Here is a 57,671-nt window from a genome sequence, read left to right as displayed (position 1 = left end):
GTACTCCCCACGCAGCGCGTGCACCTCGCCGTTCTCGGGGTCGCGGGCGATCTCGACCAGGCCCACGCCGGCTGCCTCGGCACGGTCCTGCTCGCTGTGGGCGGCGAACGTGTTGTAGAAGCCGACGCGTTCGCGCCTGCCGAACAGGTCGATGTCGCGCTGTACTCCCTGGTTGGGCACGGCCCTGCGGACCAGGTCGAGCCCGAGTTCCCGGCTGAGCACCTGGTGGCTGAGGCAGATCGCGAGGAACGGCAGCCGGTCGTCGAGCAGCCTGCGTACGGCGCTCCGCAGATGGGCGATCTTGGGGTGCCCGAGGTCCCGCGGATCGCCCGGTCCAGGGCCCATCACGACGAGGTCGTGACCGGTGAGGCGGTACGCCTCGTCGTGACGGCTGACCGTCACCTCCAGCCCCAGCGCCCGCAGTTGGTGACCGATCATGGAGGTGAAGGTGTCCTCCGCATCGACCACGAGGACCTTGCGGCCGGTGAGTGCCTGCTGCTCCGGGGTGCGGGGCGCGTCCTCGTCGAGCCAGAATCCGGAGATGGTCTCGTTGCGCCGGCCGAGCGCGCCGAGGACGTCGGGGTGGGCGGCGAAGCGGGTGGGCCCGTCTGCCTCCAGGGCGGCGATGAGGCCGGCCGCCTTGGCCCGCGTCTCTGCTACCTCGGACTGCGGGTCGGAGTGGCGGACCAGGGTGGCCCCGACACCGATCCGCACCCGGCCGCCGGCGTCGATGTCGGCGGTGCGGATCAGGATGGAGGAGTCGAGGGTACGGCCGCCGTCACCGTCCCGGCCGATCAGCGCGAGAACACCGCTGTAGTAGCCGCGTCCACGTTCCTCGTACCGCCGAATGACCTGGCAGGCACTCTCCAGCGGAGAGCCCGTGACGGTGGGTGCGAACATGGTCTCGCGCAGGATCTCCCGGGGGTCGGCGCCGGTGCGGCCCTCGATGAAGTACTCCGTGTGGGCGAGCCGGGCCATCTCCTTGAGGTACGGGCCCACCACCCGACCGCCGCGCTCACAGATCCGGCCCATCATCTTGAGCTCTTCGTCCACGACCATGTACAGCTCGTCCGCTTCCTTGCGGTCGGCGAGGAAGTCCATCACCTCGGGCAGCACGGGTCCGGAAGGCGGGTACCGGTAGGTACCGCTGATGGGGTTCATCACAGCGGTCCCGCCGTGCACGCTGATGTGGCGCTCGGGCGTCGCGCCCACGAGGGTGCGGTCGCCGGTGTGGACCAGGAAGGTCCAGTACGCGCCCTTCTCCCGCTCGAGGAGCCGCTTGAAGAAGGTCAGTGCGCTGTGCGGGGTGTAGTCGGTGATGTCGAGCGTGAAAGTGCGCTTGATGACGAAGTTGGCGCCCTCCCCGGTACCTATCTCGTCCGCGACGACCCGGCGCACGGTCTCGGCGTAGGCGTCGTCGGACACGTCGAAGTGACCACCGGTGGTGCGCAGCGGACCGTCCGGCATGCGCTCCCTGGCGGTGGCGAGGTCGACCGTGGACTGTCCGGTGATGCTCAGCGCCACCAGGTCGGCGTCGTCGTGGGTGCAGGCGTAACCACGCTCGGCGATCTGCCGGAAGGGCACGAGCGCGAGCACCTCGTGCCGGGATGTGCCGTCCGGCTCGCCCGGCTCCGGAAGCGGTATGCCCGCCAGGGCGTCGGGCGTGGAGACGTCGCCGACGAGCACCTCCAGGACGTCGCCGTTTCGCTCCGGCCGGTGCAGCAGGGCGAAGGGCGGCGGCTCGGGGCGCAGGATCTGCCCGAACAGGTCGGCCGTGTACCGCCCGTTCTCCGGGTTGCCGGTCACGCGAATACCTCCTTTGCGGTGGTGACCACCGCGCAGCGACGGGCCGCGTACTCGACAGCGGTCCGGTGGTGGCTCTCGTTGAAGTCGGCGACGGCGTCGGCGACGAGGAACGTCTCGATGTCGTGGCTGAAGGACTCGATGGCGGTGGCGAGTACGCCTACGTGGGCGTAGACACCGCACAGGATCAGCTGGTCCCTGCCGTGGAGGCGCAGCCGGGTGAGCAGGTCCGTCTGGAAGAACGCGCTGTAGCGCCACTTGGTGAGCAGCCAGTCGCCGGGGCCCGGCGTGAGTGGCTCGACCACCTCCCGGTCGGCGGGGGCCGGACGCATGCCGGGTCCCCAGAAGTCCTTGAGGAGGCCACGCTGGTGCTCGCTCATGCCGCCCGGCTGCGCCGTGTAGGCGACGGGTACCCCGAGTTCGGCCGCGCCGCGCCGCAGCACCGACGCGTTGTCGATGAGCTGCGTGCGCAGCGGTTCGGGGAAGGGCCCCAGGAAGTAGCGCTGCATGTCGTGCACGAGCAGCACCGCGCGGGCGGGATCGACGTTCCACTGCGCCGTGTTGGCGGGGAGGTCTCCCGGCGTCGGCAGCGGATACGCCTCGATGGTCGGTAGGCCGGCCATGGTGTCCTCGTTTCCTCTCTCGGTACGTGTGCGTGCTGCGTGTCTGCTCGGTGGACGCGTCTCAAGCGCCGAGTCCGGCGCCGCCGTCGACGGTCAGTGTGTGCAGGGTGATGTGGGCCGCCTCGTCCGACAGCAGGAACGCCACGGCGTGCGCGACGTCCTCGGGGCGGGCGAGTTTCTGCAGCGGTATCCCCACGCGGAACGCGTCGGGGCGGCCGTCGATGGTGCCCCGTGGCCCGGACGCGTCCCGCCACATCGAGGAGAGCATCGGGGTGTCGGTGGAACCGGGGGCGACGATGTTGCAGCGGATCCCGTACCGGGCGACCTCCAGGCCGAGGCTCTTGGTGAACATCTCGGCGGCCGCCTTGGACGCGGCGTAGGCGGCCATCTCGCTGCGCGGCGTGGCGGCCGCGTTGGATGCGACGGTGACGACGGCGCCGCGGGCACGCGGCACCATCCGGTTGACGACGGCCCGGGACAGATGGAAGACGCCGGTGGCGTTGACGGCGAAGGTGCTGTTCCAGTCGTCGTCCGACAAGGTGCTGACCTCGCCGAGACGCAGTACGCCTGCGGCGTTGACCAGGAAGTCGATGGCGCCGAAACGCTCCTCGACGGTTCCGACGACCGACTCGACGTCCGCGCTGTCGGTCACGTCGGTGGGGAACGCGGCTGCGGGAAGCCCGTCGGCGGTGAGTTTCTCCACGCTCTCGCGCAGCCGCTCGGCGTCCCGGTCGACGGCGGCGACGGTCACACCGCGCTCGCCCAGGACCCGGGCCACCGCGGCGCCTATGCCGCCGGCGGCTCCGGTGACGACGGCCAGTCTGTTCTCCATTACGCAGTTCTCCTTAGGTTCGCGACAGAGGGAAGCCCGGGCAGGAGGACCGGTCGAGGTCACTCGCGCCAGGCGGAGACCACGGAGACGGCCTGTCCCGCGTTGAGCCTCGGGTCGCAGAGGGTCGCGTACGCCTCGCCCACGCGGTCGGCGGATGCCTCGTTGGGCACGCACTCGGTGACGGCGTCGGGGGTGGTCTCCAGGTGCAGACCGCCGGCCGTACCGCCGTTGTCGGTGACCGCGTACTGGAAGGCCACGACCTCGCGCTCGATGGTCTCCACGAAGCGGGTCTTGAAGCCTGCGGGGGTCGAGACGGTGTTGCCGTGCATGGGGTCCGTGAGCCAGATGACCGGGTGCCCTGCGGCGCGCACCGCCCGCACCAGCGGGGGAAGCGCCTCGGCCACGGTGTCCGCGCCCATGCGGGCGATCAGGGTCAGCCGTCCCGGCTCCCGCCGCGGGTCGAGCCGCTCGCACAGGTCGAGCAGTTCGGCCGGTGCCATCTTCGGGCCGACCTTGCACGCCACCGGGTTGACGGTCTCGGCGAGCAGCGCGACATGGGCGCCGTCGGCCCGCCGGGTGCGCTCACCGATCCACGGCCAGTGGGTGGAGGAGAGCAGCAGACCGTCGCCCTCGCGCCGCAGCATCGGGATCTCGTAGTCGAGCAGCAGCGCCTCGTGGCTGGTCCAGACCACGGGGTCGATGGCGGCCTGCCGGTCCTGGCGGCGCCAGCCCAGATGGCGCATGATGTCGTCGGCCGCCATGTAGCCGGTGAGCAGCCGCAGCGGGTCGGGCCTGCGCCCCTCGGGAGTCGGTTCCGGGCTGTTCACCATGTGACCGCGGTAGACCGGCAGTTCCAAACCGTCCACCTGCTCGGTGTTGTTGGAACGCGGTTTGCCGAACTGTCCGGCGACCCGGCCCACGCGCACCACCGGCTTCCCCGTGGCGAGGCGCAGGGCACCGGCGAGCAGATCGAGTACGGCGGCCTTGCGGGCGACCGCGCCGGGGGTGCAGTCGTCCGGGTCCTCGGCGCAGTCGCCGGCCTGCACCACCAGGGCCTCCCCCGCTGCCACCCGGGCAAGCTGGGAGCGCAGAGTCCGGACGCTGTCCGCGCTCACGAGTGCGGGCCGGTTGGCCAACTCGGCCCGAACACGCTGCACTTGAGGCAGGTCGTCCCACTGCGGCTGCTGCGGGGTCGGTCTGGCCTGAAGGTCCAGCAGGACGTTGTCCACGGTTGTCTCCTCCATACAGGTGCGGTGTGCGGATGTGGTCGTGCGGGGTTGGGAACACATCGATGCGACCTCGAGCGCCGTATGGCGGTACGAAGAGGCGTCGGAGTGCCGTACGGGCGGTTCATCTGCGGCTCGGAGCGCCGTACGGCGGGCCCCGGACCGAGTGGGGCGGGCTCACGCGCGCGGCAGCCGGCTGACGAAGTCCCAGAACCTCAGATGCTGGAGCTGCGGCGTGACGGTCGCGGTCACCGAAGGGCCGCCCAGGATCAGCGTGCTGGGGCTCTCGGGTGTGAACGGGGGCCAGTCGGGGATGTTCGGCGTGCACGGGCGCGAGGTGCGGGCGAAGGCCGCGACAGCGTCGACGAGGATGTCGGAGAGCAGCCGTTCGACCGGTCCGTCACCGAACACGGTGGCGAACTCCGGCAGTCGATGGGTGCCGAACAGGAACGGCGAGGTGGCCTCGTGCGGCGTGCCGAAGTGCGGCGCCCGTGCCGGGTGGGCGAACTCCATGGCGTACCACGGTGTCGTCCCCTCGCGGGCGTGCCGCTCCGCGAAGCGGACGATCTGGTGCCGGAACATCAGGTCGCCCCAGACCTCGGTCCACAGCGCCCGCGGGTCGGTCGGAAGTCCGGCGACAGCCGCGGCCTCCCGGTAGGCGGCGACACAGGAGTCGGCGAGGCCTCCGTCCGCCTCGGGCACCGCCAGCCGCATGACGTCCAGGACGGCCTTGCGCAGGGCGGGCGGGCCGTCGGGCGCGGGAGCGGGCTGCGGGGAGGCGGGTCCGGTGTAGAAGGACCCCTCGGTACGGGTGTGCACGGACAGCACGGGCAGGTTCACGGTCGGCAGGTCATGGGCGTAGTCCGGCATGGTGCGCCCGTCGACGACCGGCCCCCGGTACCAGCGGCCGCTGCTGACGATACGGTCGTCCGGGTCGCCCGCGAAGATCTCGTGCCAGGCTCGGCCGAGCGCGTCCGCGGGGACCCCGCGCAGTCCGGCCACCGTGCTGCCGAGTCGCCTCGCCAGGGTCTCGTAGACCGTGCGGGCGTCGTCCGGTGTCAGTGAGGTGGCGGGAGCCAGCGCATGGCTGGGGCTGATCGGCACGATGCGCCGGACCAGTTCACGCACCTGCGGCAGCAGGGCCAGCTGCCAGGTGGAGGCGCCGCCCGCGGAGGTGCCGCACAGGGTGATGTTGCCGGGATCTCCGCCGAAGACCGCGGCGTTGCGGTGCACCCAGTGCAGGAGCGCCAGTTGGTCCTGGAGCCCCCAGTTGGCGAACTCGCCCGTCACGGGGTCGGTGAGGTCCTCGTGCAGCCCGAACCCGAATGCTCCCAGACGGTAGTTGAAGGTGACGACGACGAGGTCGCCGCGGTCGGCGAGGCGGGTCGCGTCGTACGCCGGCAGGCTGCCCGCTCCGGTGGCCCAGCCGCCGCCGTGGACGTAGACCAGAACCGGACGCGAGCCCTGCGTGCTGGGGGTCCAGACGTTGGCGCACAGCGAGTTCTCGCCACTGGCGGGCGACGGACGGTTCGGCAGGGGCTGCTGCCAGGAAGCGAGCGCCGGCCGTACGGCCTCCCGCACTCCTCGCCAGGGCACCGGCGGTCTGGGAGAGGCGAAGCGCAGCGGGCCGACCGGCGGCCTGGCGTACGGAACACCACGGAAGACCGTGACACCGTGACCGCGTTCGCCGGCGACGAGACCGGCCGAGGTGCGCACCACCGGACGGCCGCCGGCCGACGCCGGCGGCCGGGTCGCGGCCGCCTCACGGGCGGACCGCGGCCCAGCGGCGATCTGTAGCTTTCCAGCCATCGGAGCTCCTCGACACTCGGGCGGTTCGGTTTCCGCCGATCGTGTGTCGGGAGCTCTGAGGCAGCCAACGGAGCCCGGGCAATCCGTCAGATGGTGCCGTCAGTACGTCAGGTCCGGGATCCTCCGCTCCCCGGACCTGACGCAGCGACGCCGGCTCATCCGGCGGGCAGGGTCATCGGTCCTAGAATGCGCCCGCGCCGGGGCGCTTGCCGCACCGGTTCAGGCAGTGGCCCGCGCCTCCTGGTCGTGAGTCGCCGCCGGGGTGCTGCCGGCCGTTCCCGAGAGCACCTCGACCGCGTGCGCGGCCGAGGCGAGCGTGGCGTGGCGATGCCAGCCGCTGAAGGAGCGCCCGGAGAAGTCGCTGATGCCGACCTCCTCCGCGATCTGCGCGTAGTCCCGGTCGACCTGGCGGGTGAGCCGGGCCAGCCTCAGGAGCTGGGCCGGGTGGGCGCCCGCGATGTCGCTGAGCCAGAGCTCGGCCGGCCAGCGGCCCCCGCTCTCGCCGATGCCGAGCAGGACCATTTCCCGGGCGGGACGGCGCGCCGATCCGGGTCCCGCGGGCATCTCCACCCGGACGCAGGCGGCGAGTCCGGTGCGGGAGGCATCACTTCGGCCGCTCGCCTGCTGGATCACCGGATGGCGCAGCGGGCGTGCCACCGTCATGATCTGGTACGCCGTCAGGCCGGGCCTGATGCGCGGCAGGCCGGGGTCGGTCACGGTGAGGCGCTCCCCGGGGCCGATGCGCAGGAGCATCGGTGCCCCGGCTGCCGAGAGACGGCGTACGGTGCGCGCCAGATCCGCCTCCCGGGCGTCCATGACGACCGGCCGGGTCGGCAGTCCCCACCCCTTGGTGATGCCGACGTACGCCTCGACGGCGCACTGGTCGAGGGTCTCCGGGAGCGCCGTGTCGGGTATCGACGCCTGGCGCCGGCGAATCTCGTCCTCGAGCCAGGCATCGGGCAGGTGCAACCGCCAGTTGACCGGGGTGCTGCTCTCGTCGGACACGGCCCAGACGCCCACGGCCTGCTGCGCGTTCATGATCTGGCCGCGGAGGGCGCAGAAGCGGCGGTCCACGCCCACCGAACTGTCCCCGGCCTTCGGGATGACCAGCGGCCTCAGCACGTGGGCCCGGGTAGGGGAGATCTCCTCCATGTGCCGGGCGAGAGCGCGGCGCACCGGGGCCCAGTCCCAGGTCGAGCCGCTGATGAAGTGGTGCAGGCTCTGCTCGGCCGACTCGCCCCCGAAGAGGGACGAGATGTTGCGGATCGACTTGCGGCCCTTGACCCCGAGCAGACCCTGGACGTACTCGACGCCCTTGCGGCGCTGGTCCCTGCGCGGCAGGGAGGCGAAGAGCACCGAGCCGAGTTCAGCCAGGACGGTGGCCCGGTTCTCCGCGTGCACGGTGCCGGGCCAGTCGCCGTCCGTCGTCCAGTTCTGCGGTCTCATCGTTCGCATCGCAATCCACCTCGCCGCTCATTCCGGTTATCGGCCTGCGTAACGCTCTTGCAGGAGCTTCGACCGGCCCGTCCAAGGAGCCGCCAAGCGGCGGGAAAGAGCCAGGTCAGGTGGCACTTCAGGGATTCTGTGAGGCCACGGCGAGGGGTCCGGAGGGGGACCTCGGGCGGGAGGCCTCCGACGGGACTGCGCGCGAGGGGACGGACGAGGCCGCTCGCCGGCCGGCACCAGGCGTGAGGGGGCGGGGCGGACCGCGCCGGGTGCGGTGCCGGTCCGTGTCCTCCCGGCGGCGCGCCGGTCCGGGCACGCGCCGATGCCCGGGACCGTCTCCGCGTCCCGTGCCGCAGCGGGGCACCGCCGTCCCGTGGGAACCCGAGGAGCCCTCAGTCGAGCGGCCGGGCCGGTGTCCACCACCGGCCTCCCGGGCACCGGACCGTGCGGCTCGCCCGCGTCGGTCCCGTCACGCCGCCTCTGCGGTGTGACGGGACCGGACCTGTTGCCCCGCACGCTCCGGGACGGGCGGGAGGCACCAGCCGAAACCGAGCACAGCACGGCCGTCGGCGGCCGTCTCCCGGGGCGCCGGCGGTTCGATCTCGATCCCTGCCGGCACCACCAGCCACGCCGGCGTGAGCCCCTCTTCTGCAGCACCCATTCCGTTTCCCCTCATCGGGTCGGTCGTGACCGGATGGGCCCGGCCACGCTCCCAGCGTCGGGCCGGCCGATCAAGGCAGGGCGAAGAGACAGTCAAGCCCACGGCCACCGCACGCCCGTGCCTCACCCCGTGGCCGTGAACCGGCCGGAACCGGAGCGTCCGGCCAGGGGCAGGACACGGGCGTCCGATGTCTCCTCCCGCGCCGTCGCCATGCGGATGAGGTCGTGGACGCGGAAGGTCATGGCCGCGGCCGTCGCCGCCTCTGCCTGCTCCGTCGCCATCACCACGTGACGGTCCAGCAGCTGGCCCACAACGGACTGCGCGCTCCAGGTGTCGCAGTCGAGCAGTTCGCGGGCCTGTGCGATGTCGAACGGGTCGGGTGCCGCTGCCGCGAGGAGGTGCAGCGCGCGGCGCAGCGGCGGGGCGAGCCGGGCGATGGCACCGGTCGCCCTGGCGAGCGCGTTGCAGGCGTCGTCGCGTAGTTCGGCCGCCAGCTGGTTCTCGTCGCGCAGACCGAGGGCGAGATCGGGGAGCGTCCACATCGGACGGACCGCGAACTTCTCGCCCACCGCCCGCAGCGAGAGCGGGAAGTTGCCCATCAGCTGCACGACCTCCCGCAGCGCCTCCGTGTCCCCTCCGACCCGCGAGGCGCCGGCCACGCGGGTGAAGAGGGCGGCCGCGTCGTCGGTGGTCAGCGGCGCCAGTGACAGACCTCGGGCACCGGTCAGTCCGGGCAGTCTGATCCGGGACGTCACCAGGACCAGGCTCCGGGTGCCTCCCGGCAGCAGGGGCAGCACCTGGTCGGTGCCCGCGGCATCCTCCAGCAACAGCAGCAGCGAGCGTTCCGAGCTCCAGTCGCGGAAGACGGCGGCGAGTTCGTCGGCCGGGCCCTGGGGGTCCAGGTCTCCCGCCGCGCCGGCGGACTTGAGCAGCGCGCGCAGCACGGAGCCCGGTTCACGGGGTTCGTCCGCGCCGTCGTGCAGCCGGGCGTGCAGCTGGCCGTCGGGAAAGCGGTCGCGCAGCAGGTGCGCGGCGTGCACGGCCAGGGCGCTCTTGCCCACGCCGGCGGGGCCGAGCACGGTCAGCACCCGGGGGCCGGGCTCGTCAAGGCACCCGGTGATGAAACCGAGTTCGCTCTCGCGTCCTACGAAATCGACCGTCGGCGGGGGCAGTTGGGACGCAACGGCCGGTACGGTCCCGGCCCGGTGGGACGGCGCGGCGGACCTCGTGGTCACGGTCTCGGCTGCCGCCTCGACGGGCGCCTCCGCGCCGAGCACGGCCCGCTGCAACTCCTGGAGCTGTTCCGACGGCTCGATGCCCAGTTCGTCGACCAGCCCCCGGCGCAGCCGCGTGAAGGCGTCGAGGGCCGCCCCGCGCTGACCCGCCCGGTACGCGGCCGTCATCAGCTGGGCGGTGAACCGCTCGTTGAGCGGATGGTCGGCGGTCAGCTTGCGCAACTCCCCGACCAGGGCCCGATGACGTCCGAGTTGCAGCTCCGCGTCGATGCGCAGCTCCAGAGCTCCCAGCCGGCTGTCTTCCAGACGGGCGATCTGCGCGGTGAGGAGCGGACCGGCCTCCAGGCCCGCGAACGGCTCGCCGCGCCACAGCCCGAGCCCTTCGCGCAGGAGTCTGGCGCCCTCCGCGGCATCGCCTTCGCTCAGGGCGATGCGCGCTCGGGCCACCCGGTGCTCGAACTCCCACAGGTCCAGCTCACCCGGGCGCAGCACGAGCCGGTAGCCGCCGGGCCCGGTCTCCAGCCGGTTGGTGCGGATATCGGCGGAGTCGCCGGGCCTGAGGGCCCGGCGCATCTGGTAGACGTACGTCTGCACGGTCTTGCGGGCGAGCCTCGGCGGCTCGCCCTCCCACAGCTCCTCGATCAGGGCCGAGGTCGACACCAGCCGGTTGGCGTTCAGCAGCAGCGCCGCCAGCGCCCGCCGGGCCATGGGCGCCGTCGGTGTGCGGTCCTGTCCCTCTGTCCGGACCTCCAGGGGGCCCAGCACCCCGATCCGCAACGCCGCCGGTTCGGCGGCGGCCGAGGAGGCTCCGGGTGGAGTGGCCTCGTTCATGATGTCTTCTCCCCTAGTCCTGTCCTGTTCCGATCGTCAGCGGTGCCGGGTTCGGCGATGCCGGCACTTCGGGACTCGAACCGTCCCCGCAGCAGCGATCGGCGGAGCTTCCCCGCGCCCGTCTTCGGAACGTCGTCCTTGGACAGCGGCACGACGTGGTCGACGCGCAGCCCGAGCCGGTCCGCCACCCGGGCCCTGACCGCGGCGGCGGCGAGCGAGGCGTCGAACCCGGACCCGCCGCCGTTCCGGGGGTGGAAGAACACGGCAAGCCCGTCCCGGCCCCCTACGGTGACCATCGAGGCCACCGTGTACGAGGGCGTGACGAAGTCGAGTTCCTCGGCCACCGCCTCGACCTCGTGGCCGTGCCGACTCGGCTCGCCGCCCCTCCCCCCGACGACATCGTCGGCGCGACCGGTGACGGTGAGGACACCGGCCTCGACGTAGGCCAGATCCCCGGTCCTGAACCAGCCGTCCTCGGTGAACGACCGGCGGTTCTGCGCCGCGTCGTCGTAGTAGCCGGGGGTGACCGACGCGCCGGTCACCTGCAGATGCCCCGGGGTACCGAGGGGAACGGTGCGCCCTGCGGCGTCGACGCAGCGGACCGCCGTCCCGGCCTGCGGGCGCCCGGCGGGGACGTACCGCTCGTCATCGGCGCCGGGCCCGGGGAACCGGCACTCCACCACCCCGGCAGCGGTCTCCGACATGCCCCAGCCGGGGAACACCGCGTCCGCGGGCAGTCCGAACGGTGCGAGCAGTTCGAGGAAGCGGCGCACGACGGCTCCGCGCACCGCCTCACCGCCGTTGAGGATGTAGCGCAGCCGGCTCAGGTCCCAGCTTCGGCCGCCCAGGCGGTGTGACTGGTCGTTGACGAGCCCGAAGGCGGAATCGGGCGCCCAGGTGGTGCAGACCCGGTACCGGTCGGCCATGTCGAGCCAGCGCAGGGGGTCCTCCAGGACCCAGGCGCGCGCCGCGTGCACCTGGTGGGCCCCCACGAGGACGTCGCGGAGGTGGAACAGGAGGAGTCCGCCCGCGTGGTCGAGCGGCATCCAGTTGAGACTTCTGGTGGCGCTGGTGAGCGCGTGGGCACGGGCGGTGGCGGCGCTGCGGCTGAGGATGTTCCGGTGGGTGAGGGGGACGGCCTTGGGCGCGCCGGTGGAACCGGAGGTGAGCAGCACCAGGGCCAGGTCGTCGGGGCGCGCCGGATACCGCGCGTGGTCGGCCCTCGCGCGGCGCAACCGGTCCGGTGTGCCGAGCCAGGCACCGGCCCAGCGCGGGTCGGAGCGGGTGGCCTCGCCGATGCGCGCGCCCCGCCCGGTGATCGCCGGTGGTCTGCCGTACCGGGTCCAGACCGAGTCGAGGAGCCGGGGCGCGGCCTCGGGGTCCCCGGCCCCGACCAGGACGGGCACGAAGCCGCCCAGGACGCAGGCCCAGAAGGCGGCGACGAGGTCGGAGGGTTCCGCGATCTGCAGCAGGACCAGTTCCGCGGCGCGGACCCCGGCGGCACGGATACCGGCGAGCAGCCCGGCCGCCTCGTCGAGCAGTTCGGCATAGGTGCGGTGGGTCTCGCCGCCGTCGGCACCGACGAAGCGGAGACCCTCGGGGGCGCCTGCCACGGCCGCCCGGCAGAGCGCTTCGCCGAGGTTCGCGCAGTCGGGCTCCGGGGCGCGACCGCCGTCGAGGAGCGCGAGCCCATGAGGGGGCCTCACAGTCCGGCCCTCTCCTTGCGGAACTCCCTTGGTGTGGTGCCGTACCGCTCGCGGAAGAGCCGGCTGAAGCGGGACGCGCCGTAGAGGCCGGCCCGTTCACCGATCAGTGCCACGGGGAGGTGGTCCAGGGCCGGGTCGGCCAGTTCCGAGCGGCAGCGCGCCAGTCGTTCGTCCCTGACCCAGCGGGCCGGGCTGATGCCGAACTCCTGGAAGATCTTCTGCAGATACCGCAGCGAGATGTTGTGGCGGCGGGCGATGACGACCGGGCTGAGATCGGGTTCGGCGAGGCGTTCGCGCACATGCGCTTGGATCCGCAGCACGAGGGCCTGCCTGGCGACCTCGGAATCGGCCGCGACATCGCGCATGCGCTCGCTGAACAGGGCCGCTGCGAGTCCGACGACGCTGCCGCCGAGAAGGTCGACCGCGGTCTCGACCTCCTTGCCGTGCCGGCAGAGTCCGTCGAGGAGGGTGGACAGCAGCGCGGCGAGCCCCTGGTCGCCTGCCCAGGGCTGCGCGGTGAGGTTCCGGGCCTCCGTGCCGCTGATGCCCACCAGGCGGTGCGGCACCATCACGTCGACCATGCGGAAGTTCTCCGGCATGATCACTTTGTACGGTCGGGTGGAGTCGAAGCAGATGAGATGGGGGCTGCGGACCACGCCGTGCCGGCCGTCCTGGAACACCCATATCTCGCCGGTCAGCGGACGGCAGACGCGCAGGTACCCGTCCCGTGCGCCGTCGATCCGATGACTCGGGAGGACCAGCTCACGCGGCCCGCCCCGCACCAGCGACACCGTCACCCCGCCGAACCGGTGGCGGGCGGTGGTGCCGTCGAGTGTCTCGCCGCACGCCGTGACGATCTGTACGCCGCCACGGTCGACGGGAGCCTTGTCGGCACCCGCGGCCGCCGTCTGGTCATGTGGTGCCAGGGCATCCACGCGTGGCATCTCAACCCCTCCTCATACATGAGGACCCGGGGAGCCGACCCGGTGGGACGGCTCCGGCAGATCCCTCCCATGAAAACATACCAGCATGCTGGTATTCAAACCTGATCGCACCTTTCGATCGCACGGGACCGAACGGGGCGTTCCGGCGAGGAGCGATCGGCTCATGCCACGTCCCGGTACGCGCGACGCTCACACAACGCGGCCGCGACCGCCGCACGAGCCTCCTGACTGCACCGCCCGGACCGGGCCAGTGCCCCCCGCTCCAGCCCGGTGGCCAGTTCCCGGTAGCAGATGCCGAGTCCTGGCAGGGCGGCGAGCACCTCCCAGGCCGCACGCTCGTTCAGAGGCCCCTCTTCGGCACGGACCGCGGCCCGTGTCCCGACGGGCGCCGGCACCGCCCGGAGCGCGTCCCACGCGACCAGGCCCAGATCGCTCCCGGACGGCCGCGCACCGTAACCGGCCCTGCGCACCGTCCCGTTGCCGTACGGCGGGGCAAAGGGCGTGCCCCACAGCAGCCGCGGCGCCCGGGCGCCGTGCCGGGCCAGGCCGGCCCAGCGGGCGCTACCGAGGAGCCGGCCGTGGAGTTCGCGCACGATCCGTGCGCTCGCCACCGCCACCCGGCCCCGTACCGCGCCGGCCGCGCCACGGTCCGCCTCCCTCAGCCGCCGTTCGACCGCGGCGTCCAGGCCGTCGACGGCGAACGACAGCACCGGAGCCACGGGAGCGGGGTCGCGCCCCGCCCTGACGGCACGCTCCAGTCCGGCGAAGCAGGACTCGACGACGCGGACGTACCGCTCCACGGAGTAGACGTGCGTGGCATGCACGCCTATCCCCGCCGCCAGGCACTCCTCGACCACCCCGAGCCCTCGCAGGGTCGCGGGGATCGCGACCAGCACATTGCTCCGGCCGACGGCGCGCCCCAGCCGCCGCGCGGCGGCCACCGAGGCGTCCGGGTCGTGCGCGAGACGGGGGTCGAGCGCGACGCTGACCTGCCCGTCCGCCCCGCCGGAGGCCTCGTGCAGCGGCCGCAGCAGGTCGGCCGCCCAGCGTGCGTCGTAGGCCAGCAGCTCCGCAAGCGCCGCGCCGGGGGACAGGTCGCGCCACGCCAGGATGGCGAGATGGGGTGCGTATGCCGACGGGCCCGCACTCCCGACGGCGGCCGGGACGCAGCAGACGCCGCGGACCCCGTGCTCCCGCACCAGCCGGCCGAGAGTCCCGTCGTACAGCTCCTGGCGGCCGATCCCGTCCAACCAGAGCCCGCCGCCCGCCGGCCTCACCGCACGGCCCTCCGCGCGGCGCGGAGCAGGCTGCTGCGCGCGGCCGCGGCCACCCGCTCGGGGGTGAGCCCGAACTGCTCGTACAGCCGCTGGTAGGGCATGCTCGCCCCGAACTGGTCGATGCCGACGGCCTCCCCGGCCGACCCGAGGAGCTCGTACCAGCCGAGGGCCGAGCCGGCCTCGACCGAGACCCGGGCCTCGACGTCCGGCGGCAGCACCGCATCGCGGTACGCCGAGTCCTGCTCGGCGAACCACTCCAGGCACGGCATGGACACCACGCGGGTGGCGACGGACTCCGCCTGGAGGATGCGTCGGGCCTCAAGGGCGATCGGAACCTCGCTGCCGGTCGCGATGAGGACGACGTCGGGGGCTTCGCCGGTGGCCTCTGCGAGGATGTAGCCGCCGCGCACGGCGCCCTCGGCGGAAGCGAGCCCGGAGGCCGGGGAGCGGTCGAGCACGGGCAGGTTCTGCCTGCTGAGGGCGAGCCCGGCGGGCCGGTCGGTGCGCTCGAGGATGCCGCGCCACACCGCGACCGTCTCGTTGGCGTCCGCCGGACGCACCACATCCAGTCCGGGGATGGCGCGCAGCGACCACAGGTGCTCGACGGGCTGGTGTGTCGGACCGTCCTCGCCCAGGCCGATCGAGTCGTGCGTCCAGACATACGTCACGGGCAGTCTCATCATTGCGGCGAGCCGGACGGCGGGACGCATGTAGTCGGAGAACACCAGGAACGTCCCACCGTAGGGACGGGTACCGCCGTGCAGCGCGATGCCGTTGAGGATCGCGCCCATCGCGTGCTCCCGGATGCCGAAATGCAGGGTGCGGCCGTATCGGTGGCCCGGGAAGGCAGCGGTGGCGTGCTCCTCCGGAACGAAGGACGGTTCGCCCTTCATCGTGGTGAGGTTGGAGTCGGCGAGGTCGGCGGACCCACCCCACAGTTCCGGAAGGGCACCGGCCAGGGCGGTCAGCACCTCGCCCGACGCCTTGCGGGTGGCGATCTGCTCACCGGCGGGGAAACCGGGCAGTGCCCGCTGCCAGCCGTCCGGGAGCCGGCGCGCGCTGATCCGGTCGAACTCGACGGCCCGCTCCGGCTGGGCGGTCCGCCAGTCCCGGAAGCGCTTGTCCCACTCCTCGTGCGCGATCCGGCCGCGCTCGGCCGCGCCGCGGGTGTGCGCGAGGACGCCGTCGGGCACCTGGAAGGTGCGCTCGGGGTCGAGCCCGAGTTCGCCCTTGAGGGCGGCCAGTTCGGCGGCGCCGAGCGCGGCGCCATGGATCTTGCCGGAGTTCCGCTTGCCGGGAGAGGGCCACCCGATCACGGTGCGCAGGGCGACCAGCGACGGCCGGCCGCGCTCGCTGCGGGCGGCGGTCAGCGCATCCTGCAGTGCCGGGACGTCCTCGGCATAGCCCTCTCCCTCGGTCCAGTCCACCCGCTGCACATGCCAGCCGTACGCCCGGTAGCGGGCCAGCACGTCCTCGGAGACGGCGATGGACGTGTCGTCCTCGATCGAGATCCGGTTGTCGTCCCAGAGCACAACCAGGTTGCCGAGTTTCTGGTGCCCGGCCAGCGAACTCGCCTCATGGCTGATGCCTTCCTCCAGGTCCCCGTCCGAGGCGAAGGCCCAGATCGTGTGGTCGAAGGGAGAGTCGCCGGGCGCGGCATCGGGGTCGAACAGCCCGCGTTCGCGGCGGGCGGCCATCGCCATGCCGACCGCGTTGGCCAGACCCTGCCCGAGCGGCCCCGTGGTGGTCTCCACGCCCGGCGTGTGCCCGTACTCGGGGTGGGCCGGGGTTGGACTGCCCCCGGTCCGCAGCGCCTTGAGGTCGTCGAGGCTGAGCCCGTAGCCGCTCAGGTACAGCTGGGTGTAGAGGGTCAGGCTGGAATGTCCGCAGGAGAGGACGAAACGGTCCCGGCCCGCCCAACGCGGGTCGGCCGGGTCGTGCCGCAGCAGCCGCTGGAACAGCAGGTAGGCGGCCGGGGCCAGGCTGATCGCGGTGCCCGGATGGCCGTGCCCGGCGCGCTCCACCGCGTCGGCGGCGAGGGCGCGTGCGACATCGACGGCCTTGCGGTCGATCTCCGTCCAGGGCGGCGTGGTCGTTCTCGGGTGGTGGTGCCCGGTCGACGCGGTGGTCATGGTTTCCTCTTTCGGTCGGGCCGGCGCTCAGCAGGCGATGCCGGTTCGGGAGGCGTCCTCGGTGCGGGCGGGCAGCAGCAGTGCCGCGGTGTGGGCGACGGAGGCGAGCGTGGTGTGCCGGTGCCAGCCGGCGAAGGAGCGGCCCGCGAAGTCGTACAGACCGACCCGGCGCCCGGTACCGGCCGCTTCCCCGGCCACGAGGCCGGGGGCACGGGTGAGCCGGACCAGGGCGTCGATGGGGTGGTCGGTCAGATCGGTGAGCCAGAACGCGGCGCGCCGGGGATGGCGCGGATCCTTGTCGACGAGCAGCACCGACCGCCGCGACGCTCCGGCGCCCGGCACCCGGCAGACGAACCGGCTCACCTCATGGGGCGCGCCGGTCGGGCCTGTGGTGGCGAGACGGGTGGCTGCGGAGGCGTCCGCGGCCAGTTGCCCCGCCGTGACGGCCGCTCGGGTGCGCCGCGGGGGCTCCCCCGCCGGAACGAGCAGTTCCGACGCGCTGACGCGGAGCAGATGGGGCAGGCCGCGCACACCGAGAGCGGCGACCGTCGGGGCGGCACGGGTACGCCGGGCGTCGAGCAGTACCGGTGCATGCCCCCGGGCGCCGTACTGAAACCCGGGGAGCATGTCGAGCCCGGCACCGACCGCGTCCAGCGGACGGGCGTCCTGCGGGATGCCGGCCCGCGCGCGCAGCCGGGGGTCGTCCAGCCAGCGCTGCGGGAGCAGCAACCGCCAGTCTGCCGGGAAGCCGCCGAGCGGCGTGACCGCCCAGAGCCCCACGGAGTGCTGCCCGTTGACGCGGACTCCGGCGCGGGGTACCGCACCGGAGTCAGGCCCGGCGGGGGCGCGGCAGGTGCGCGGGGCGGCGACAGCCTGCACCACCCACGCCGACGGCTGCACCTCGCGCGCCAGCCGGTCGGCCAGGGCCCGCCGCACCGGAATCCAGTCCCAGGTCGACTCGCTGATGAAATGGTGCAGCCGCTGGGCATCGGCGGTCCTGCCGGTGGGTGAGGCGACATTGCGGATCGTCTTGCGCCCCTGGGCGGCGAGGAGCCCTCTGATGTAGAGCTCGCCGCTGCGCCGCTGGTCGCTTCGGGGCAGCGAGTGCAGCACCTGCCGCGCCAGTTCGGCCACGAGGTCGGGGCCGCCGGCGGCGGTACCGACCCGGCACGGGCCGGGTCCTCCGGCCGGCTCCCTCGCAGCCGTCGCCGGCCGGCCCGTCCGGTGCCCGAGAACGAGCCCACGGGAACTCACGTGCCGATCCGGGTGAATGCCTCGGTCAGCAGCGCCTCTTCGGGGTCCTCCAGCAGCACCGGCCGGCCCGGTGCCTCCAGGACGACGAGACGGAGCCGGTGGCCTCGGGGCCCGTTGTCGACGGCGAACGCCGGACGCAGCCGCTCCCATGCCTCACGCGGATAGCCGGTGGGCAGTCCGACGGAGACGAGCAGCTCACGCTGGCGCTCGACGTGCTCGGGGTCCAGCCGGCCGTCGAGCGCGGCGAGTTCGGCGGCGAAACTCATTCCGATGGCGAGGGCGTGGCCGTGCCGGATCCGGTAGCGCTCCGCATGCTCGACGGCATGGGCGAGAGTGTGGCCGTAGTCGAGCAACTCACGGCGGCCGTGGCCGTGCGGCGGCTCGGCGACGAAGCCGGCCTTGACCCGCACGGCACGCTCGACGAGCTCGGCGGTGACCGGACTGCGGGGGTCGGCGGCCGCGCGCGGGTCGGCCTCGACGAGATCGAGGATTCCCGGGTCACCGGTCAGCCCCGCCTTGATGACACCGGCGAGCCCGCCGGCGTAGTCCGCACGTTTCATCCCCCGGAGCAGGTCGAGGTCACAGAGCACGTGGTCCGGGGTGTGAAAGGCCCCCACAAGGTTCTTCCCCCGGGGGATGTTGATGGCCGTCCGGCCGCCGATCGCGGCGTCGACCATGCCGAGCAGGGTGCTGGGGACCAAGGTCAGCGGCACCCCTCGCAGCCAGCTCGCCGCGAGGAACCCGGCGAGATCGGTCGTTGCCCCGCCGCCCACCGCGACGATGGCATCGGACCGGGTGAACCCCTCTTCCGCAAGGCGCGACCACAGGTACACCAGCACGCCCGCGTCCTTGGCGGCCTCACCGGGCGGTACGACGAGCGGCAGCACCGTGCGTCCGCTCTGCTCAAGCTCCTCCGCGATCCGTCTGGCGTGGACGGCCGCGACCGGCGGGTGCACGAGGGCCACCCGCACCGCCGTGCCGTCGAGCAGGTGCCCGGCCTTCCGGGAGACACCGGCCCCGATGACGACGGAACAGGGGGCCGTACCGGGAACGGTCAGACGGGCGGGGGGTGCGGCGGCGGACAGGGGACGGGCCGCGGGGGCTGCGGGGGCCGCGGGGGACATGGATTCGCTGAGTGTGGGAGGCATGAGTTCCGTCATCCGGGAGCGAGGTGGGTGAGGTAGGAGCGGAAGTTGCGGGCGGTTTCCGGGACGCTGTCGCCACCGAACTTCTCCAGGGCCGCGTCCGCGAGCACCAGCGCCGTCATGGCCTGCGCGACCACGGCCGCGGCGGGCACCGCGCAGACGTCGGAACGCTGGTGGTGGGCGGTGGCGCTCTCGCCGGTGGCGACGTCCACCGTGGCGAGGGCGCGCGGGACGGTGGCGATCGGTTTCATCGCGGCCCGGACGCGCAGGAGTTCGCCGGTGGACATGCCGCCCTCGACCCCGCCCGAGTGCGCCGTCCTGCGGCCGATCCGCCCGCCGGTGGAAACGATCTCGTCGTGCGCGCGGGACCCGGGAACGCCCGCGAGGGCGAACCCGTCACCGAGTTCGACGCCCTTGATGGCCTGGATGCCCATCAGCGCTCCGGCGAGACGCGCGTCCAGCCGGCGATCCCCGTGGACGTGGGACCCGAGGCCCGGCGGCAGGCCGTGCCCGACCACCTCCACCACCCCGCCGAGGGTGTCCCCCGCGCGCCGTGCGCGATCCACCTCGGCCACCATCGCGGCAGAGGCCTCGGGGTCGAGACAGCGGACGGGGTCCGCGTCGAGCCGTTCGGTGTCACCGGGACCCGGCAGTACCCCGGTGTCGGAGCGTGCTCCGCCCAACGCCACGACATGGCAGACGAGTTCGATGCCGAAGGCCTGCCGGAGGAACGCCTCGGCGAGAGCGCCCAGCGCCACTCGGGCCGCGGTCTCTCGGGCACTGGCCCTCTCCAGGACCGGCCGGGCGTCGTCGAACCCGTACTTCTGCATTCCGGCGAGATCGGCGTGGCCCGGCCGCGGCCGGGTCAGCGGTGCGTTGCGCGCCTGCCGGCACAGGATCTCCGGGGCGACGGGGTCCGCGGCCATGACGGTCTGCCACTTGGGCCATTCGGCGTTGCCGACCTGGACGGCGATGGGGCCCCCGAGGGTCCGACCGTGGCGTACACCGCCGAGGAAGGCCACCTCGTCCCGCTCGAACGTCATCCGGGCGCCACGGCCGTGACCGAGGCGGCGGCGGGCCAACGCGTCCGCCAGGTGGCCGGTGGAGGTCTCCACCCCGGCCGGCAGCCCTTCGAGCACGGCGGTCAGTGCCGGTCCGTGCGACTCACCCGCGGTGAGCCATCGCAACGTAGCCAAAGCAGTTCCTTCGTTGTGTACCGGGTGCGGGGTCCTAGGGGTGGCCGGCTGCGGGAGGGCCCGGGCCGGAGCGGCCGGCGCGGGGCGCAAGGCCGTCAGGGGCTATTCGTGGAGCAGGTCGGGCTGTTCGGCGGTGATCTCGTCCCAGAGCAGCTGGAAACTGAACCGCCCCAGCTGCTCGTCGCCGAAACCCGCGCCCGCGGCGACGGCCTGCTCATGGGTGAGGGTCTGTGGGGTGCCTGCCGCCCGGGCGAGCAACTGCACCTGGGCGCAGCTTTCGTAGGTGAGGAACCAGTGCACCGCCTCCTCCAGGGAGCCCCCCACGGTGATCAGCCCGTGGTGGCGCAGCAGGATCGCGCGGTTGTCGCCGAGACTCTCGGCGATGTCCCGGCCCTGCTCGACGGAGACGGACGGGCCCTGGTAGTCGCCGTAGAGCGCCTGCCGGCCGTAGAAGGCGGCGGACTCCTGATCGATGGGGTCGAGGAGTCTGCCGAGGGCGCCCAGGGCACGGGCGTGCGGGGTGTGGCCGTGGGCGGCGGCCTCGGCGCCCGGCCGGAGTTCATGGATCTGGGAGTGGATCACGAAGGCACTCGGATTGACCTGGTGGCTGCCGGCGACCACGCGCCCCGTGGCATCGACGCAGATCAGGTCGGCGACCCGCACCCGGCGGAAGGAGACGCCGAACGGGTTGACCCAGAAGCGGTCCGGGTACTCGGGGTCGCGCACCGATATGTGGCCGGAGATGCCTTCGCCGAAGCCGTACCTGCCGAAAAGGCGCAGCGCGGCGGCGAGCCGCTGCTTGCGGTGCCTGCGGGCCTCGTCCGGTCCGGAGGGGTCCGGCTCGCCGGGGATCGGCAGTCCGGTGGCGGTGGCCGCGAGAAAGGGCGGGCGGGGCTGGGGGGCTGTGGGTCTCATGGCGCGTGGCACTCCTTTCGGTGCGGGCGGTGCGGGCGGTCGGGACCGGACTCAGGCGGCGGCTTCGGCGCCGCCTCGGGCATGGCCCACGGTCTCGGCGTGCTCGCGGATCGCGGCCACGATGTCCCGGCTGCGGTCGACCAGGGAGGGGATGCCGAAGGTGAAGAACAGCGCTCCGGCGGCGATGTTGCCGAGGCCGTAGAGGCGCGGGTCGGGGCGACCGTTGCGGGTCAGCCGACTGGTGGCGCGGGCGAGTTGGACACCTCCGTGCGGATGGCGGCTGGCCGCGCGCGTCCGGATCAGGGAGGTCACGAGAGGCTGGGCGTCGCGCGGGATGCGGCCCTCGGAGGCGTTGACGGCGTTGACGACCCGGTCGGTGTGGAACCGTGTGCCGTCGGCCGCGATGACGTCGAAGCCGGCGTCCGCGGCCGGGGTGATGTCCTGCAGTCCGGAGAACATCTCCAACTGGTCTGACCGGACGAGGTCGAGGAGGACCGACGCGCTGCTGGGCGGCATGGGGCAGCACAGGCTCATGATGGTGCGGTAGTGGGCTCGCAGGAGTTGGACCTTCTGCTCCTCGCGCAGCAGCGGCCAGATGTCGGGGCCGGTCTCCGGTACGGCCCGCTGGAGGATGCGCAGGCCCATGTTGGGCGAGTCGACCTCGTCGATCTGGCGGCGCAGCCGGCCCACCGGCTCCTCGAGGTCCACCCGGAGCATGTCGTGGACCACCGTGTCCAGGTCGGCCCCGGCGTCCCGGAACTCGGCACGCAGCACGGCGGCGAGGTTCTCGATGCTCACGCCGTCGCCGCTGAGGGCCAGTTCGGCCACCCGTTCCGGGACGAGGTGGCGCAACGAGAAGGAGGCGGGCCGCTGCCGGACGGCGGGCAGCACACCGCGCCGGGAGAGCAGGCTGATCCGGCCCCGGTGCCCCTGGGCGGCGAGCGCGAGGACAACGTCGACGGCGGTCAGGCCGGAGCCGATGACGGCCACCTCGTCGTGGACATCGATGTCCCGAAGCTTGCCGGCGACCGGGTAAGGGTCGGCGATGAAACCGGGGGTCCCGGTGAGCCCGTACATGTCCTTCGGGCCGTCGCCGCCGACGTTCAGGACGACGTAGTCGAAGGCACGGGCGCGACCCCGGCGGGTGTGCAGCAGCACGTGGCCGGGCATCCGGTCGGCGGCGGTGACGGCTCCGCCGATGATGTCCACCCGCCAGCCGTCGCGGCGCAGACCGCGCAGGGCTTCGTGGGCGGACTGCTCCAGGTACTCGCCGTAGACGGTCCGCGGCGGGAAGCGGGCGCCGGACAGCCGGTCGACGCCCTGGGCGATCCCGGTGATACGGTCCCGGGCCTCCAGCCAGCGCGCGAAGTGGCCGGAGTCTCCCGCGCGTACGGACATGTCGTCCGGGGTCGAGTTGACCCGCAGGATCTCGGTGTCCATCTGGTAGGCCCGGCCGCGCCACAGGTGCGGTGAGGGCTCGAAGACGGTGAGACGGCCGGGCTCGCCCGTACTCCCGGCCAACGCGTCGATCAGGCAGACGGCGGCGGCACCGCCCCCGACGACGCCGATCGAAATTCCACGGGACATGTGTCAGTCACCAATCAGTATGCGGGCGGCGGCTCTGGTACGACCGCGCAGAGCGGCGCCTCGGGGAACACGGGTGTCCAGGTCTCACGGACACGGTCCGACGACCGTGACTCTACGAACGGGCGCGACCGCGCAGTTGCCGTGCCGCGCACCGGCAATTGCCGAATCACGCGCGGCCTGATCCGCGCCGGCACGGGGGCGAGCGGGCACGACCGGCATGGCCGGCGCCCTGGCGGGCCGGCCGTGCCGGGGCCGGTACCGAAGGTGCCTCGGTGCCGTGTGCCCCGTGCGTTCAGGCCGGGATGCGTCGCGCAGCCGGCCGCGGGCAGCCCGCTCCCTTCGCACGTGCCACGTCGCGGTGGGCGGCCTCGGTGATCTCCATGATGCGCTCGGCGTGCGGCAGCAGCAGCAGACCGGCTTCGGTGAGGGCGAGCTGGCGTCGGCTGCGGTCGAACAGGACTGCGCCCATGGCCTCTTCAAGGCTCTTGATCTGGGCGGTGACGCTCGACTGCGCGTAATGGAGGTTCCTCGCAGCGCGGGTGAAGCTCAGTTCCCTCGCCACCTCGCGGAACGCACGCAACTGCTGGATCTGCACGTCACAGCCCCTTCCTGCGGCCACGCACCGCCCCCACTCCAAATAACATACCAGCATGGATGTATTTTTCCACTGGCGCGACACGACTCACGGATGCCGCCCGGTTCAGTCGGACATCGCGGCCGGCGACATCAGGTCGCGCGCGACCTGCGGCAGCACCCGGTCGAGCAGCAGGTCCTCACGCACCGCACCCTCGACGGAGCGCGGTATGTCGTCCTGGGCGACCGCGTGCGAGAACAGCCCGGGCAGGCGGCGCTCACAGGCGGCGAGCACGGCCCGGCGCCCGGCGATCTCCAGTTCGGGCGAGAGCGGGACGTACACCGCGAGTACCGCCTCGCCCACCTCGGGCAGTTCGGTGCAGACGATCGCGGACTCCTGGATGCAGGGCAGTTCGAGCAGATCCAGTTCCAGAGCGAAGAAGCCGTCATCGAGACCACGGGCGCCGACGGTGTCGAACAGGCCGGCGGCGTCGGCCTCGTAGGCGTGGCCGTCGTACGCGTCGGCCTCGTACGCATAGCCGTCGTATGCGAAGTCGTCCACGTCGAATGGTTCGTGACCGTAGGTGTCTCTCATGCGGAAATCTCCTGGTGCTCCGACTGCTCGAGCTGCAGCTTCAGGGTGATGATCGGGACGACCGCCTCGAGCAGCTCCGCCGTCCTGATCCGGCCGGTGGGGCTGTAGGGAATGGTGTCGACGGCGATGACGTGCGCCGGGATCGACGGCACCCTGCGGGCACAGGCCTCGCTCAGCGCGCGGTAGCCGGTGATCTCACGGCCGACGGCCACCGCGGTGAAGGGCACCACGAGCGAATCGCCGAGCGCGGGCAGGTCGACCCGAAGGACTGCGGTGTCCCGCAGGCAGGGCAGGTTGAGCAGATCGGACTCGAGCCGGAACAACGCGGCATCGACGGCGCTGTCACGCATCGGCCGGGGCGCCCCACCGCTGCGCCCCGTCAGCGTCAGCAACCCATGCTCGTCCAGCACTCCGTGGTCCTCCGTCACGAAGAACCGCTGCGCACCCCGGCCGGTGTCGACCATGGCGAAGGGCCGCTCGTCGTCGAGATATCGGTCCATCATCCGATGGCCCGCGACCGCGACCCGGCCGGGCGTTCCCGCCGCCACCGGCCGGCCCTCCCGGTCGAGGACGACGAGGGTGCTGCCGAGTGCCGCCCGGCCCGATCGCATCCGGGCCACCAGGGACTCGTCCGGCCCCATGATCGCCGCAAGGCCGGTCTCGGGCGGCGCGTACGCGAGGTGCAGCACCGGACCGAGCCGCTCCCATGCCGTGTTGACCACCCAGCGACCCAGGTTCCGGCCGGAGGTGACGACGCAACGGAGCGGGCCGAATCGGGCGTGCCCGGCGGAGGCCGGGTGCGCGAGCAGCCGGGTGAGGACCGCCGGTGCGATCACTGCGGTGGTGACCCCTTCGCCCTCGAGCAGCGTGCAGAGCCGCTCGGGGATCCCGGCCCGGTCGAGAACGACCGTGGCGCCCACGGCCAGGAGCGTACGGGTCATGCTCTGCGCCAGCGGTTGCCACAGCGGAGCGGACGTCAGCTGGACGTCGCTCGCGTCGAAGCCGAACTCCTCGACGTGGTCGATGAGTTCCCGTTCCTCGGCACCGGCCGGCCGGACCGCGACCCTTGGCGCCGCGCCGCGGGGGACCACGGTGAACGACTCCTGGTCCGGCGGCGCGGGCAGCTCCCGCAGCGGCTGGGCCGCGAGGAGGTCGGCGAACGAGCTCTCGCCCGGTTGGGCCGCGTCGCCGCCGTCCAGCAGGACGCACAGCGCCTGTTCGCCGGCGGGCCATGAGCACGATCCGAGCAGAGTCCGGTGCTCCTCGGCGACGAGAACCACGACGGGATCGATCTCCCGCAGCGCGTGCGTCAGGGCGTCGGGGTGCTGGGCCGGGTCGAGCCCCGTGCAGGACACCCCGAGGGTACGGCAGGCCGCCATCGCGACCGCGAGCTCCCATCCGGTGTCCGCGAGGAACGCGGCGCGGACCGGGCGGCCCGGGGGCAGCAGAGCCGCCAGTCCCGCGGTGAACCGGTCCACGACGTCGGCGAACTGAGCCCAGGACAGCCGGTTCTCGCCGTCCACGACGGCGGACCTGTCCGGGCGGTCGGCAGCGCGCCGACGGATGTCGTCAAGTTTGATCATCTGGCTTCTCCACTCCTGGACACGGAAGCTGCGGGCCCCGCGGAGCCAGGAGAAGAAAAACAAACCGGCATGCGGGTATGCAACTGCCATCGGAAAGAGCGATTCGAGACAGCGGCGAGTTCGCCACCGTGTGTCAGGTAGGGGTTCCGGGGCCCGTCGGAGCACCACAGAATCGACCACCTGACCGGCCGGGGCCGGCCGACCCCATGGGGCGGGAACCCGGCACACGCCACCGAGTCGCCGGTCTGGTCACCGCGCCCGGTGGAGCGGTCGCCGCCCCGCGCGCCTTCCGGTGCTCGGCGCCGGGGCGGCGACTCGCGCCTCACCTGCACCCCCTGCACCCCCCGGGGGGCGACAGCCCACGCGATTCACACGGAACCGCTCTCGGCCATTGAAAAACAAACCCGCATGCACGTATCTTACGGGGCACGGGGGTGGGACCAGCCAACCCGTCATGCACCTTCACAGCAGCAGAGAAGGAAGAGCAATGACTCCGAGCACCGCAGCCGCAAGGCCGAGAGGTTCCCATGGGGGGAGACACCAGGCGCTTCTTCCGGCCATCGCACCCGAGCCCGTCACTCACCGCACGGTCGAGGCCGTGGCCAGGAAGCTCGTCCACCGGACCTATCTGCGCGATGTTCTACCGACCGGCATCACCCGGCACACGGACGAGCACTTCACCGTCTCCGTGCGCTGGCCGGCCACGCACCCGCTGCACCTGCGGGACGGGCGCTACACCCCTTCGCTCGTCATCGAAACGGTCCGCCAGGCCGGCCTGCTGACGTCGCACGCGGAGCTCGGCGTGCCGCTGGGCCATCAGTTCGTGGTCTGGGAGATCAGCCAGCGCTTCGATCCGCGGTTCCTGGAGAAGGCGCACGCACCCACGGATCTCGAACTCGATGTATACGTAAGTGGGATGCGCACGCGAGGAAGGATCCCCGCGGAGGTCTCCCTGCAGATGGCGATCCGAATCGGCGGCCGGGTCGTCGGCAAGGGATCCACCCGCTACGGCATCGTCTCACCCGGCGCGTACCGACGGCTTCGCGGCGAACGGCACGACATCGAGTGGCCGCCCACGGACATCACGCTGCCCGAACCGGTGGAACCCGCCGCCGTCCGCCGCACCAGGGAGTGCGACGTCGCACTCTCACCGGGCAGGCGACCCGGACGGTGGCAGCTACGGGCCGACACCGCCAACGAACTCCTCTTCGACCACAGCAACAACCACGTGCCCGCGATGGTGCTGCTCGAAGCAGCCCTGCAGGCCGGGTATCCCCTCTTCGGCGGACGGCCGTTCACGGCGTCGTCGTGCGAAGTGACCTGCACCCGGTACGTGGAGTTCGACTCCCCCTGCTGGATACAGGCGGACCTCGCCGCGGGCCCGGACGGCTCACCGTCCCTCCGCGTCACCGGCGAGCAGGCTCAGCAGCCCGCCTTCGCCGTACAGTTCCACCAGGCAACCCCGCTCTGACGGGCTGCGCCAGACCGGAGTCCCCCTCGAGACCGATGCGGCACCGTCCCGCCGCATCCGAACTCCTCCGGACCCGGACCGCTGCCGACGTGCGGTCCGACGCATCACAGCGCTTCCACTCGCTCGATCGCACCTCCCGACCACACCGCTCCCGAGGTCCAGCGCATCGGCTCACCACCGGCACGAGCCCGGTCGACCGCCCGCAACGGGCCCCACCCCGTTCGGCGCCCCCCCGCTCGACCACCCTGCACCACCGCGGCATCGAGCGACCCGACCCGCCGGCGCAATGCGCGAGCCGCCACCACCGTCCCCGACGGAACGGGCTGCTCGCTCTCACCACCGCACACCTGACGATGCATCCCGGGACGGGATGCATCGTCAGGGACGTCCGGCGGGAGCGGAGCCGTTTCAGCGGACCGTCCAGCCGCCGTCCACCGGCACCGTGGCGCCCACCACGAACGACGAACGGTCGCTGCCGAGCCAGGCCGCGGCTTCGGCGATCTCCTCGGCCTGCGCGATCCTGGGCAGCAGCGCCGCCCGCAGCAGCCGGCCCTCGGCCTCGGGGTCGCTTGCGATCCAGCCGTCGATCATCTCGCTGTGCGTTGTTCCCGGAGTGATTGCGTTGACCCGGATGCCCTGAGCGGCGTATTCGGCCGCGGCGGCTTTCGTCAAACCGAGTACGGCATGTTTGGAGGCGATATAGGGCGCTGCGACAGGGGTGGCGACAAGGCCCGCCGTACTGCTGGTGTTCACGATGGATCCACCATGCTCAAGCATTGCGGAGATCTCATGGCGCATACAGTTCCAGACACCTCTCACATTGGTGTCCATAATCATGTCGTAGATGTCTTCCGACATGCGGTGCATCGGAATTTGCGCGGCACCGGCACCGGCATTATTGAAAGCGACATCAAGTCTTCCGAAGCGTCGCACCACGTGCTGCACGGCCGCGGCCACTTCGGCGTCGCACGCAACGTCGGCGACCGCGTAGTCGGCTTCATGCCCCTGCTCACGGAGTTCAGCGACGAGCGCGGCGAGCTTGCCCTCGCGCCGGGCCACCAGCGTGACGGTCGCCCCCTCCTCGCAGAAGACCTTGGCAGCCGCAGCACCGATTCCGCTGCTGGCACCGGTGATAAGCGCGTTCTTGCCTGCCAGAATTCCATCTCTTGCCATGTCGGAACGCTACCAGAATTTCCACCTCCGGCATGTCGCGCCGGAATGCACGAGAAGATTCCCGGACCGTGGCCGGTATAGCGCAGGAAAGGCAGGCAGGAATGACTCGCAGGCGCATACTCATAACCGGCGCGACGGGATTCGTCGGCTCCCGCGTTGCCGCCCTCCTCTCGACCGGCGACGCGACGGGCTCCTCGCCGGCGATCCGACTGCTCGCCCATCGAAGACGGCCCTGGCTCGGCCCCGGCGTCCGGACCGAGGTCCGGGCCGGGAGTCTGGACCGGCCCGACTCCCTGCGCGGCATCTGCGACGGGGTGGACACGGTGCTGCATCTGGCCTCGAAGATCGGCGGCACGCTTCGGACCTGTGCGGAGGTCAACGACGGGGGCACGGCGGCGCTGCTCGCGGAGGCCGAGCGGGCCGGGGTCCGGCGGGTGATTCAGCTGGGGACCACCGCCGTGTACCGGGACGGTCGCCATCTCCGCGCACGGGAAGGCGAGTTGAGGGTCGGGCCGACGACGGCGACCAGTGTGACGCGGCTGGCGGGCGAGGAGCGCGTGCTGGCCTCCGGTGGGCTCGTGCTGCGGCCCCACCTCGTCTACGGGAGCGGTGACACCTGGGTGGTGCCCGCGCTCGCCGAGTTCATCAGGGTGGTGCCGCACTGGGTGGCGGGCGGGCTGGCGCGCGTCTCGGTGATCGGGGTGGCCGACCTGGCCCGGGTGATCGCGGCGCTCGCAGTGCGGGATTCCCTCCCGGTCGGCGAGGTACTGCATGCGAGCCGACCCGAGCCGGTGCGGGTGCGCGCTCTGATTGAGGCGACCGCGGCCGCTCTTGACCTGCCGCTTCCGCAGGGTGAGCTGACACGTGCGCAGGCGGCCGAGCGGCTCGGCGCGGCACGCGATGCGACGTGGCGGCGAAGGCTGTCCCTGCTCACGGTCGATCACTGGTACGACAGCTCCCACCTGTGGAATCTCCTCGGCACCGGCCCTGCCCTGGAGTTCGCCGCGGACTTCGCCGAGAGCGTGCCCTGGTACCGGGCGTCGGCCGGCCTGTCGCCGCGTCGGGCTGCCGGCCCGGGTGGCGTGCTCGCCGGGCAGTGAACCCCCCACCGTCGCCGGTGCGCCGGTGTCCTCGGCCCGGTGGCCTGCGCTGCGGCTCACCCGACGATACCGACGCTGTACGGGTTGTGCGGGGTGCCGCCGAGCAGTTGGGCACCCACGGACTGGACGACCTGGTCCTGCGCGATGACGTGCTGGCACATGGTGTTGAGGTCGCGCAGCCAGCGGTCCAGGGGTGAGGGCCGGTAGACGGCGGCCGTGGCCATCAGGTCGAAGAGCCGGGCCACGACGGACCGGGCGGTCCGGAATGCGCCCACCCGGGCGAGCACCGTCGCGGCCCGCTGGTCCGGGGTCGGGGTGCCGCCGTACCGCAGGATCCTTCCCTGGTCGCGCAAGCTCCCGTACACGGCGTACCGCGCGGCAGAGAGATCCATCTCGGCCTCGGCGACGGTCATGTGGACGCGGTAGTTCTCCGACCACGGTGTCCCCGTCGGCCGGTCCCAGCGGGTGGGCACCAGTTCGCGCACATGGTCCAGGGCGGCCCGCGCCACCCCGAGCGGCACACCGGGCATGTTGCGCAGCACCGCGTCGGGGCCCGGGGCCACACCGCCGGGCCGCTGTTCGGCGAAGCTGAACGTGTGCTCCTCGGGGACGAAGAGGTTCTCGGCCCGGTAGTCATGGCTGCCGCTGCCGGCCAGTCCGGTGCTGTGCCAGGTGTCCATGATCTCGAAGGCCGTCACGGGTGCCACGACGATCCGCCAGTGCTCGGAGGTGCCGCGCGGGCCCGGCTCGGGCTCGCCGTCACGGGTCACCAGGACACCGCCCACGACCCAGGTGCTGTGGGTGATGCCGCTGCCGAAGCGCCAGTGGCCGCTGACCCGGAAGCCACCGGGTACCCGCTCGGCCCGTCCCATCGGCATGATGGCGCCCGCGGTGACGGCATCGGGGTCGGTGAACAGGCCGCGGGCGACGTCCTCGTCGAGGTATCCGGCGTAGATGGGGGTGTCCATACCGATCATGGCGCACCAGGCGGCCGAGGCGTCCCCGTGCGCCAGTGCCTCTATCACCTCGGTCTGCTGGACCGCGTCGAGTTCGGGCCCTCCCCGGGACCTGGGCAGGGCCATCCGGAACACGCCGGTCGTCCGCAGCATCTCCACGACGTCAGCGGGCAGCCGGCGTTGCCGCTCGATCTCCTCGGCGCGCTCGCGGAGCCTCGGTGCGGCCTGCTTCGCCCGCACCAGGATCTGCTCGGCGGTGAGGGGGTCCACCCCCCGTCCGGTCCCGGCGTTCTGGACATCGGGGACGTCCGGGATGTGAGGCAGACTCATTTCGGGACTCTCCCAGCGTGAGCACGGGCACGGGCGGTGATGTGCAACGGGTCAGGCGTAGCGGCCGGGCGCGATGGCGCAGTGCGGGTCGACCAGCTCTTTCAGACGCCGGGCGAAGGCCCGCGCCCCGGGGTCGGGGGCCAGCCGGTCGGCCCAGTCGGCGTGTTCGATCCCGAGCCGGTAGGGGGTGAAGCCGTCCGCGGCGAACAGCTCGTGGAGCCGGTCGTGCGCCCGATGGGCGCGCTCGACCGCCGCACCGTCGTCGCGGTCGAACCTGATCGTGATGACGCAGTCGACGACATCGGCGTCGAGGGCGTTGGCGGTGGATCCGCAGCGGATCCCGGTCTCGGCCCGCACCCGGGCGAGCAGTTCGTCTGCCCGGGCGAGGGCGGGGCCGGTGAAGGGCACCAGGGGCAGGAAGAAGAGGAATCCGCCGTCCTGGTCGAGGCGGGCCGCCGAGGCTCCCGTCTTGGCCTCGAACAGGACGTCAGCGGCGTCGGGTTCGCCGGCGTAGGCCCGCTCGACGCGCCGGGCGACCTCGTGGCGCGGACTGTCGGGATCGGTGGCGTCGGTCGAGGAAACGTCCTGGAAGAGGCCGGAGCCGGCGGCCTCCTCCGTGACGATGCGGGTCAGCGCGTCGACCGCCCGCCGGGTTCCGTCGACGCACACGTGCGCCAGATGGAGCCCGGGGGGACTGCCGTACGCCCGCGCCGCCGTCTCGTTGTACATCTTCACCACACCCCTGGCCAGCCCCTGGCTCACCCAGCTGCGGATCTCGGCCGCGACCTGCCCGAGCACCTCGGGCCGGAAGTCGAGCCGGACGACCCGCAGGGCTTCGGGGCGGGGCATCAGACGTACGGCCGCAGCGGTCACCACTCCGAGGTTCGACTGGACGAACAGCGGCAGCAGCGAGGGGCCGAGCCCATGGGCGTACACGGGGGCGGTCCTGTGCGGGACGGGCCACCAGCCCACCCGTATCAACTCGCCGCTGGGCAAGGCGACTTCCAGTCCTGCCAGATCGTCGACCCGCTGACGCCGCAGGCCGACGCCGCGGTCGAGGGCGTTGCCTACGACGCTGGTGTGGGCGGACGAGGCCGTGAGGTTGAGCATCCGCCCGGTACCCGCGAGCCGTTCGGCGAGAGAGGCCTGGGTCACTCCGGGCTCGAGCACGGCCCAGCCCCCGGCTGTGTCGAGGGCGCGGATCCGGTCGAGTCCCGCGAGGTCCAGTGCCACGGCTCCGTCCCGCGCCGGCTCGCGCGAGCCCAGGCCCCAGTTGCCGCCGGTACTGAAGGCGTGCAGCGGCGCCAGGTCGTCGTCGGCGAACAGTTCGACGAGGCGGCGGACCTCTTCGGCCGTACGCGGGCGGACGACACCGGCGACCGCGCGGGAGCGGTATCGGCTCACGTTCGGCCCGAAGCCAGCAGGCAGCGGGGTGACCCGGTCGGCCCCCACCACCTCCGCCGCGATCTGCAGGTCCGGCCCGAGGCGGCGCGCGGACGGCGCTGCGCGCTCGGTCTCGTCGGTGCGCAGGACGGTCATGGGAGCACCTCGGGGCACCTTCGTCGGTGGTTGAAGCCTTTCGGGGCCGGCAGCTCTCCGCGTGAACGGTGCATCCGCCGCGGCGGGCCCACCCGGACGGTGCGCTCTCGCTCCGCCGAGGTCCCGCGCCGTCGCCGACTCTAGACGGCGGCGAGGCCCCGGTCTCGCGCGGTCGCGCACGCCCTCTGCGCACTTCGCGCACGGGCCGCCGGCGTGGGAGCCGGAGCCGCGTCGGGCGGGGTTCGCCCGGCCGAACCCCGGCTGACGCGGGCACTAGGCCCCGCGCTCCGCCATCAGACGCCGGCCGAGGTCCGGGGAGATGTCCAGTTCCGCGAGAGTCTCCGGCGTGGCGATCAAGGGCATCAGGATCGAGTACAGGTTCGCGATGCGTTCCTCCAGGTCCTCCCACCCCGTCATCACTCCGGACATGATCTGGACGCCGGAGAAGACACCGACGAGGAGTTCGCCGTACATCCTCACGTCGACGTCCGGCAGCAGCTCGCCGCGCTCCTTCGCCTCGCTGAGCACCTCGGTCTGGAAGTCGACCCAGGCCTGGTACGGCGGCCGGCGGTCCAGGTCGCTGCCCTGGTCGATGGAGAGCCGGATGCTGCCCTGCAGCAGACTGTCGAAGTGGAGCCGGTGGGCGACCAGCAGAGCCGAGTCCACCGCCTCCTGCAGCTTCACCTCACGTGCGTACCCCGGCAGATGACCGGTCTGACTCACCATCTGCGTGTCCAGGACTTCCTGGGCCAGCTGCTCCTTCGAACTGAAGTGGAAGTAGAAGGCCCCCTTCGTCATCCCTGCTCGCTGGTAGACGTCGGAGATCCTCGTCGATCCGTATCCCCGTTCCGCGAAGACCGCGCCCGCGGCCTCGAGAATCGCCTGCCTCGTCCTGACCGCACGCTCCTGCTGCGCCATACGGACTCCCCTCTTGCCTGCCGCCGCCTGGTTCCGGCGGACCGTGCTGTTTCCAGGAGGCCAAAAACAAACCCGCAGGCACGTATCTTACTGCGTGCTACCACCTCGGGGCCAGTCGAGCGATGGTGGACATTCCTCGAGCCGTGCAACCGCTGGCCTACGGCCGTTTCGCCTGGCGACTCCGCCCCGCACAAGTCGGTAGCGCTCACGACACAACCACACACCGTCACAATTCCTTCGCGAACAGCACACTCCCCCGACCGTTCCCATCGGCGTCCCCGCGGTCGCATGGGGATTCCGGTTCGCCCGACCAGACTGACTGCAGGCGGCGGCCCGAGGCGCCCGCACTTGACGGTGGAGTGCCCGGCCGCATGTGCTCCGAGTCCGGTGCCCGCAGCACCGCCTCCACGACGTCCCCGGGACTCCGTCCGCGAAGGAGTGGAGACGCCGCCCCGCCCCCACGACAGGGATCGATTCTCGTCAGGCGTGCAGGAGCCCCGCGGCTGTCGGCGTCTGCGAAGGGGCCGTCCCGTAGACCCGTCCGTACGCCGCGGAGAAGGCGCCCGGGTCGCCCCAGCCCCAGCGTGCGGCGATCGTCTCGACCGATTCGCCCTCCCCCGGCTCCGCCGTCCGGAGTTCGCGGTGCGCACGTTCCAGGCGCACCCGGCGCAGGTAGCCCATGGGGGTCGTGTCGTGGAAGTGGCGGAAGCCGTCGTGGAGGGTCCTGGCGGAGACTCCCGCCGCGGTGGCCAGGTCCGTGAGCGTGATCGGACGGTCTGCGTGGTCGTGGATGTACTGTGCCGCCCGGTCCACCGTCGCCTCGCCGACGTTGCCGGTCCCGGAGGCCAGTGGGTCGTGCTCGGTGTAGCTGTTCGGGAACATCGACAGGGCCACCGCCGCGACCGTGCGGGCCGCCGCGTCGCGCGACAGGGGAGTACCGGCGGCGCTGTCCTCGCCGAGCAGATCCCATGCCCGGCGCGTCGCGGCCTGCCAGACCGCGGCCTGCTCGGCGGGCGCGGGCTCCTGGGACCGCGGCATCCGCATCGGCTCGCGCGGCTCCTCCTCGCCCAGGCCCGCGACGTCGCGCAGCAGTTCCGGCTCCATCCGCGCGGTGCGTGCCTCGACGTGGTCGGCGTGCGTGCGGTGGGGAATGTCGGGCCGGCCGGCGGGCATCACGTCCCCCGGCAGCCATCCGGTGTCGGTTCCGGCGCAGTCGACATCCTGGCGCCCGGAGAGGAGTTGCGTCACCAGCAGGTACCGCGCGGGTTCCAGGAAGTAGTGTGCCCCCGCCGGAACGCGCACCGCGTCCAGCGCCAGTTCGGGCATCGCACGCCGCTCGTGCCGGAACGGCGCGCGGAAGGACGGCGTCGGCGCTCCCATTCGGATGTCCGCACCGTAGGCGGAGGCCAGATACGCCCTGCCCCGTTCCGCATCGGTCGTGGAGAAGACACTGCGGACCACGTCGTCACGGCTGTTGGCACTCATCGCGTTTCGCCTCACTTCACCGGGCTGCCCCGTCCCACCTCGACCGCGGCAGACGGGGAGGCGAGCCCGTGGCCCTCGCTTCCGACGGTACGCCGACGCCCCGTGCCGGGCGATCCGGGGGCTCGTGGGCTTCCGGCCGGTGACGACCGGGCCGGTGGCCATTCGCCGGATGCGGTCAGGCGGGGAGCACCGAGTCGTCCTCCGGGCGCGCGCCCGGGAGATGGAAGCGCGCGGCGATCAGCGCCGCGTCGACGTCGCTCGTTCCCGTGGACACGCACAGGGTGTACGCCACGTCCTCCATGCGCCGGCGCACGGGCTCGCTGCCGTTCTCGGCGTGCAGGAGCCGGAGCGTCTCGTACTGTTCCACGAGGTTGTCCAGGACCGCAGGGTGTGCCATCAACATCGAAAGTCGCCTCGCTTCGTCCGGAGGACCACCACCCGGGGTGCCGCGGTTGGTACCTGCCGCGACCTGCGCCCGGAAAGGCGTGCCGAAAACCGGCTCGACCAGTGCCCTCCGCGGTCACCGGCCGCACGCGGCAAGCAGTTCCCTTTACCGTACAGCCGCTGCCCGCCGGCTGTACGGTCGTCCCCGTCCGTGTCATCCGGGGCACGGACGGGGACGCCCCGGTGCGGGGGGCGTCCCCGCGGACGCCGCACCGTGTCGGGGCCCGGTCCGGCGGGTACACGCGGAACGGGAGGGTACGCGCCGCAACGCGCTGGAGGTCAGGCCACTGCGTTGCGCGAAGGCACCGATTGGCATCAGCTCATCATTTGGCACCGCGCCATCATCAACCTTCAACCAACTCGAAGGTCAACACCGACGAGCAGCGACACCAACCTCATGGCCAGCAACAGCTAACGCCCGCTTGGACATGCCGCGAACTTCGCGCCAGCGCGCCACCTCGGCCGCCTGCACCGCGTCCGGCCGGTTGCGGGACTCGCGGACCTGCTTGCCCAGCACCGCCGCCGTCGCGGGTCCCTGGTGCAGCGGCATCCACTGGGTGCTTTCCTCGCTCCACGCGACCGCCTTCGGGTCGCCGCCTCGCGCGGCCTGTTTCGTTGCGTGCTCGTAGGCGGCGAACGATTCCTTGATCACCGACCGGCATGCGTCCGCCAGCCGGTGCCACTCCCCTCGGTGTAGGGCGGGAGAGTTTGGTGTGGCTGTGGATCACCAACCTCGCCGTACTGCTCGGGCTGGAGTTCGACGCCGAGCTCGCGCGTCAGCGGGCGATCGCCGGCGGTCATCCCGCGGACGCGGAGCCGTACGTCGAGCCCCGGGACACCTCGGCGTGGAGCGAGGAGGACGAGCGCCGGGTGGGAGGGTGATCGCTCCCGGGCGGGGTACGCCTGGCCCGGAGCGAGCCGGGCACCGGGGAGACCCGTCAGCGACCGGTGAAGGTGGGCGGGCGCTTCTGGAGGAAGGCCCGCATGCCTTCCTTCTGATCCTCGGTCGCGAACAGGGCGTGGAAGGAGCGGCGTTCAAAACGCAACCCGTGACTGAGCCCCACCTCCAGGGACTGGTCCACGGCCTCGCGGGCCGCACGCACCGCAGCCCGGCCGAAACCGGCCACGGTGGCGGCGGTCTCGGCGGCCTCCCTTGTCAGGTCGGTCGCCGGCACCACCCGGGAGACCAGACCGGCGCGTTCGGCCTCCTCGGCACTCATCCGACGCCCCGTGAGGACGAGGTCCATCGCCTTGGCCCGACCCACCAGACGCGTCAGCCGCTGGGTCCCGCCGATGCCGGGCATGACACCGAGCAGGACTTCGGGCTGCCCGAACACCGCCCGGTCGGATGCGATGACGATGTCGCACATCATCGCCAGTTCGCAGCCGCCCCCCAAGGCGTAGCCGTCCACTGCGGCAACTTTCGGGGTCCGCAGGGCGGCGAACTCCTCCCACCGGGCGAAGTAGTCCTCCTCCGCCATCTCGGGGGCGGACCGGTCGGCCATTTCCGCGATGTCCGCGCCAGCGGCGAACACCCCGTCGGACCCGGTGACGATGAAGCACCCGACGTCCGGATCCCCGTCCAGCGGGGCGAGCGTACCGAGGAGTTCGTCCAGCAGCGCGCTGTTCAACGCGTTGCGAACGGCCGGGCGGTGCAGACGGACGGTGACCACGGCCCCGTCCCGCTGGACGACGATGTGGCGCAGGTTCCGTTCGTTCACGGTGTACTTCCCTTCATCAGGTCAGGAGTCCCAGATCGCGCCGTAGGCGGGGATGCCCAGGCGTTCCAGACCGTGGACCACCTTCCAGGTCACGTGCTTGTTGGAGATGCAGATAACGGCCTCGGCACCGCATTCCTGCCGTGCCTCGTAGGCGAGCCGCACCATGTCCGGCTTGCCGCGGGCGGAGGTGTCCCAGACGGTGGCGTCCGGCTGTGCCGTGAGGATCTCCTCGACCAGGGCGTCGCCGTAGGTCTCCCGTGGCGACCGGGTGACCCACACCAGACGGGCAGGGACCTCGGCAGCAAGCAGGTGCGGCAGGCACGGACCGATCCCGCTGCCGGTCGCCACGTACACCACCTTCGTGAACAGCGTCTCGATGTTCGCGACCCCCGCCGTGGTGATGCCCTTGACCCAGACGTGCTCCGGGGCTTCGTCGATGAACGAACCGGTCCAGTCACCGGCTCGCGACACGGTCAGGCGGAAGCCGCTGCGCCCGGGAGCGGGGACGTTCGCGAATGAATGCCACTCCCAGAGCGGACGGCGGCTGATCGCCGTCGACGAGCCGGCGAACGGGGTGTGCCCGTGGTCGAAGCTCACCAGCGCCACATGGGAGGACGGCCGTTTGACCGACACCGGCACCTTGCGCAGACGCAGCCACGGCAGGGCGACGCTGAACGTCACCAGCGCGAGCAACCAGGTCTGAGGAGCGGTGAACGCGGAACGGCCGTCCCCGTGCACGAGCAGCAGCGTGTGCCACCAGAACAGCACGAGAGCCGCCCATCCGCCGAATCGGTGGATCCGCTCGAAGACGTTGTGGAACCGGCCGCGCACCGGCGGCAGCGCGGTGACCACCAGTACGCCCAGCAGGACCGCCACGGCGTAGGAGACGGCCAGCAGTGCCGGGTCCGCGCCCTGCACGGCCAGCTGGACCAGCAGCGTCGTGAACCACACGGTGCCGCACAGCGCGCCGCCCACGTGCAGGCCCCCGAAGTGGTAGACCTTGCCGAGCGTCCAACGCAGCCGCAGCGGCCAGGAGACGGGGGCCGCGGTGGCCACCCGGAACAGCGCATTGATGACGTACTGCTGCCGGATCAGGACGGCGAGGGCCAGATTCACCAGTACCGCGTCGGCGCACGTCCGCGGGTCGATCCCGCCGGGAGCGGCGGCTCCGGCGACGATCAGATTGACCAGTACGACCAAGGCGATCAGTCGGTTGTAGTGCATCAGAAGCGGATGCTTGAGCATGCGGCGCAGCGGCGGCAGTGGGTCCGGAAGGCCGGCCGCGGACTCCGACGAGGAGGCTGGGTCGTGTTGCTGACCGCGTGCCCGCGTGGGCGAGGCGGAGGACGTCATGAAGTGCCGCCCTCTCCTGCCAGTCGGCGCAACGCCGCCTTGTCGACCTTGCCGCGATCGGTCTGCGGCAGTTGTGACAGACGGTGAACGACGGCGGGTACGCAGTAGTAGGGCAGTGCGTCGGCGACGGCCGCGCGGGCCGCTTCCGCGTCCACCGCGGCGGGCGTCACGAAGGACATCAAGGTGCGGTCGTCGGTCTTGAGGGTCACGGCCCGTTCGCAGCCGGGCAGCGTCTCCAGCACGGCGGAGACCGCGTCCAGCTCCACCCGGAAGCCGCGAACCTTGACCTGGTCGTCGGTACGTCCCAGGTGCTCCAGCTCTCCCTCGGCGGTCCAGCGTCCGAGGTCGCGGGTGCGGAACATCAGCCGTGAGCCGCCCAGAAACGGATCGGGCGCATAGCGCTCGGTGTTCAGGTCCGGGGCGGCGAGGTACCCGGCGGACACGCCGTCACCGCCCGCCCACATTTCGCCGACCTCACCCGGGGCGCAGAGTCGCCCCCGCGGGTCGAGGATGTAGACGGTGTTGTTGGGTGTGGGGCGGCCGATCGTCAGCGACGGCGCGGTGGGGCAGTGCCGTTGGAGAGTGTTCACGATGGTCGTCTCCGTCGGACCGCAACCGTTGTAGAAGGTGCAGCGACGTGCCCAGGTGTCGGCGAGCGTGCGCGGACACGGCTCGCCCGCCACGGCCACCACGCGTATCCGCGCGCAGTCACCGGGGTCGATCGTCGCGAGCACACTGGGCGTTGCGATGATCACGTCGGCGTCACGCACTGCCGCCGTGGTGTCGGTACCGCGCACGACCAGGGTCGCCCCGTGGGCGAGCGCTCCGAGGATTTCCCACGCGGCCATGTCGAAGGCGATGTTCAGGATCTGGCCGACCCGCCAGCCGGGCCTGATCCCTAGGTCCCCCGGCGCGGTGAGCAGCAGATTGCAGACGTTGCGATGGGTGACGGCGACGCCGTTGGGGCGGCCGGTCGTGCCGGACGTGAACAGGACGTAGCAGACGTCATCGGGCTGGACGGGACGCAGCGGCCGGAACCCCGAGGCGTACGGGGGCAGCGGCTCCTCCAACATCCGGTCCACGGACACCAGTCGGGTCCCCGTCGGCACCGCCAGCTTCTCTGCGTAGGCCGATGTGGTGAGCACCACCGTGATGCCGGCGGTTCGGACCACGTGTTCCACCTGTGCGGCTGGGGCCTGCTCAGCGTCCTGGGGCACATACGCGGCACCGGTCTTCAGCACCGCGACGATGCCGACCAGCATCGGCAGCGACCGCCGCAGGAACAGTCCCACCCGGTCGCCGGGGCGCACGCCGTGCTCGGTGAGTAGCGCGGCGAGGCGGTTGGCCCGTGCGTCCAGCTCGCCGTAGGTCAGGGTCCGGCCCTCGTGCTCGGCGGCCGTCGCGTGAGGCCGGGCCGCGGCGAATTCCTCTACCGGATGGTGGATACAGGGGTGCGACGGTGTTGCGGCGGGCCCCTGGCCGAATTGCTGGAGAAGCCACCGCTGGTCCCTCGGTAGATGGGCGAGGGAGGTCGGACCCCACGGGCGTTGCCGGGCGTCCGGGTCGGGGGGACGGTGACCGCGGGGAGGAGCACCGGCGGTACGGTGCGCCTGTGACGGTACTGCGGGGCGCAGGGACAGCTGCTCGGTCATCTCGAACTCCCGGAGCGTGGAACGGTCGGGGACGCAGTGGCGGCGGCCGTACGCGTCTCCGGAGAGAACACCAGTCCGATCATTCGACGAAGGCGGAAATGGGCATCGCGTCAGACTTCCGTAAGGGTCGCGCCGGCCGCCGTGCACGGTCGAGCCGCCCGAAGGGAGCACCGTACGGAGCAGGGCGGTGGACGGACCAAGCCGGCGCCGGCCGGTCACCGGCCGCGTAGACGAGCAGGCGGCCTGCCGTTGGGAACCGGCGCCGGCAGTCACCTGAACGTGAGAAGTTGCAGGCCACGGATGCCCGCCGGGCCTCGGCGTGTCCATGGTCAGTCGTCCGAGGCAGCCGAAGAGCAGGAGGACCCCGTGCGCGTCCACGTCTGCGCGGATGGAACCTGTCGCGGCACGTGCGCCTCGCACCATCCAGGCGCCCGGACACGCATGCACGCCCTGCTCAGCGGAGGTCGCCCGCATCCTGGACCGGACCGCTCATACGGTGTCGGAGGGCCACCAGCATGCTCACGGAACCGAGGGTCAGCAGACCCGCCGTGGCCAGGAGAGCGACGAGGAACCCCTGGGTGTAGGCGCCGTTCGCGATGTCGAGGACGGCCTGCGCCGACGGTCGGGGCAGTGAGTCCAACAGGCGGCGGCCCCGCTCGCCGTCGGAGACCAAGCTGTCCAGATCGCGTCGCTGCACGGAATCGAGTCCCCCCACACGGGTGAGCCGGGCACGCTTGTCCGCCTGCGCCTGGGAGAAGACCATCCCGGAGACGGCCAGGCCCAGGACACCGCCCAGCTGGCGGGCCGTCGTGGTGAAGCCACTGATCAGCCCGTAGCTCGAGGCCGGCACGGAGGACAACGCGAGGCTGTTGGCCGGCGTGTAGACCAGGGGTGCCGCGCAGCCGAAGGCGAGCAGCCCCAGCACCAGCATCACGATGTCGCCCCGGGCGACGGCCCGGGCGATCAGTAGCAGGGACACCGCACCCAGGAGGGCTCCGCTGACGACGGTCCACCAGGTGGGCGCGTAGTCGTGCAACCGCCCCACCAGGCTGGGCAGGAGGAGCGGCCCCAGGTACCCGGGCAGGACGACGAGCCCGGCCTGCAGCGCGCTGTAGTCGAGCACCTGCTGCAGATAGAAGCTCAGGTAGATCGACAACACCAGGCTCGCCCACTGGGCCAGCGCCAGGGCGCCACCCGCGGCGACCACGTTGCGGCGCCGGCACATCCGGAGGTCGATGAGCGGGTCCGCCACGGCCCTCTCGACCAGGACGAACGCCAGGAGAACGACGGCACCGGCGAGGAACAGCAGCAGCGCCGTGAGGTCCCGGTGCCCCCAGGCCGCCACTCTCTCGAGGGAGACCACCACCAGGGTGAGTCCGCCCGTCAGGGTGAGGAATCCCTTCCAGTCCATGGGCACCGACACCGACTTCCCGCCCGTGCCGTAGCGCTCCTGCCCGGCCAGTACGAACAGGACGAGTCCGGCGACCGCGTAGGCGCCGAAGCCCCATCGCCAGTCGGCGAAGTCGGTGAGCGCCGCGACGAGGTAGGGGGCCGCGGTGCTGGTCACGGTGATCGACAGAGCGAGCGTGCCCAGGGCCCAGCCATGCATACGGACCGGGATTTCCCTGGCCAGCAGGGCGACTCCCAGCGGGGCGGCCAGGGCCACGGCGGTCCCCTGGAGGATCCGGCCCAAGATCAACCAGGAGCCGGTGGGCCCCAGGGCGCAGACGGCGGAGGCGATGGCGAAGCCGAGCAGGGCGGTGCGCAGCACGGCGCGGTAACCCAGCAGGTCGGCCAGGCGCCCGGCGGCCGCCGCCAGGCAGCAGAGCGGAAGCTGGGCCGCGATCACGATCCAGCGCAGCGTGGACGTGCTGGCGTCCAGATCGCGCTGGATGGTCGGCAGGGCGAGAGTGATGCCGGGGGCGCTGGAGAAGAGTACGGAGCTCGTGATGCATGCCAGGGCCATCATCCTGCGTTGCCGCCGGGTGATCGCACGGAAGCGCCTCACCGGCCCATCACAGCATGGGCCACGTCGCCGTGCACCTCATGGCCGTCGCCGGGACCGGTGGTGCCGACGGCGCCGGGAGGGCTCGGCCCGGAACTCGGACGGGCCGGGCGTCCGCCGATGCGCCGCCGGCGGTTCGCGGATAGTGTGCGAAGCAGGAGGGTGGACGCCCAGGTCGGGGGCGAGCCCCGGACCGCGCGGACCGCGGTCGCACGGACGCATCGTCCCCGGGGCCGATCCATTCCGGAGGCCGCCGATGGCACACGCGCAGACGTTCCCGGAGCCCGACGCGGGCCCCCCGGTCCGCGTGGACGTCGCCCTGCTCGTCAACGGTGAGGCCCGGAAGCTCACCATCGACACAAGGATGTCCCTCTTGGACGTGTTGCGCGACCGGCTCGGCCTGACGGGGGCGAAAGCCGGCTGCGACCGGGGGCAGTGCGGCTGCTGCACCGTGCTGGTCGACGACCGGCGGGTCTACAGCTGTCTGAGGCTCGCCGTCACCTGTGACACCGCCAGCGTGGTGACCGTCGAGGGCCTCGCCGGAGCGGAACTCCACCCTCTGCAGCGGGCCTTCGTGGAGTACGACGCGCTACAGTGCGGCTTCTGCACGCCCGGGCAGCTGTGCTCGGCGGTCGGAATGCTGGACGAAGTCGCACGGGGGTGGCCGAGCGCCGTCACGGACCGCCCCACCGGCGCCCCCGAACTCTCCGACGCGGAGGTCCGGGAGCGCATGAGCGGCAACCTCTGCCGATGCGGGGCCTACCAGAACATCGTCGCGGCGATCAGGGGAACGGCCCCATGACGGGCGCCCGGAGCAGCGACCCCGGCCCCGAACTCGCCCGCAGCGGGGCGCTGCCGGTCGCCGGCACCCGGCTACCCGGCCCGGCGCCCGCGGCCACCTCGGAAGCGGCGGCTCCGGTGCAGCGCTCGATCGGGGTCTCCGTCCCGCGGCGGGACGCCCGGGACAAGGTCACCGGCCGCGCGCGCTACACCGGCGACGTGAGGATCCCGGGAGCGGCGTACGTCGCGGCGGTTCCGGCGACGGTGGCCCACGGGCGCGTGCGGGCCGTCCGCACCGAGCGGGCGCTCGCCCTTCCGGGTGTGATGGCCGTGATCTACTTCGCCAACTGCCCGCGCCTGCGCAGGACGGACGACGGAGAACTCGCCCTGCTCCAGTCTCCCGGTGTCGCCTACCGGGGGCAGTTCGTCGCGGCGGTCGTCGCCGAGTCCCCGCAGCTCGCCCGGGAGGCGGCGCGGCACGTGGGCGTCGACTACACCACCCGTCCGTACGAGCTCACCCTGCGCACCGACGGACCCACGCTGCACCCGCCCCCGCAGCACGGTCCGTGGTTCCCCACCGACTGCGTGCACGGCGACCCGGAGGCAGCGCTGCTGCGCTCTGCCGTGCGGGTGGAGGCGGTGTACAGCACGCCCCCGTACCACCACCACGTGATGGAGCCGCACGCGTCGATGGCGTACTGGCACGACGGGTACCTGACCGTCCACGACACCACGCAGGGGCCTACGGGAACGCGTGACGTCCTCGCGCGCCTCTTCGGGATCAGGCCCGACCGCGTGCGGGTCTTCGCCCATCACATCGGTGGGGGCTTCGGTTCCAAGGCCGCGCCGCGCGCCCAGTTGGTCCTGGCCTCCCTGGCGGCCCGGGTGGTGCACAGACCGGTCATCACCGCCCTCAGCCGGGAGCAGCTCAGCGCCGTCGTGGGGTACCGGACTCCGACGATCCAGCGGGTCCGCCTCGGGGCCGGCCCGGACGGGCGCCTGGTGGCCGTCTCCCACACGGCTTTCGAGCAGACCTCCGTGATCAAGGACTTCTCCGAGTGCTCCGCCGCCCCCACCCGCACCATGTACGCGGCGCCCCACCGCGAGACCAGCCACCGGTGTGCCCGACTGCACGTCCCGTCCCCGACCTGGCTGCGCGCGCCCGGTGAGTGCCCGGGGATGTTCGCGCTGGAGTCGGCGATGGACGAACTCGCCGAGGCGTGCGGACTCGACCCCGTCGAACTCCGACTGCGCAACGACACACCGGTCGATCCGCACAGCGGACGGCCCTTCAGCTCCCGGAACCTGGCCGCCTGCCTGCGCCTGGGCGCGGAACGGTTCGGTTGGGCGGAGCGCGAGGGGCTGCGGGCGCGGCTCAGCGACCGGCGGCGGCTCGTGGGCCTGGGCGTCGCCGCGTCGACCATTCCGCAGTACCGGTTTCCCTCACGGGCGACCGTGCACGCCGACGGCCACGGCCGTTACATCGTGCGTATCGCGGCAGCGGATGTCGGCACGGGAGCCCGGACGGTGCTGGCCCAGATCGCCGGCGACGCGCTCCGCGTTCCGCCGGATCGCGTCGCCGTGGAACTCGGCGACAGTTCCTACCCGTCGGCGAGTTGGGCCGGGCGTTCCAGCGGAACGACCTCCTGGGGAACGGCCGTGGTGCGGGCGTGCGAGGCGCTGCGCGCCGAGATCGGGCGGCTTGGCGGCCACCTGCCGCCAGGCGGCGTCGAAGCCTCCGCAGACACCTTCGACGAACTGGCTCCGCCGCGGGCCTTCTCCCAGTACGCGTTCGGTGCGCAGTTCGCAGAGGTCACCGTGGACCGGGCCACCAAGGAAGTACGGGTGCCCCGCCTCCTCGGTGTCTTCGCCGTGGGCCGTGTCATCAACCCCACCACCGCGCGGTCACAGTTGATCGGAGGCATGGTCATGGGCGTCTCCATGGCCCTCTGCGAGGAGGGCGTCCTGGATCCTGACCGCGGGCACTTCCTCACCCGGGATCTCGCCGCCTACCGCGTCGCGACGTACGCGGACGTCCCCCGCATCGATGCCGTCTGTGTCGAGGAGGAGGACTTCCGCACGAGCCCCATGGGGGCGAAAGGCGTCGGCGAGATCGGCATCGTCGGAACGGCGGCCGCGATCGCCAACGCGGTGCACCACGCCACTGGCCACCGGTTCCGTGACCTGCCGCTGACCCCCCGGCGCCTCGTCGAGACGATGGGGCCGGCCGTGCGGCCGGGGATGGTCTCGTCGCCCCGGTCACCGGACCAGCCATGACCGGGCGGCGGCGGGGAGTGCACCGCGGATCCCCCGTCGGCCGGCCCCTCCCCTCGCCACAACGTGGTGGCCCGGGAACCGTCCGGCGGGGAGGCAGGTGATGCGACCCTTCGCCTATGCGCGCCCCGCCACGGCAGAGGAGGCCGTGGCACTCGTCGCGTCCCGTCCGGGCGCGGCGTTCCTGGGCGGCGGGACGAATCTCGTCGAGCAACTCAGGCTGGGGATCGTCCGGCCCCACCTGCTGGTGGACGTCACCGGGCTGCCGTTGGACACCGTGGACGAACTTCCCGGCGGGGGGCTGCGCATCGGGGCGACGGTCCGCAACGCCGACCTGGCGGCCCATCCGGCGGTGCACGAACGCTATCCCGCGGTCTCCCAGGCGCTGTTGTCGGGGGCTTCGGCACAGTTGCGCAACGCCGCGACCATGGGCGGGAACCTGATGCAGCGCACCCGGTGCGTCCACTTCCAGGACCTGGACACCCCGTGCAACAAGAGGGAGCCCGGCTCCGGCTGTTCGGCCCTGAGCGGATTCACGGGCAACAACGCGGTCCTGGGGTTCTCGGAGCACTGTGTGGCGGTGCACCCCTCCGACGTGGCGGTCGCGCTGTGCGCCATGGACGCCGTCGTCGTGACCCTGGGGCCCTCAGGCCCACGTCGGATGCCCCTGACCCGGTTGCACCGGCTGCCCGGGGACGCGCCGGAGCGGGACACGAGGCTGGAGCACGGGGAACTCATCACGGCGATCGACCTGCCGCCCCCGGCGCCCGCGGCCCGCTCCGGCTTCCGCAAGGTGCAGGACAGGGCGTCCTTCGCCTTCGCGCTCGTCTCGGTCGCCGTGATGCTCGATCTGGAGGGCGGCACGGTCCGCGACGTGCGAGTCGCGTTCGGCGGCATCGCGCCGGTACCGTGGCGGGCCACCAGGGCTGAGAGCGCCCTGCGGGGCGCTCCCGCGACGGCGAACTCGTTCGCCGCGGCGGCGTCCGCGGAGTTGGCAGCGGCGCGCACCGTTCCGGGAAACGCCTACAAGGTCCCGCTCGCGTGCGACACGTGCGTCGCCACACTCCTCGACCTCTGCGAAGGGGACTGAACGGCCGCGTCGTCGTCGGCGGCGGTCGCCGCCGGGCGCCGGAAGATCGGACTTGACGGCCACTCGGATTTGGATGAGGCGTCCGCCGAGAGCGGCTGCTTGACCAGGGTGATCACCTCGCGAGAATCGGCTGCCGCAAGATTCGGACCGCCGACGCTCTGGAGGGTTCCTGCTGAGACTCCGCACCTTCGTACTGGTGCTCGCCACGCTGCTGGACCTCACCGGTGGACGGCACCCGCTGGCTCGGCCGTCGATACCGGAACGGCGACATACGAAGTCTGGCACTGGAACATCGCCGGTCACGCGAACGACTTCGGGTCGGTCGACAACGGCCTCGTGGATGCGACCGTCGGCTCGGTGAGTTACCGGGAACGGAACCGGACTTCATCTCCCTCAACGAGGGCTGTCCCGGCCAGTACCACGCCATCCTGACGCGCCTGCAGACGATGGGACGGGCGCGGAGCTCGACCAACTCCGCCCGGTTCGAGCCCATGCCGGACGTGGACGCCGACTTGTGCAAGAGCGACAACGGCGGCCCTGACACGGACCCCTACGGCGTCGCGGTCTTCAGCAGGTTCGCCCCGAGCGGTACCGACCGGATCACGTGGAGAGCCGGCTGCTCGACCTACGGGCACGTCCGGTTCGGCGGGCGGGGACGGGAAGACCGACACCCGAAACGGTGCACGGCGTCCCGTACCCGACCCGACTCATGAAGAAGGGGGACGCCTCGGCGGGAATGCAACGCCAGTACACCGGCACCGAGGGGCGCATCGAGGACTCCCAGGTCGGCGTCTTCCTCGCCCATCGCCGCCAGTTCGGCGCCCGAGCGACCCGCCCCACCGGCCCACCTCACCCGCGGTCACCCTCCGATCAAGCTGACCGTCCCGGAGATCCGACACCTACTCGCCGCCGTCCTCAACACGCCGGCAGTGTCAGCGGCCAAGCTGCTGCACTGGTCCACTGGCGGCGACAACACCAGGCGACAGCCCGCCGCAGCCACTGCCGACGACCCTCCGCCGACGAACCGACCGGATAGAGCACGAAGCCGCACTGGAGTACTAGAAGCTGCCGTAGTTGACCTGCCAGGTCGGCAGGCCCATACGCCGCCAGACGGCCACGACACGGTCGCGGTCGTCGAGCGAGACGCGTACCGCGAAACGGCTGCGGACGTGGCGGTCGAAGAGTTCGGCCTTGACGACGTCGTCGCGCCGGTGGTCGCCCGCCGCGCGCATCCACAGCTCGTCGTAGGGCACGTCGTACCGCTCCAGCCATGCCTCCGTCCGCTCCCTGTGCTCCTCGCCGCGGCCCGAGAGCAGCACGATCACATCGCCGTCGGCACGGCGGAAGGAGCCGAGGGCGTCGCGCACCGCCACGTTGAGGAGGTCCTCCTCGCAGCGGGTGAAGTCGTAGGGCCCCCGGTCGCCCCGGAGGGCGAGGGTGCCGTCGATGTCGCACATCACCGCCGCCGGCAGCGTGGGGTCGGCGGCGTACGGCTCGACAGCGGGCTCGTCGTTCAGCCACTCCGCGGTCAGCCGCCAACCGCCCCTGATGGCCTTGACGTGCTTCTCGGCGAGGATCCGGATGATCTCCTCGCCCACCCCACGCTCCCGTCCGGCGTCGCGCCGGACGCACTCCTCCACGGGTACGCCGGTGAAGTCGTGCACGACGAAGGTCGCCTGCCCGGCGACCGCCGCCTTCAGCCGCTTCGGGATGTGGGGCGTGAGGTGGGTGTTGTCCACGACGACGTCGAAGCCGCCCTCCACGGCCGCCCGCACCGCGGCGTCCTGGATCGCCAGAACGGTCTGCTCGTGGGCGTGCGACCGGCCGCGCTCGGGTGCCGGCACGTCGAGCATCCGCCGCAGGTCGTCGAGGTTGACGCGGCGCATCCTGCCCTCGGCACCGGCCTGCAGTTCGCGGGCGGCGGTGGTCTTGCCCGAGGCCGGCAGGCCGGTCATGACGTGTACTACGGGCACTTTCAGTTCTCCTCGTCGGATGTGAACGGGTCGGACGCCTCGGGCCGGACGGACCGGTACGTCATCAGCTCGGTGGAACGGCCGTCCAGTCGCTGGAACACGGCGGGTCGCACCGCGGGGTCGGGCAGCGTCTTCACGGCACGCGCGAACGCGCCCCGGTCCCCGGTGAGATGGGCGATGGAGCGGTACGCCTCGTCAATGGCGCGCTCGCGCTCCGCCACCTCGGCGTCGATCCGCACGATCACCTCCCGCACCCAGGCGTCGAACTCGTCGGGCACCTGTTCCAGCAGCGCGTCCAGGGGCCTGCCGCCGGACGCCTCGATGTCGGCTGCGGAGCAGTTGAGTGCCTGGGCCAGCTGCTTGACCGGACGGCCGGCGAAGCGCTGGATGCCGTGGCCGCGCCAGACGTCCCGCTCCGTCACGCCCGTGAGCACCTTGTGGAGCCGTACGTACTCGGCGAGTTTGGCCTTGGCACGGACTCCGGAGGCGAATCGCAGCACGAATCCCTCGGCGTCGGTACCGGTGACAGTCCGGCCACCGGGCAGCCGGTTGGACTCGGCCAGCGCCAGGAGTTCGGCGAGCGGCACGGCGGGCCACACGGTCACGACGGAGCCGATGGCCTTCCAGCCGACGGCGGCCTCGTCCAGCGGGACCTCGCGGCCGTCCTTGGCGAAGGCGGCGAGCAGCACCAGGTCGCGGCGGTCCCCGTAGTCGACGACGATCCGGTTCTGCGGGTACAGGATCTCGGCGAGGTAGGTCACTCCGGGCACCAGCGAGGTCGTGTCCCTGCCGTCGAGCAGCCGCTGCGCCCAGGTGGCCTGGGTGCTGATGAACGACCCCTTGGACGCGACGTGCCAGCGGCCCGCGTAGTGGAACACCACGGCGAGGCTTCCGTCGACCTTGTCGTACACCTCGAACGGCTCGTCCGGGAGGGCGGGCGCATGGGGCAGACCGGCCTCGTGCTCGCCGACGTTGAAGAACTTCGGCAGCGGCAGGGCCACGACCTCGCCGGTCTCGTCGTCGGCGACGAGACCGCGGCAGCGTGTGGTCACCCGGTTCCACACCCGCTCGTACTGGCACGTCCTCGTGTACGTGTAGATCGACAGCGGCAGCCGGGGGTGACCCTTTCGGGTCACGTGCCCCGCGTCGATGGCCGCCGCCAGTTCCTGCGGCGGCAGCAGCTCATGGAGAGTCAGGTTCGCCCGGCTCATGCGTCCTCCCGTTCGTGAGCCTTGATTCTCGGCTGCGGAAGGCGTACTTGCGTACTGAATTAGCGCACACGACCTCCGCGGAGACGCAGGTCACGGCCCCGTCGGCGTCGGCGGGGCCGGGCCCCTGCGACGTCTTGCGCGGGGCGGCCGTCGAACGGGCGCGGCCCACGGCCCGGTCGGTTCCCTGTCCTGGCGCGGGTGCTCCGGGCCCCTGGCGCCGCGCCTGCCGGCCACGTCGGTGCCCGGGACCTCCGGGGCCGCGGGCCCGGGTGCGCCGTCCGAGTCGGGCTCCGCCGCCCCCTGTTCGCGGTGCCGGCACCACCGGTGCGGCGTTCTCCGCCCGTGTCCTCCGGCCCGAGTCCGTCGCCGCCGCGATGCGCGTGCGATACATTTTGCCGCGCCTTGACCACGATCATTCTCGGACGACGGAGACTGCCTTCCCCATGACGGACATAGTCAACGGACTCGGCCGGGCCACCGCTTACGGTGCCCTCGGCGTCGTGCTGCTGGTCCTCGGCATCGTGCTGGTGGACGTACTGACGCCCGGCAAGCTCGGCCGCCTCATCTGGGAGGAGCGCAACCGGAACGCCGCGGTTCTGCTGAGTTCGGCGCTGCTGGGGATCGGCGGGATCGTCTTCACCTCGATCTGGACGACGTACGACGACTTCGCCAAGGGGCTGGCGTCGACGGCCGCGTTCGGCGTGCTGGGGCTGGTGCTGATGGCCGTGGCCTTCCTGGTCGTCGACCTCGTGACCCCGGGCAAGCTCGGGGCGACGCTGGTGGAGCCGGAACCGCACCCGGCGGTCTGGGTCACGGCGTCGTGCAACCTGGCGGTCGCCGCGATCGTCTCGGCGTCGATCGCCTGACGCCCGGCCGACGGCGGGGACACACGTCCGGCGGTCCGGCCCGGGTAGGGACCCACCCTCGCGCTGCCCGACCCGGGTGGGGACCCACTTCGCGACCGCCCGGACGGCCTCACACCGCCGGGCCGGTACGGTCCCGGCGGGGACGGAACTCCCTCGGACCGGACCGCGCACGCCGCCCCCTTGCGCGGTGTGACCGTCCGCTCACAACGGGCCGGGTTCCCGGGCGGTTTCGCCTGCCGGGCTGCACCGCGCCGGATACCGCGTGATGCTGGTATTCAGTCCCCAGCTACGGGAGTCGCCCGGAGGCAGATCATGAAGCAGGACAACACAGGAGAGCAGCAGCCCGAGAGCAGGCAGCGGCCGGTTCAGCTCTTCACCGGATCGGAACGGCCCTTCGACCCCGAGGATCTGGTGATGGCGTCCGGCCGTGAGTGCACGCCCGAAAACGTGGCCCGCGCCCGCAAGGAGATCGCGGAGAAGGGTGCCGCCGCGCTGGAGCGTTACCTGCCCTGACGGCGGGCCGCGTTCACCTCGCCCGCCGCCACGCACGGTCGGCGAACGCTGACCGTGCGTAGGCGGATCGCCCCCTCTCGGGCGTTCACGGCATCCCCTCGGCGATGCCCGAACGTCGAATGCGTCAAATAGGTACATTTGGGTATCAGGCCGACAGAGCCCGACCGGCGGTCCCGCCACATCCGGTGGCGCCGGCTCCCTTCCGTCGAAGGACGCTCATGTCCAGCTTCCCGATCACCCGTGACCCCGACGTCGGCGCCGCCCTGCCGAGCCGGCCGGCGGCGCTCGACGATCTGCCGGAGATCCCGGATTTCCGGACCGTCAGCGCGCTCGACGCGCGTGCCCTGTCCCTCGCTCTGTTCCAGCGGCTCCGTACGCTGGAGGAGGGCTCGGCGGAGTACTCGTACGTCCGCAACACGCTGGTGGAACTCAATCTGAGCCTCGTGAAGTACGCCGCCGCCCGGTTCCGGGGCCGCAGCGAGCCGATGGAGGACATCGTGCAGGTCGGCACGGTCGGCCTGATCAAGGCGATCAACCGCTTCGACGTCCAGCGCGAGGTCGAGTTCACCTCCTTCGCACTGCCCACCGTCGTCGGCGAGATCAAGCGCTTCTTCCGCGACACCAGCTGGGCGGTACGCGTGCCGAGGCGGCTCCAGGAGCTCCGGCTGGACCTCGCCAAGGCGTACGACGCGCTGGAACAGGATCTGGGCCGTGCCCCCACGGCGGCGGAACTGGCCGCCCACCTCGAACTCACCGAGGAGGAGGTCGTCGAGGGCCAGCAGGCCGCCAACGGCTATGTCGCCCGCTCGATAGAGCCGCTCGAGGACGACGAGAACGAGAGCCCCCTCGCCCGCCGACTCGGCCACGAGGACCCGGCCCTGGACGTCATCGAGTGCCTGGAGTGCCTCAAGCCGCTGATCGCCCGGCTACCGGAACGCGAACGCACCATCCTGTCCCTGCGGTTCGGGGAGGACCTGACCCAGTCCGAGATCGGCGAACGGCTGGGCATCTCGCAGATGCACGTGTCCCGGCTCCTGGCCCGCGTCCTGACCGAGCTGCGCGCGGCGCTGCTCGCCGAGGACGGCACACCGGAGCACGGAGAGCCGCGACACTGAGGCCACGCTGTCGAGGTGGCGCCGTCGCGCGCTCGGGCCGCCTGCCGGCCGTGCGCTCCGCAGGACCGGGCGAGTCACCGGCACCCCTGCCGTGACTCGCACCCCGGAGAAAGGACGACGCCATGGGCGCAGGCATGTGGGGCTTCCCCGAGGGTTCAGGACACGCACCGGGCGCGGAACTCGTCGGTTACCGCGTCGAGGCCACCGACGGGTCCATCGGCAAGATCGACAAGCATTCGGAGGACGTGGGGCGTTGCTACATCGTCGTGGACACCGGCCCCTGGATCTTCGGCCACCACAAGCTGATCCCGGCCGGCGTGGTGCCGCGCATCGACCGGGAGCGGGAAGTGGTGTACCTGAACTGTTCCAAGGAGCAGATCAAGGAAGCCCCGGACTTCGAGCGGGGGCGGTACGACGGCGACGCGGCCACCGTCCGGCTCATCGAGCAGCATTACGCGAACTGGCACCTGTGACGTACGAGTTCGGCCGGGTGGCGCCCGTGGAGCCGGGATCCGCGGGGGACCCGGGGCCGCCGATCCGGACGGCTCCCGAGGCCGGCGGCGCGGCGACACTCCTCTTCCGCGGCGGCGCGGCCCGCGGGCACAAGGGCCCCGGCCCGGCACCGCGGGCGCCGGGCCGGTCTGCTCCCCTCCGTCCTCGGCTTTCCGTCCCCGACGCCACACCGCCACCGGCACGGGGCGTCTCCCGACGCGGCACCTGCGCCGGGCCGCGGGGCCCGTGGTTCACCGACCGCCTGGCTCAGGCGCCGTTGTTCGGCGGCGCGGAACTGATGCCGGCGAGGGCGGAGCCCGGTTCACGTGCCCTCGCGAGGTCGCCCAGACTGACGACGCCGACCGGATGGCCGTCGTCCTCCACCACCGCGAGCCGGCGCACCCCGTGATCCCTCATGACCCTCATCGCGTGTGAGGCGTCCACTTCCGGGCGGACCGTGAGAACGTCCGGAGTGCAGACGGACCGGACCGGCATGATGTGCGGGTTGTGTCCCATGGCCACCGACCGCACCGCGATGTCCCGGTCCGTCAGCATCCCGAGCAACCGGTCCCTGTCCGCGACGATGACATCCCCGACGTCCATGTCACGCATCAACCGGGCCGCCTCGACGAGCGACGCCTCGGGCGGGAGCGTCAGCACTCCGGCCGTCATCACGTCCTTCACCAGCTGTGTCATGACTCGGCTCCCTTCCCTGACACACCGCGCCTGCCCGGGTTCCTCCCGGATATACCGGAAAGCGCCGGAAGGGAGGTCCATGGCCTGCTGACGGAGTCGCCGTTCGTAGGGGCCCGGCACCGACACCGCGCGTACGGGTCCCTCCCTCCGTCCCCGCCGGCTGCCGGCCGGCCGGGAGGGAGGGAGGAAGGAAGGAACATCCCGGTTGGAAGGCCGTTCGTCACGCTGGGTGACGTTGTGCGGATGCGCCGGCGGCCCCGCCGTGTTTGCCTGGCAGATGGCCCCTGGCCCGGCGGCGTCAGGCGTCCGGGCCCGGAAGGAGGAGCCATGAGCACAGCACGCGAACCGGTCAGGACGTCGGAGGAGCTCCGGTTCATGGCCGACGAGCTCACCCGCGGCGCGGAGCGCTGCAAGGACCCAGAACACCGTGAACGACTGCACCGCAGGGCGGAGGAGTTGCGCCGCCAGTGCGACACCGGCGAAGGCTCGGAGGAGAGGTCGCCGGTACACGCGAGGCAGGAGACGTACCGGCCCCAGCAGCACGGCTCCAGAAGGCCGCAGGGCCGGCGGCCCGAGCGGCCGCGTGACACCTGACCGCCGAGGCGCCGGTCGCCGGACCCGGTGACGGGTCCGGCGACCGGCCGCCACCCGGCGACCCGGAGCCCGGGGCCTTGTGCACGGGTAGAATCCGGTTCGTCACGCTGGAGACGACATGACCATGTCCGAGCAGGAACCGGTCGAGCCGGGTCCCGACCCGCTGGTCGACGCAGTCACGCAGCTCACCGCCGAACTCGCCGTACTGCGCCGCGATGTCGCCCGCCGTCATCTGCTGGACCTGGCCTGCGGTGTGCTCGTCGCGCGGCACTCCCTCAGCCCCGGCGAGGCCATGGACCACCTGGCCCAGCTGGCCGAGACCATGAACGTCGGCGCGGAGGACATCGCCGCCGACGTCGTCAACGGCGCCATCCGCCCGTCCGGGGCGGCCGGCGGTCCGGCGTCCGAGGGGAGCGCCGACCCGCGGACAGCGGACGGCACCGACGAGGCCGACGAGGAGCGGACCAAGGGCCGCAAGGCGCGGTTCGTCGAGGCCGCCGCCGAGGCGGCGGCGCAGACGGGAGGCACGGTCGACGAGATCGCGGCGACCCTGCTGAACGGCGGAATGCGCCCGCTCGGCGCCCGCGCACTGTGGTTGTTCCGCCGCACGGAGACGGACTGCCTGCGACTGGCGGGTCAGGCCGGGGCGAACTCGCTGGAGGCGGCCCACTGGCGCTGGGTGCCACCGGCCGCGGGCAGCGCCCTGCACCGGGTGCTGAACGACGGAACACCCCTGTGGCTGCCCGACGGCACGTCCGCGGCCGAAGCGCTGCCGGGCCCCGCGCCCGGCTCCGCACGGGCGGTGCTGCCGCTGCGGCAGCGCGGTGTCGTGACGGGGCTCGCCCTGGTCGACTGGCCGGGCCCAGCGGCTCTGGACGAGCCCGTCCGGCGGTCGCTGACCGGGCTGGCCGTACCGGCCGCCCGGATCCTGGACGCGGGCGCTCCCGGCACCCCCGATCCCGGGGCACTCGCCCCGCTGCTCGATCTGCTGACGCATCCCGCCATGGCTCTGCGCGCGGACCCGGAGGGCGGCACCCTGCGCATCGAGCACCTCAACCGGCCGGCGCTGGACTCGGCCCGCCATGTGCACGGTCCCGCCGGCCGGCCGCTCGCCGAGGTGTTTCCGGCCATGCACGCCGACCTCGTACGGCTCGCACGGACGGCCCGGGAGTCGGCGGCGCCGCAGCGGGTGGCCCGGGTGCCCGTCGAGCACCGGCCCGGCGACCCCGACCCGCTGCACGACGTACGGGTGCTCCCCGTCGGCCCCGACCGTACGGTGGTGTTCTGGCACGGTGCCACGAATCCCGAACTCTCCCTCAGCCGGGTGCTGGGCCGGCTGGAGAACCTGGCCGCGTTCGAGGACGACCTGATCACGGGGAAGTCCCGGTGGAGCGAGCAGGCGTTCCGGATCTTCGGGCTCGAGCCGGGCAGTTCCCCGGTGCCCCTGCGGCGGCTCGCCCCGCATCTGCACCGCGAGGACACCGGCAAGCTCAACGACCTGCTGATGGAACTGACACAGCGCCGGGAGGGCACCGACACCGTGGTGCGGGCGGTCCGCGAGGACGGCGGGCTGAGGCATCTGCGGATCGCCGCGGAACCGCTGCTGACGGGCGGCGTCCTCACCGGGATCACGGGCGTGTACCAGGACGTCTCGGCGCAGCACCACACCGAGATCGCGCTGAGCGCCACCTTCGACCGGCTGACCGCCGCACAGACCCAGGCGGCGCTGCGGCACCAGCTCGTCCTCCAGCTCCAGCAGGCGATCGTCCCCGAGGTGCCGGAACTCCAGCTGCTGCCCGGTCTGCAGGTGGCAGCCCGCTACCGGCCGGCCGCCGAGGAGTACCGGGTGGGCGGCGACTGGTACGACGTACTGCCGCTGCCCGACGGCCGGGTGCTCGTCGTCACCGGGGACATCGCGGGGCACGGCATCGACTCGGTGACGGGGATGGTGGCGCTGCGCAACGCCCTGCGCGGGCTTGCGTTCACCGGGCACACCCCGGGCCGGCTGATGGCCTGGCTCAACGAGGTCACGCTGCAGACGCACGGGCATCCGACCGCCACCGCCGTCTGCGGCCTGTACGACCCGTCGGACCGCTCGCTGTGCTGGGCCAGCGCCGGTCACCTGCCGCCGGTGCTGCTCCGCGAGGGAGCCGCCGACCTGCTCGAACCGCCGAGGAGCATCCTTCTCGGCGCGGTCCCGGCGGCCGCGTACCAGGAGACGGTGACGCGGCTGGAGCCCGGGGACACCCTGATGCTGTACACGGACGGGCTGGTGGAGAGCCGCCGCACCGGCATCGACGAGAGTCTGGACAGGCTGCGGCGGGCGGTGGAGCGGCTCGCCCCCGCCGGTCTGGACGAGCAGGCGGACGCGCTGCTGGCGGCGGTCACCGGAGACACCGACGACGACACGAGCCTGGTGGTCGTCCGGGTGTCCTGAGACCCCGGAGGCGCCGCCCGGCGGCTCGCGGGCGGGCCGGGCCGTGGCGCCCGCCCGGGTCCGAACCGCTTCAGTCGCGGCCGAGCCAGTGGTGCACGCGTTCGACCAGGTCGTGGGCGTCGACGGGTTTGGTGACGTAGTCGTTCGCCCCGGACTCCAGGCTCTTGGCCCGGTCTCCGGGCATCGCCTTCGCGGTGACCGTGATGATCGGCACATCGGCGAAGCCCGGCATGTCGCGGATCGCGGCGGTGGCCGTGTGGCCGTCCATACCGGACATCATCACGTCCATCACGATGAGGTCCACCTCCCGGTGGGCGGTGAGCAGTTCGATACCGGAGCGCCCGTCGGCGGCGGTGAGCACATGTACCCCTTCCGCCTCCAGGATCTCGGTGAGCGCGTACACGTTCCGTACGTCGTCGTCGACGATGAGCACCACGCGTCCGGCGAGCGATCCGCGGTGGGCGGCCGAGGCGTCGCCGCCGGGCTCGAGGGATCCCTCCGGGGCGCCGGAGTCCGGGCCGCGCGGCAGGCCGACGCCGATGGGGACGTAGAAGGTGAACTCGCTGCCCTCACCGAGCCGGCTCTCGGCGACGATCACCCCGCCCAGGAGCTGGGCGACCTCACGGCTGATGGAGAGGCCCAGTCCGGTACCGCCGTAGCGGCGGCCGGTGGCGAGGGCACCCTGCTGGAACGCTCCGAAGATGGTGTCCAGGTGCTCGGGCGCGATACCGACGCCGGTGTCCCGCACCCGGAAGGCGACCACCGACATGCCGCGCATCCGCTCGGGGAGTTCGTCGTCGGCCGCCTTCTGGACCCGCAGTTCGACCCCGCCGCGCTCGGTGAACTTCAGGGCGTTGGACAGCAGATTGCGCAGCACCTGCCGCAGCCGCGGCTCGTCCGTGGTGATCTCCGCGGGTACCCCGGGCGCGGTGACGACCCGGAACTCCAGCTCGCGTTCGGACGCCAGGGGCCGGAAGGTCATCTCGACGTACTCCAGCAACTGGCCCAGCGCGAAAGGCTCGCGGTGGATGTCCATCTTCCCCGCCTCGACCTTCGACAGGTCGAGGATGTCGTTGATCAGCTGGAGCAGGTCCGAGCCGGCGGAGTGGATGACCTCCGCGTAGTCGACCTGCTTCTCCGTCAGGTTTCCCTCGGGGTTCTGTGCGAGCAACTGGGCCAGGATGAGCAGGCTGTTGAGCGGGGTGCGCAGCTCATGGCTCATGTTGGCGAGGAACTCGGACTTGTACATCGAGGTACGGGAGAGCTGCTTGGCCCGTTCCTCGAGCTCCTGCCGGGCCTGCTCGATCTCCAGGTTCTTGCGCTCGATGTCGCGGTTGCGGTCGGCCAGCAGGGCCGCCTTCTCGGCGAGTTCGGCGTTGGAACTCTGCAGCTCCTCCTGCCGCACCTGGAGTTCCTGCGAGCGGGCGCGGAGCTCGGCGGTGAGCAGCTGGGACTGCTCCAGCAGTTCGTCGGTCCGGGCGTGTGCGATCAGAGAGCTCACGATGACGCCGACCGTCTCGATGAACCGGTCGAGGAAGTCCCGGTGAAGGCCGGAGAAGGGCCGCAGCGAGGCGAGTTCCACGGCGCCGAGCACCTGGCCCTCGACGAGGATCGGCAGCACGATCAGCGCCCCCGGCGGACCGGCGCCGAGTCCGGAGGAGATCGTGAGATAGCCGGGCGGCAGGTCCTCGACGGCGATGGTGCGGCGGCTGAGCGCCGCCTGCCCGACCAGGGACTCACCGAGCCGGAAGCGCGTCGGCGGTTCGGACGGGCCGGCGGGCGGTGCCCCGTAGGAGGCGATCCTGACGAGCTCGATACCGGCCACCCCCTCGCCCGCGTCCGTTCCTTCGTCTTCCCCCGTCCGCTCTCCGTCGTCCGCGCGCTCGCCCGTCCCGGCTCCGGCCCCCGTACTCCCGCCCGCGCCCTCGCCCGCCGGCGCCGCCAGGAAGAACGCCCCGTACTGGGCCGCGACCAGCGGCGGCAGCTCCTCCATGATCACGTGGGCCACCTGGACGGGGTCGCGGCTGCTCTGCATCAGCCCGGCGAGCCGTGCCAGATTGGTCTTGAGCCAGTCCTGCTCCTCGTTGGCGCGGGTGGTGGCGCGCAGGGA

45 protein-coding genes and 1 pseudogene (1 of these 46 running past the window's edge) are annotated in these 57,671 nt (G+C 72.2%); 12 read left to right on the top strand and 34 right to left on the bottom strand.

Annotated features, from left to right (window positions below; genetic code table 11):
• The 19 genes from QMZ92_RS02590 to QMZ92_RS02500 all read right to left on the bottom strand — a co-directional run.
• Positions 1-1,806 carry the 5' portion of an anthranilate synthase family protein gene (locus QMZ92_RS02590; RefSeq protein ID WP_283295581.1) on the bottom strand. 153 nt of this gene lie to the left of the window's left edge, so the window shows 1,806 of its 1,959 coding nt (coding positions 1-1,806); its start codon is at positions 1,804-1,806; the stop codon falls past the left edge of the window.
• The gene (locus QMZ92_RS02585; RefSeq protein WP_283295580.1) at positions 1,803-2,426 is read right to left on the bottom strand and encodes an isochorismatase family protein; all 624 of its coding nucleotides are present in this window, start codon (positions 2,424-2,426) and stop codon (positions 1,803-1,805) included. The genes QMZ92_RS02590 and QMZ92_RS02585 overlap by 4 nt, the downstream gene beginning before the upstream one ends.
• 61 nt (positions 2,427-2,487) lie before the next feature.
• A complete protein-coding gene (locus tag QMZ92_RS02580; protein ID WP_283295579.1) occupies positions 2,488-3,258 on the bottom strand; it encodes a 2,3-dihydro-2,3-dihydroxybenzoate dehydrogenase in 771 nt (256 codons plus the stop codon).
• Positions 3,259-3,317: 59 nt separating this feature from the next.
• Complete coding sequence (locus tag QMZ92_RS02575) at positions 3,318-4,487, bottom strand: 3-deoxy-7-phosphoheptulonate synthase (RefSeq protein WP_283295707.1); 1,170 nt, start codon at positions 4,485-4,487, stop codon at positions 3,318-3,320.
• Between the two features lie 174 nt (positions 4,488-4,661).
• A complete protein-coding gene (locus QMZ92_RS02570; RefSeq protein WP_283295578.1) occupies positions 4,662-6,293 on the bottom strand; it encodes a carboxylesterase/lipase family protein in 1,632 nt (543 codons plus the stop codon).
• A gap of 219 nt (positions 6,294-6,512) precedes the next feature.
• Positions 6,513-7,748, bottom strand: coding sequence for an IS701 family transposase (locus QMZ92_RS02565; RefSeq protein WP_283295577.1), 1,236 nt, complete (start codon positions 7,746-7,748; stop codon positions 6,513-6,515).
• 774 nt (positions 7,749-8,522) lie between these two features.
• Positions 8,523-10,466: an AfsR/SARP family transcriptional regulator gene (locus QMZ92_RS02560; RefSeq protein ID WP_283295576.1), complete on the bottom strand. Its 1,944-nt coding sequence runs from the start codon at positions 10,464-10,466 to the stop codon at positions 8,523-8,525.
• Positions 10,463-12,172 carry an AMP-binding protein gene (locus QMZ92_RS02555; RefSeq protein ID WP_283295575.1) on the bottom strand — a complete coding sequence of 570 codons (1,710 nt, stop codon included), beginning with the start codon at positions 12,170-12,172 and terminating at the stop codon, positions 10,463-10,465. The genes QMZ92_RS02560 and QMZ92_RS02555 overlap by 4 nt, the downstream gene beginning before the upstream one ends.
• A complete protein-coding gene (locus QMZ92_RS02550) occupies positions 12,169-13,116 on the bottom strand; it encodes a helix-turn-helix domain-containing protein (protein WP_283295574.1) in 948 nt (315 codons plus the stop codon). The genes QMZ92_RS02555 and QMZ92_RS02550 overlap by 4 nt, the downstream gene beginning before the upstream one ends.
• 161 nt (positions 13,117-13,277) lie before the next feature.
• The gene (locus QMZ92_RS02545; RefSeq protein WP_283295573.1) at positions 13,278-14,393 is read right to left on the bottom strand and encodes a transaldolase family protein; all 1,116 of its coding nucleotides are present in this window, start codon (positions 14,391-14,393) and stop codon (positions 13,278-13,280) included.
• On the bottom strand, positions 14,390-16,525 hold the full coding sequence (gene tkt / locus QMZ92_RS02540; RefSeq protein WP_283295572.1) for a transketolase: 2,136 nt from the start codon (positions 16,523-16,525) through the stop codon (positions 14,390-14,392). The genes QMZ92_RS02545 and tkt overlap by 4 nt, the downstream gene beginning before the upstream one ends.
• 27 nt (positions 16,526-16,552) lie before the next feature.
• Positions 16,553-17,659, bottom strand: a complete 1,107-nt coding sequence (locus tag QMZ92_RS02535; RefSeq protein WP_283295571.1) for an IS701 family transposase — start codon at positions 17,657-17,659, stop codon at positions 16,553-16,555.
• A gap of 116 nt (positions 17,660-17,775) precedes the next feature.
• Positions 17,776-18,903: a 3-dehydroquinate synthase family protein gene (locus tag QMZ92_RS02530; RefSeq protein ID WP_283295570.1), complete on the bottom strand. Its 1,128-nt coding sequence runs from the start codon at positions 18,901-18,903 to the stop codon at positions 17,776-17,778.
• Positions 18,904-18,935: 32 nt separating this feature from the next.
• Positions 18,936-20,120 carry a chorismate synthase gene (gene aroC, locus QMZ92_RS02525; protein ID WP_283295569.1) on the bottom strand — a complete coding sequence of 395 codons (1,185 nt, stop codon included), beginning with the start codon at positions 20,118-20,120 and terminating at the stop codon, positions 18,936-18,938.
• Positions 20,121-20,222: 102 nt separating this feature from the next.
• On the bottom strand, positions 20,223-21,035 hold the full coding sequence (locus QMZ92_RS02520; RefSeq protein WP_283295568.1) for a class II aldolase/adducin family protein: 813 nt from the start codon (positions 21,033-21,035) through the stop codon (positions 20,223-20,225).
• Positions 21,036-21,086: 51 nt separating this feature from the next.
• Positions 21,087-22,622 (bottom strand): FAD/NAD(P)-binding protein, encoded by a 1,536-nt coding sequence (locus tag QMZ92_RS02515; protein WP_283295567.1) that lies wholly within the window; start codon positions 22,620-22,622, stop codon positions 21,087-21,089.
• Between the two features lie 292 nt (positions 22,623-22,914).
• Complete coding sequence (locus QMZ92_RS02510) at positions 22,915-23,241, bottom strand: LysR family transcriptional regulator (RefSeq protein WP_283295566.1); 327 nt, start codon at positions 23,239-23,241, stop codon at positions 22,915-22,917.
• Positions 23,242-23,322: 81 nt separating this feature from the next.
• Positions 23,323-23,790: a hypothetical protein gene (locus QMZ92_RS02505; RefSeq protein ID WP_283295565.1), complete on the bottom strand. Its 468-nt coding sequence runs from the start codon at positions 23,788-23,790 to the stop codon at positions 23,323-23,325.
• Complete coding sequence (locus QMZ92_RS02500) at positions 23,787-25,373, bottom strand: class I adenylate-forming enzyme family protein (RefSeq protein WP_283295564.1); 1,587 nt, start codon at positions 25,371-25,373, stop codon at positions 23,787-23,789. Before QMZ92_RS02500 ends, QMZ92_RS02505 begins: the two co-directional genes overlap by 4 nt.
• A gap of 454 nt (positions 25,374-25,827) precedes the next feature.
• Here QMZ92_RS02500 and QMZ92_RS02495 point away from each other — a divergent pair, with 454 nt between their 5' ends.
• A complete protein-coding gene (locus QMZ92_RS02495; RefSeq protein ID WP_502961977.1) occupies positions 25,828-26,844 on the top strand; it encodes a ScbA/BarX family gamma-butyrolactone biosynthesis protein in 1,017 nt (338 codons plus the stop codon).
• A gap of 408 nt (positions 26,845-27,252) precedes the next feature.
• On the opposite strand, the gene QMZ92_RS02490 is transcribed toward QMZ92_RS02495, so the two are convergent.
• Complete coding sequence (locus tag QMZ92_RS02490) at positions 27,253-28,017, bottom strand: SDR family NAD(P)-dependent oxidoreductase (protein WP_283295562.1); 765 nt, start codon at positions 28,015-28,017, stop codon at positions 27,253-27,255.
• Between the two features lie 101 nt (positions 28,018-28,118).
• On the opposite strand from QMZ92_RS02490, the gene QMZ92_RS02485 reads away from it, so the two are divergent.
• Complete coding sequence (locus tag QMZ92_RS02485) at positions 28,119-29,117, top strand: NAD-dependent epimerase/dehydratase family protein (RefSeq protein WP_283295561.1); 999 nt, start codon at positions 28,119-28,121, stop codon at positions 29,115-29,117.
• Positions 29,118-29,173: 56 nt separating this feature from the next.
• On the opposite strand, the gene QMZ92_RS02480 is transcribed toward QMZ92_RS02485, so the two are convergent.
• The 6 genes from QMZ92_RS02480 to QMZ92_RS02455 form a co-directional block, all read right to left on the bottom strand.
• Positions 29,174-30,403 carry an acyl-CoA dehydrogenase family protein gene (locus QMZ92_RS02480; RefSeq protein WP_283295560.1) on the bottom strand — a complete coding sequence of 410 codons (1,230 nt, stop codon included), beginning with the start codon at positions 30,401-30,403 and terminating at the stop codon, positions 29,174-29,176.
• 51 nt (positions 30,404-30,454) lie between these two features.
• Positions 30,455-31,942, bottom strand: a complete 1,488-nt coding sequence (locus tag QMZ92_RS02475; RefSeq protein ID WP_283295559.1) for an FAD-binding oxidoreductase — start codon at positions 31,940-31,942, stop codon at positions 30,455-30,457.
• 273 nt (positions 31,943-32,215) lie between these two features.
• On the bottom strand, positions 32,216-32,860 hold the full coding sequence (locus QMZ92_RS02470; protein ID WP_283295558.1) for a ScbR family autoregulator-binding transcription factor: 645 nt from the start codon (positions 32,858-32,860) through the stop codon (positions 32,216-32,218).
• A 480-nt stretch (positions 32,861-33,340) separates the two neighbouring features.
• Positions 33,341-34,345, bottom strand: coding sequence for an AraC family transcriptional regulator (locus QMZ92_RS02465; RefSeq protein ID WP_283295557.1), 1,005 nt, complete (start codon positions 34,343-34,345; stop codon positions 33,341-33,343).
• A gap of 175 nt (positions 34,346-34,520) precedes the next feature.
• The gene (locus QMZ92_RS02460) at positions 34,521-34,748 is read right to left on the bottom strand and encodes a DUF5133 domain-containing protein (RefSeq protein WP_283295556.1); all 228 of its coding nucleotides are present in this window, start codon (positions 34,746-34,748) and stop codon (positions 34,521-34,523) included.
• A gap of 408 nt (positions 34,749-35,156) precedes the next feature.
• Positions 35,157-35,441: a hypothetical protein gene (locus QMZ92_RS02455; protein WP_283295555.1), complete on the bottom strand. Its 285-nt coding sequence runs from the start codon at positions 35,439-35,441 to the stop codon at positions 35,157-35,159.
• Between the two features lie 56 nt (positions 35,442-35,497).
• On the opposite strand from QMZ92_RS02455, the pseudogene QMZ92_RS02450 reads away from it, so the two are divergent.
• Positions 35,498-35,671 (top strand): annotated as a pseudogene (locus QMZ92_RS02450) (YihY/virulence factor BrkB family protein); the annotation flags it as partial.
• Between the two features lie 56 nt (positions 35,672-35,727).
• Here QMZ92_RS02450 and QMZ92_RS02445 read toward each other — a convergent pair.
• The 4 genes from QMZ92_RS02445 to QMZ92_RS02430 form a co-directional block, all read right to left on the bottom strand.
• Positions 35,728-36,510, bottom strand: a complete 783-nt coding sequence (locus QMZ92_RS02445) for an enoyl-CoA hydratase-related protein (protein WP_502961976.1) — start codon at positions 36,508-36,510, stop codon at positions 35,728-35,730.
• A 21-nt stretch (positions 36,511-36,531) separates the two neighbouring features.
• The gene (locus QMZ92_RS02440; RefSeq protein WP_502961975.1) at positions 36,532-37,863 is read right to left on the bottom strand and encodes an FNR domain-containing protein; all 1,332 of its coding nucleotides are present in this window, start codon (positions 37,861-37,863) and stop codon (positions 36,532-36,534) included.
• A complete protein-coding gene (locus QMZ92_RS02435; protein ID WP_283295553.1) occupies positions 37,860-39,515 on the bottom strand; it encodes an amino acid adenylation domain-containing protein in 1,656 nt (551 codons plus the stop codon). The genes QMZ92_RS02440 and QMZ92_RS02435 overlap by 4 nt, the downstream gene beginning before the upstream one ends.
• Positions 39,516-39,969: 454 nt before the next feature.
• Entirely contained in the window at positions 39,970-41,523 is a 1,554-nt protein-coding gene (locus QMZ92_RS02430; RefSeq protein WP_283295552.1) for an MFS transporter, read from the bottom strand.
• A 253-nt stretch (positions 41,524-41,776) separates the two neighbouring features.
• Between QMZ92_RS02430 and QMZ92_RS02425 the strand changes: the two genes are divergently transcribed.
• The 3 genes from QMZ92_RS02425 (at position 41,777) to QMZ92_RS02415 (ending at position 45,664) form a co-directional block, all read left to right on the top strand.
• On the top strand, positions 41,777-42,322 hold the full coding sequence (locus QMZ92_RS02425) for a 2Fe-2S iron-sulfur cluster-binding protein (protein ID WP_283295551.1): 546 nt from the start codon (positions 41,777-41,779) through the stop codon (positions 42,320-42,322).
• Entirely contained in the window at positions 42,319-44,577 is a 2,259-nt protein-coding gene (locus tag QMZ92_RS02420) for a xanthine dehydrogenase family protein molybdopterin-binding subunit (protein ID WP_283295550.1), read from the top strand. Before QMZ92_RS02425 ends, QMZ92_RS02420 begins: the two co-directional genes overlap by 4 nt.
• A gap of 100 nt (positions 44,578-44,677) precedes the next feature.
• A complete protein-coding gene (locus QMZ92_RS02415; protein ID WP_283295549.1) occupies positions 44,678-45,664 on the top strand; it encodes an FAD binding domain-containing protein in 987 nt (328 codons plus the stop codon).
• A 1,058-nt stretch (positions 45,665-46,722) separates the two neighbouring features.
• Here the strand turns inward: QMZ92_RS02415 and QMZ92_RS02410 are convergent.
• Both QMZ92_RS02410 and QMZ92_RS02405 read right to left on the bottom strand, forming a co-directional pair.
• Complete coding sequence (locus QMZ92_RS02410) at positions 46,723-47,637, bottom strand: phosphatase domain-containing protein (protein ID WP_283295548.1); 915 nt, start codon at positions 47,635-47,637, stop codon at positions 46,723-46,725.
• 2 nt (positions 47,638-47,639) lie between these two features.
• On the bottom strand, positions 47,640-48,848 hold the full coding sequence (locus QMZ92_RS02405; protein ID WP_283295547.1) for an RNA ligase: 1,209 nt from the start codon (positions 48,846-48,848) through the stop codon (positions 47,640-47,642).
• A gap of 443 nt (positions 48,849-49,291) precedes the next feature.
• Between QMZ92_RS02405 and QMZ92_RS02400 the strand changes: the two genes are divergently transcribed.
• The 4 genes from QMZ92_RS02400 to QMZ92_RS02385 all read left to right on the top strand — a co-directional run bounded on the left by QMZ92_RS02400 (position 49,292) and on the right by QMZ92_RS02385 (position 51,815).
• Positions 49,292-49,714, top strand: a complete 423-nt coding sequence (locus QMZ92_RS02400) for a DUF350 domain-containing protein (RefSeq protein WP_283295546.1) — start codon at positions 49,292-49,294, stop codon at positions 49,712-49,714.
• Between the two features lie 312 nt (positions 49,715-50,026).
• On the top strand, positions 50,027-50,227 hold the full coding sequence (locus QMZ92_RS02395) for a hypothetical protein (protein WP_093661412.1): 201 nt from the start codon (positions 50,027-50,029) through the stop codon (positions 50,225-50,227).
• A 218-nt stretch (positions 50,228-50,445) separates the two neighbouring features.
• Positions 50,446-51,342, top strand: coding sequence for a SigB/SigF/SigG family RNA polymerase sigma factor (locus QMZ92_RS02390; RefSeq protein WP_283295545.1), 897 nt, complete (start codon positions 50,446-50,448; stop codon positions 51,340-51,342).
• Between the two features lie 122 nt (positions 51,343-51,464).
• On the top strand, positions 51,465-51,815 hold the full coding sequence (locus QMZ92_RS02385) for a PRC-barrel domain containing protein (protein WP_283295544.1): 351 nt from the start codon (positions 51,465-51,467) through the stop codon (positions 51,813-51,815).
• A 286-nt stretch (positions 51,816-52,101) separates the two neighbouring features.
• On the opposite strand, the gene QMZ92_RS02380 is transcribed toward QMZ92_RS02385, so the two are convergent.
• Positions 52,102-52,530 (bottom strand): CBS domain-containing protein, encoded by a 429-nt coding sequence (locus QMZ92_RS02380; RefSeq protein ID WP_283295543.1) that lies wholly within the window; start codon positions 52,528-52,530, stop codon positions 52,102-52,104.
• 327 nt (positions 52,531-52,857) lie between these two features.
• Here QMZ92_RS02380 and QMZ92_RS02375 point away from each other — a divergent pair, with 327 nt between their 5' ends.
• Together QMZ92_RS02375 and QMZ92_RS02370 are read left to right on the top strand one after the other, a co-directional pair.
• Complete coding sequence (locus QMZ92_RS02375) at positions 52,858-53,124, top strand: DUF6381 family protein (protein ID WP_283295542.1); 267 nt, start codon at positions 52,858-52,860, stop codon at positions 53,122-53,124.
• Positions 53,125-53,242: 118 nt separating this feature from the next.
• Positions 53,243-55,561, top strand: a complete 2,319-nt coding sequence (locus tag QMZ92_RS02370) for a SpoIIE family protein phosphatase (RefSeq protein ID WP_283295541.1) — start codon at positions 53,243-53,245, stop codon at positions 55,559-55,561.
• Between the two features lie 70 nt (positions 55,562-55,631).
• On the opposite strand, the gene QMZ92_RS02365 is transcribed toward QMZ92_RS02370, so the two are convergent.
• On the bottom strand, positions 55,632-57,671 hold a 2,040-nt coding region (locus QMZ92_RS02365), incomplete at its 5' end, for a response regulator (protein ID WP_283295540.1).

The sequence above is a fragment of the Streptomyces sp. HNM0645 genome (genome assembly GCF_030056615.1).
Taxonomy (GTDB): Bacteria; Actinomycetota; Actinomycetes; order Streptomycetales; family Streptomycetaceae; genus Streptomyces; species Streptomyces marianii.
The sequence above is the reverse complement of the archived record's forward strand: the minus strand, read 5'-3'. Positions and strand labels throughout refer to the sequence as shown.

What these genes read in the sequence shown, in the direction of transcription:
- QMZ92_RS02585 (WP_283295580.1), bottom strand. Translation starts at nt 2,426, where the DNA reads ATGGCCGGCCTACCGACCATCGAGGCGTATCCGCTGCCGACGCCGGGA.
- QMZ92_RS02580 (WP_283295579.1), bottom strand. Translation starts at nt 3,258, where the DNA reads ATGGAGAACAGACTGGCCGTCGTCACCGGAGCCGCCGGCGGCATAGGC.
- QMZ92_RS02570 (WP_283295578.1), bottom strand. Translation starts at nt 6,293, where the DNA reads ATGGCTGGAAAGCTACAGATCGCCGCTGGGCCGCGGTCCGCCCGTGAG.
- QMZ92_RS02565 (WP_283295577.1), bottom strand. Translation starts at nt 7,748, where the DNA reads ATGCGAACGATGAGACCGCAGAACTGGACGACGGACGGCGACTGGCCC.
- QMZ92_RS02560 (WP_283295576.1), bottom strand. Translation starts at nt 10,466, where the DNA reads ATGAACGAGGCCACTCCACCCGGAGCCTCCTCGGCCGCCGCCGAACCG.
- QMZ92_RS02550 (WP_283295574.1), bottom strand. Translation starts at nt 13,116, where the DNA reads ATGCCACGCGTGGATGCCCTGGCACCACATGACCAGACGGCGGCCGCG.
- tkt (WP_283295572.1), bottom strand. Translation starts at nt 16,525, where the DNA reads ATGACCACCGCGTCGACCGGGCACCACCACCCGAGAACGACCACGCCG.
- QMZ92_RS02530 (WP_283295570.1), bottom strand. Translation starts at nt 18,903, where the DNA reads ATGTCCCCCGCGGCCCCCGCAGCCCCCGCGGCCCGTCCCCTGTCCGCC.
- QMZ92_RS02520 (WP_283295568.1), bottom strand. Translation starts at nt 21,035, where the DNA reads ATGAGACCCACAGCCCCCCAGCCCCGCCCGCCCTTTCTCGCGGCCACC.
- QMZ92_RS02515 (WP_283295567.1), bottom strand. Translation starts at nt 22,622, where the DNA reads ATGTCCCGTGGAATTTCGATCGGCGTCGTCGGGGGCGGTGCCGCCGCC.
- QMZ92_RS02505 (WP_283295565.1), bottom strand. Translation starts at nt 23,790, where the DNA reads ATGAGAGACACCTACGGTCACGAACCATTCGACGTGGACGACTTCGCA.
- QMZ92_RS02500 (WP_283295564.1), bottom strand. Translation starts at nt 25,373, where the DNA reads ATGATCAAACTTGACGACATCCGTCGGCGCGCTGCCGACCGCCCGGAC.
- QMZ92_RS02495 (WP_502961977.1), top strand. Translation starts at nt 25,828, where the DNA reads ATGCACCTTCACAGCAGCAGAGAAGGAAGAGCAATGACTCCGAGCACC.
- QMZ92_RS02490 (WP_283295562.1), bottom strand. Translation starts at nt 28,017, where the DNA reads ATGGCAAGAGATGGAATTCTGGCAGGCAAGAACGCGCTTATCACCGGT.
- QMZ92_RS02485 (WP_283295561.1), top strand. Translation starts at nt 28,119, where the DNA reads ATGACTCGCAGGCGCATACTCATAACCGGCGCGACGGGATTCGTCGGC.
- QMZ92_RS02480 (WP_283295560.1), bottom strand. Translation starts at nt 30,403, where the DNA reads ATGAGTCTGCCTCACATCCCGGACGTCCCCGATGTCCAGAACGCCGGG.
- QMZ92_RS02475 (WP_283295559.1), bottom strand. Translation starts at nt 31,942, where the DNA reads ATGACCGTCCTGCGCACCGACGAGACCGAGCGCGCAGCGCCGTCCGCG.
- QMZ92_RS02470 (WP_283295558.1), bottom strand. Translation starts at nt 32,860, where the DNA reads ATGGCGCAGCAGGAGCGTGCGGTCAGGACGAGGCAGGCGATTCTCGAG.
- QMZ92_RS02465 (WP_283295557.1), bottom strand. Translation starts at nt 34,345, where the DNA reads ATGAGTGCCAACAGCCGTGACGACGTGGTCCGCAGTGTCTTCTCCACG.
- QMZ92_RS02460 (WP_283295556.1), bottom strand. Translation starts at nt 34,748, where the DNA reads ATGTTGATGGCACACCCTGCGGTCCTGGACAACCTCGTGGAACAGTAC.
- QMZ92_RS02440 (WP_502961975.1), bottom strand. Translation starts at nt 37,863, where the DNA reads ATGACGTCCTCCGCCTCGCCCACGCGGGCACGCGGTCAGCAACACGAC.
- QMZ92_RS02435 (WP_283295553.1), bottom strand. Translation starts at nt 39,515, where the DNA reads ATGACCGAGCAGCTGTCCCTGCGCCCCGCAGTACCGTCACAGGCGCAC.
- QMZ92_RS02425 (WP_283295551.1), top strand. Translation starts at nt 41,777, where the DNA reads ATGGCACACGCGCAGACGTTCCCGGAGCCCGACGCGGGCCCCCCGGTC.
- QMZ92_RS02420 (WP_283295550.1), top strand. Translation starts at nt 42,319, where the DNA reads ATGACGGGCGCCCGGAGCAGCGACCCCGGCCCCGAACTCGCCCGCAGC.
- QMZ92_RS02415 (WP_283295549.1), top strand. Translation starts at nt 44,678, where the DNA reads ATGCGACCCTTCGCCTATGCGCGCCCCGCCACGGCAGAGGAGGCCGTG.
- QMZ92_RS02405 (WP_283295547.1), bottom strand. Translation starts at nt 48,848, where the DNA reads ATGAGCCGGGCGAACCTGACTCTCCATGAGCTGCTGCCGCCGCAGGAA.
- QMZ92_RS02400 (WP_283295546.1), top strand. Translation starts at nt 49,292, where the DNA reads ATGACGGACATAGTCAACGGACTCGGCCGGGCCACCGCTTACGGTGCC.
- QMZ92_RS02395 (WP_093661412.1), top strand. Translation starts at nt 50,027, where the DNA reads ATGAAGCAGGACAACACAGGAGAGCAGCAGCCCGAGAGCAGGCAGCGG.
- QMZ92_RS02390 (WP_283295545.1), top strand. Translation starts at nt 50,446, where the DNA reads ATGTCCAGCTTCCCGATCACCCGTGACCCCGACGTCGGCGCCGCCCTG.
- QMZ92_RS02385 (WP_283295544.1), top strand. Translation starts at nt 51,465, where the DNA reads ATGGGCGCAGGCATGTGGGGCTTCCCCGAGGGTTCAGGACACGCACCG.
- QMZ92_RS02380 (WP_283295543.1), bottom strand. Translation starts at nt 52,530, where the DNA reads ATGACACAGCTGGTGAAGGACGTGATGACGGCCGGAGTGCTGACGCTC.
- QMZ92_RS02375 (WP_283295542.1), top strand. Translation starts at nt 52,858, where the DNA reads ATGAGCACAGCACGCGAACCGGTCAGGACGTCGGAGGAGCTCCGGTTC.
- QMZ92_RS02370 (WP_283295541.1), top strand. Translation starts at nt 53,243, where the DNA reads ATGACCATGTCCGAGCAGGAACCGGTCGAGCCGGGTCCCGACCCGCTG.